At 37.3% G+C, this 57671-nt stretch carries 62 protein-coding genes and 2 pseudogenes (1 of these 64 cut by a window edge); 53 read left to right on the top strand and 11 right to left on the bottom strand.

Annotated elements, in window-relative coordinates:
• Nucleotides 1-127 precede the first annotated feature (127 nt).
• From GLW08_RS01100 to GLW08_RS01030, 15 genes are all read left to right on the top strand, one after another.
• Nucleotides 128-1303 carry a glycine C-acetyltransferase gene (locus GLW08_RS01100; protein ID WP_160846751.1) on the top strand — a complete coding sequence of 392 codons (1176 nt, stop codon included), beginning with the start codon at nucleotides 128-130 and terminating at the stop codon, nucleotides 1301-1303.
• A 722-nt stretch (nucleotides 1304-2025) separates the two neighbouring features.
• Nucleotides 2026-3588 carry a tRNA (N6-isopentenyl adenosine(37)-C2)-methylthiotransferase MiaB gene (gene miaB, locus GLW08_RS01095; RefSeq protein ID WP_160846750.1) on the top strand — a complete coding sequence of 521 codons (1563 nt, stop codon included), beginning with the start codon at nucleotides 2026-2028 and terminating at the stop codon, nucleotides 3586-3588.
• Nucleotides 3589-3591: 3 nt separating this feature from the next.
• Nucleotides 3592-4020: a RicAFT regulatory complex protein RicA family protein gene (locus GLW08_RS01090; protein ID WP_160846749.1), complete on the top strand. Its 429-nt coding sequence runs from the start codon at nucleotides 3592-3594 to the stop codon at nucleotides 4018-4020.
• Nucleotides 4021-4242: 222 nt separating this feature from the next.
• On the top strand, nucleotides 4243-4800 hold the full coding sequence (gene cotE, locus GLW08_RS01085) for an outer spore coat protein CotE (protein WP_160846748.1): 558 nt from the start codon (nucleotides 4243-4245) through the stop codon (nucleotides 4798-4800).
• Nucleotides 4801-4981: 181 nt separating this feature from the next.
• Nucleotides 4982-7576 carry a DNA mismatch repair protein MutS gene (gene mutS, locus GLW08_RS01080; protein WP_160846747.1) on the top strand — a complete coding sequence of 865 codons (2595 nt, stop codon included), beginning with the start codon at nucleotides 4982-4984 and terminating at the stop codon, nucleotides 7574-7576.
• A gap of 15 nt (nucleotides 7577-7591) precedes the next feature.
• On the top strand, nucleotides 7592-9457 hold the full coding sequence (gene mutL / locus GLW08_RS01075) for a DNA mismatch repair endonuclease MutL (RefSeq protein WP_160846746.1): 1866 nt from the start codon (nucleotides 7592-7594) through the stop codon (nucleotides 9455-9457).
• A 21-nt stretch (nucleotides 9458-9478) separates the two neighbouring features.
• The gene (locus GLW08_RS01070) at nucleotides 9479-9685 is read left to right on the top strand and encodes a hypothetical protein (protein ID WP_160846745.1); all 207 of its coding nucleotides are present in this window, start codon (nucleotides 9479-9481) and stop codon (nucleotides 9683-9685) included.
• A 162-nt stretch (nucleotides 9686-9847) separates the two neighbouring features.
• The gene (miaA, locus tag GLW08_RS01065) at nucleotides 9848-10777 is read left to right on the top strand and encodes a tRNA (adenosine(37)-N6)-dimethylallyltransferase MiaA (protein ID WP_160846744.1); all 930 of its coding nucleotides are present in this window, start codon (nucleotides 9848-9850) and stop codon (nucleotides 10775-10777) included.
• Nucleotides 10778-10821: 44 nt separating this feature from the next.
• Nucleotides 10822-11046, top strand: a complete 225-nt coding sequence (hfq, locus tag GLW08_RS01060; RefSeq protein WP_160846743.1) for an RNA chaperone Hfq — start codon at nucleotides 10822-10824, stop codon at nucleotides 11044-11046.
• Nucleotides 11047-11164: 118 nt separating this feature from the next.
• Nucleotides 11165-12094 (top strand): stage V sporulation protein K, encoded by a 930-nt coding sequence (gene spoVK / locus GLW08_RS01055; protein ID WP_423808610.1) that lies wholly within the window; start codon nucleotides 11165-11167, stop codon nucleotides 12092-12094.
• Nucleotides 12095-12293: 199 nt separating this feature from the next.
• Nucleotides 12294-13538 carry a GTPase HflX gene (gene hflX / locus GLW08_RS01050; protein WP_160846742.1) on the top strand — a complete coding sequence of 415 codons (1245 nt, stop codon included), beginning with the start codon at nucleotides 12294-12296 and terminating at the stop codon, nucleotides 13536-13538.
• Between the two features lie 15 nt (nucleotides 13539-13553).
• Complete coding sequence (locus tag GLW08_RS01045) at nucleotides 13554-14795, top strand: aminotransferase class I/II-fold pyridoxal phosphate-dependent enzyme (RefSeq protein WP_160846741.1); 1242 nt, start codon at nucleotides 13554-13556, stop codon at nucleotides 14793-14795.
• Between the two features lie 229 nt (nucleotides 14796-15024).
• Nucleotides 15025-15432 (top strand): MerR family transcriptional regulator, encoded by a 408-nt coding sequence (locus GLW08_RS01040; protein ID WP_160846740.1) that lies wholly within the window; start codon nucleotides 15025-15027, stop codon nucleotides 15430-15432.
• 42 nt (nucleotides 15433-15474) lie between these two features.
• Entirely contained in the window at nucleotides 15475-16812 is a 1338-nt protein-coding gene (glnA, locus tag GLW08_RS01035; RefSeq protein ID WP_160846739.1) for a type I glutamate--ammonia ligase, read from the top strand.
• A 238-nt stretch (nucleotides 16813-17050) separates the two neighbouring features.
• Nucleotides 17051-17686 (top strand): hypothetical protein, encoded by a 636-nt coding sequence (locus GLW08_RS01030; RefSeq protein ID WP_160846738.1) that lies wholly within the window; start codon nucleotides 17051-17053, stop codon nucleotides 17684-17686.
• A gap of 112 nt (nucleotides 17687-17798) precedes the next feature.
• Here GLW08_RS01030 and lexA read toward each other — a convergent pair whose 3' ends face one another.
• Entirely contained in the window at nucleotides 17799-18428 is a 630-nt protein-coding gene (gene lexA, locus GLW08_RS01025; protein WP_160846737.1) for a transcriptional repressor LexA, read from the bottom strand.
• Between the two features lie 301 nt (nucleotides 18429-18729).
• Here lexA and GLW08_RS01020 point away from each other — a divergent pair, with 301 nt between their 5' ends.
• The 9 genes from GLW08_RS01020 to GLW08_RS00980 all read left to right on the top strand — a co-directional run bounded on the left by GLW08_RS01020 (nucleotide 18730) and on the right by GLW08_RS00980 (nucleotide 25454).
• Nucleotides 18730-19380, top strand: coding sequence for a YneB family resolvase-like protein (locus tag GLW08_RS01020; RefSeq protein WP_160846736.1), 651 nt, complete (start codon nucleotides 18730-18732; stop codon nucleotides 19378-19380).
• Nucleotides 19381-19552: 172 nt separating this feature from the next.
• Nucleotides 19553-19786: a DUF896 domain-containing protein gene (locus GLW08_RS01015; protein WP_160846735.1), complete on the top strand. Its 234-nt coding sequence runs from the start codon at nucleotides 19553-19555 to the stop codon at nucleotides 19784-19786.
• A gap of 253 nt (nucleotides 19787-20039) precedes the next feature.
• Entirely contained in the window at nucleotides 20040-22034 is a 1995-nt protein-coding gene (gene tkt, locus GLW08_RS01010) for a transketolase (RefSeq protein ID WP_160846734.1), read from the top strand.
• A 130-nt stretch (nucleotides 22035-22164) separates the two neighbouring features.
• Nucleotides 22165-22602, top strand: a complete 438-nt coding sequence (gene sirA, locus GLW08_RS01005; protein ID WP_160846733.1) for a sporulation inhibitor of replication protein SirA — start codon at nucleotides 22165-22167, stop codon at nucleotides 22600-22602.
• Nucleotides 22603-22672: 70 nt separating this feature from the next.
• Nucleotides 22673-22897, top strand: coding sequence for a YneF family protein (locus GLW08_RS01000; RefSeq protein WP_036817499.1), 225 nt, complete (start codon nucleotides 22673-22675; stop codon nucleotides 22895-22897).
• A gap of 423 nt (nucleotides 22898-23320) precedes the next feature.
• Complete coding sequence (locus tag GLW08_RS00995) at nucleotides 23321-24025, top strand: cytochrome c biogenesis protein CcdA (protein WP_160846732.1); 705 nt, start codon at nucleotides 23321-23323, stop codon at nucleotides 24023-24025.
• A gap of 67 nt (nucleotides 24026-24092) precedes the next feature.
• Nucleotides 24093-24518 carry a Na(+)/H(+) antiporter subunit B gene (locus tag GLW08_RS00990; protein WP_160846731.1) on the top strand — a complete coding sequence of 142 codons (426 nt, stop codon included), beginning with the start codon at nucleotides 24093-24095 and terminating at the stop codon, nucleotides 24516-24518.
• A 30-nt stretch (nucleotides 24519-24548) separates the two neighbouring features.
• Nucleotides 24549-24908 (top strand): response regulator, encoded by a 360-nt coding sequence (locus tag GLW08_RS00985; protein ID WP_160846730.1) that lies wholly within the window; start codon nucleotides 24549-24551, stop codon nucleotides 24906-24908.
• Nucleotides 24909-24956: 48 nt separating this feature from the next.
• Entirely contained in the window at nucleotides 24957-25454 is a 498-nt protein-coding gene (locus tag GLW08_RS00980; RefSeq protein WP_160846729.1) for a CcdC family protein, read from the top strand.
• 18 nt (nucleotides 25455-25472) lie between these two features.
• Here the strand turns inward: GLW08_RS00980 and GLW08_RS00975 are convergent, their stop codons facing one another.
• Nucleotides 25473-25901: a DUF2621 domain-containing protein gene (locus tag GLW08_RS00975; RefSeq protein ID WP_160846728.1), complete on the bottom strand. Its 429-nt coding sequence runs from the start codon at nucleotides 25899-25901 to the stop codon at nucleotides 25473-25475.
• Nucleotides 25902-26187: 286 nt separating this feature from the next.
• Between GLW08_RS00975 and GLW08_RS00970 the strand changes: the two genes are divergently transcribed.
• Together GLW08_RS00970 and GLW08_RS00965 are read left to right on the top strand one after the other, a co-directional pair.
• Nucleotides 26188-27306, top strand: a complete 1119-nt coding sequence (locus tag GLW08_RS00970) for an ATP-binding protein (RefSeq protein ID WP_160846727.1) — start codon at nucleotides 26188-26190, stop codon at nucleotides 27304-27306.
• A 14-nt stretch (nucleotides 27307-27320) separates the two neighbouring features.
• Nucleotides 27321-27635 carry a hypothetical protein gene (locus tag GLW08_RS00965; protein WP_160846726.1) on the top strand — a complete coding sequence of 105 codons (315 nt, stop codon included), beginning with the start codon at nucleotides 27321-27323 and terminating at the stop codon, nucleotides 27633-27635.
• A gap of 282 nt (nucleotides 27636-27917) precedes the next feature.
• On the opposite strand, the gene GLW08_RS00960 is transcribed toward GLW08_RS00965, so the two are convergent.
• Entirely contained in the window at nucleotides 27918-28070 is a 153-nt protein-coding gene (locus GLW08_RS00960) for a small acid-soluble spore protein P (protein WP_160846725.1), read from the bottom strand.
• A gap of 136 nt (nucleotides 28071-28206) precedes the next feature.
• Here GLW08_RS00960 and GLW08_RS00955 point away from each other — a divergent pair, with 136 nt between their 5' ends.
• On the top strand, nucleotides 28207-28473 hold the full coding sequence (locus tag GLW08_RS00955) for a hypothetical protein (RefSeq protein ID WP_160846724.1): 267 nt from the start codon (nucleotides 28207-28209) through the stop codon (nucleotides 28471-28473).
• 95 nt (nucleotides 28474-28568) lie between these two features.
• Here GLW08_RS00955 and sspO read toward each other — a convergent pair whose 3' ends face one another.
• Complete coding sequence (gene sspO, locus GLW08_RS00950; RefSeq protein ID WP_160846723.1) at nucleotides 28569-28721, bottom strand: small acid-soluble spore protein O; 153 nt, start codon at nucleotides 28719-28721, stop codon at nucleotides 28569-28571.
• A 182-nt stretch (nucleotides 28722-28903) separates the two neighbouring features.
• Here sspO and acnA point away from each other — a divergent pair, with 182 nt between their 5' ends.
• From acnA to GLW08_RS00905, 9 genes are all read left to right on the top strand, one after another.
• Nucleotides 28904-31618, top strand: a complete 2715-nt coding sequence (acnA, locus tag GLW08_RS00945) for an aconitate hydratase AcnA (protein ID WP_160846722.1) — start codon at nucleotides 28904-28906, stop codon at nucleotides 31616-31618.
• Between the two features lie 176 nt (nucleotides 31619-31794).
• A complete protein-coding gene (locus tag GLW08_RS00940) occupies nucleotides 31795-32451 on the top strand; it encodes a hypothetical protein (RefSeq protein WP_160846721.1) in 657 nt (218 codons plus the stop codon).
• Between the two features lie 6 nt (nucleotides 32452-32457).
• Nucleotides 32458-33066 (top strand): TlpA family protein disulfide reductase, encoded by a 609-nt coding sequence (locus GLW08_RS00935; protein WP_160846720.1) that lies wholly within the window; start codon nucleotides 32458-32460, stop codon nucleotides 33064-33066.
• Between the two features lie 75 nt (nucleotides 33067-33141).
• Complete coding sequence (locus tag GLW08_RS00930; RefSeq protein WP_084102996.1) at nucleotides 33142-33276, top strand: FbpB family small basic protein; 135 nt, start codon at nucleotides 33142-33144, stop codon at nucleotides 33274-33276.
• Between the two features lie 87 nt (nucleotides 33277-33363).
• Complete coding sequence (locus GLW08_RS00925) at nucleotides 33364-33510, top strand: acid-soluble spore protein N (protein ID WP_160846719.1); 147 nt, start codon at nucleotides 33364-33366, stop codon at nucleotides 33508-33510.
• Nucleotides 33511-33525: 15 nt separating this feature from the next.
• Complete coding sequence (gene tlp / locus GLW08_RS00920) at nucleotides 33526-33771, top strand: small acid-soluble spore protein Tlp (RefSeq protein WP_160846718.1); 246 nt, start codon at nucleotides 33526-33528, stop codon at nucleotides 33769-33771.
• Nucleotides 33772-33982: 211 nt separating this feature from the next.
• Nucleotides 33983-36277 carry an AAA family ATPase gene (locus GLW08_RS00915; protein WP_160846717.1) on the top strand — a complete coding sequence of 765 codons (2295 nt, stop codon included), beginning with the start codon at nucleotides 33983-33985 and terminating at the stop codon, nucleotides 36275-36277.
• Nucleotides 36274-36696, top strand: a complete 423-nt coding sequence (locus GLW08_RS00910; RefSeq protein ID WP_160846716.1) for an acyl-CoA thioesterase — start codon at nucleotides 36274-36276, stop codon at nucleotides 36694-36696. The genes GLW08_RS00915 and GLW08_RS00910 overlap by 4 nt, the downstream gene beginning before the upstream one ends.
• The gene (locus GLW08_RS00905) at nucleotides 36696-36998 is read left to right on the top strand and encodes a hypothetical protein (RefSeq protein WP_160846715.1); all 303 of its coding nucleotides are present in this window, start codon (nucleotides 36696-36698) and stop codon (nucleotides 36996-36998) included. Before GLW08_RS00910 ends, GLW08_RS00905 begins: the two co-directional genes overlap by 1 nt.
• A gap of 305 nt (nucleotides 36999-37303) precedes the next feature.
• Here the strand turns inward: GLW08_RS00905 and GLW08_RS00900 are convergent, their stop codons facing one another.
• Nucleotides 37304-37603 carry a HesB/YadR/YfhF family protein gene (locus tag GLW08_RS00900; protein WP_160846714.1) on the bottom strand — a complete coding sequence of 100 codons (300 nt, stop codon included), beginning with the start codon at nucleotides 37601-37603 and terminating at the stop codon, nucleotides 37304-37306.
• Nucleotides 37604-37712: 109 nt separating this feature from the next.
• On the opposite strand from GLW08_RS00900, the gene GLW08_RS00895 reads away from it, so the two are divergent.
• From GLW08_RS00895 to GLW08_RS00880, 4 genes and pseudogenes are all read left to right on the top strand, one after another.
• Nucleotides 37713-37919: an ATP-binding cassette domain-containing protein gene (locus tag GLW08_RS00895; protein WP_160846713.1), complete on the top strand. Its 207-nt coding sequence runs from the start codon at nucleotides 37713-37715 to the stop codon at nucleotides 37917-37919.
• A gap of 156 nt (nucleotides 37920-38075) precedes the next feature.
• Nucleotides 38076-38204 (top strand): annotated as a pseudogene (locus GLW08_RS21755) (ATP-binding cassette domain-containing protein); the annotation flags it as partial.
• A gap of 36 nt (nucleotides 38205-38240) precedes the next feature.
• Nucleotides 38241-38546 (top strand): hypothetical protein, encoded by a 306-nt coding sequence (locus tag GLW08_RS00885; RefSeq protein ID WP_160846712.1) that lies wholly within the window; start codon nucleotides 38241-38243, stop codon nucleotides 38544-38546.
• A 156-nt stretch (nucleotides 38547-38702) separates the two neighbouring features.
• The gene (locus GLW08_RS00880) at nucleotides 38703-38933 is read left to right on the top strand and encodes a hypothetical protein (RefSeq protein ID WP_160846711.1); all 231 of its coding nucleotides are present in this window, start codon (nucleotides 38703-38705) and stop codon (nucleotides 38931-38933) included.
• A gap of 317 nt (nucleotides 38934-39250) precedes the next feature.
• Here the strand turns inward: GLW08_RS00880 and yidD are convergent, their stop codons facing one another.
• Entirely contained in the window at nucleotides 39251-39502 is a 252-nt protein-coding gene (gene yidD / locus GLW08_RS00875; protein WP_160846710.1) for a membrane protein insertion efficiency factor YidD, read from the bottom strand.
• Between the two features lie 11 nt (nucleotides 39503-39513).
• Complete coding sequence (gene folE2, locus GLW08_RS00870; RefSeq protein ID WP_160846709.1) at nucleotides 39514-40440, bottom strand: GTP cyclohydrolase FolE2; 927 nt, start codon at nucleotides 40438-40440, stop codon at nucleotides 39514-39516.
• A gap of 267 nt (nucleotides 40441-40707) precedes the next feature.
• Here folE2 and GLW08_RS00865 point away from each other — a divergent pair, with 267 nt between their 5' ends.
• The gene (locus GLW08_RS00865; protein WP_160846708.1) at nucleotides 40708-40896 is read left to right on the top strand and encodes a hypothetical protein; all 189 of its coding nucleotides are present in this window, start codon (nucleotides 40708-40710) and stop codon (nucleotides 40894-40896) included.
• Between the two features lie 142 nt (nucleotides 40897-41038).
• Here GLW08_RS00865 and plsY read toward each other — a convergent pair whose 3' ends face one another.
• Nucleotides 41039-41620: a glycerol-3-phosphate 1-O-acyltransferase PlsY gene (gene plsY, locus GLW08_RS00860; RefSeq protein WP_160846707.1), complete on the bottom strand. Its 582-nt coding sequence runs from the start codon at nucleotides 41618-41620 to the stop codon at nucleotides 41039-41041.
• Nucleotides 41621-41747: 127 nt separating this feature from the next.
• Here plsY and GLW08_RS00855 point away from each other — a divergent pair, with 127 nt between their 5' ends.
• From GLW08_RS00855 to GLW08_RS22325, 8 genes and pseudogenes are all read left to right on the top strand, one after another.
• Nucleotides 41748-43490, top strand: coding sequence for a glycosyl hydrolase family 18 protein (locus tag GLW08_RS00855; RefSeq protein ID WP_160846706.1), 1743 nt, complete (start codon nucleotides 41748-41750; stop codon nucleotides 43488-43490).
• Between the two features lie 112 nt (nucleotides 43491-43602).
• Complete coding sequence (locus GLW08_RS00850; RefSeq protein ID WP_160846705.1) at nucleotides 43603-44658, top strand: ABC transporter ATP-binding protein; 1056 nt, start codon at nucleotides 43603-43605, stop codon at nucleotides 44656-44658.
• Nucleotides 44655-46175: an ABC transporter permease/substrate-binding protein gene (locus tag GLW08_RS00845; RefSeq protein WP_160846704.1), complete on the top strand. Its 1521-nt coding sequence runs from the start codon at nucleotides 44655-44657 to the stop codon at nucleotides 46173-46175. The genes GLW08_RS00850 and GLW08_RS00845 overlap by 4 nt, the downstream gene beginning before the upstream one ends.
• Before the next feature lie 13 nt (nucleotides 46176-46188).
• Nucleotides 46189-46608: a CoA-binding protein gene (locus GLW08_RS00840; protein WP_160846703.1), complete on the top strand. Its 420-nt coding sequence runs from the start codon at nucleotides 46189-46191 to the stop codon at nucleotides 46606-46608.
• A 321-nt stretch (nucleotides 46609-46929) separates the two neighbouring features.
• Nucleotides 46930-48882, top strand: coding sequence for a DNA topoisomerase IV subunit B (gene parE / locus GLW08_RS00835; RefSeq protein ID WP_160846702.1), 1953 nt, complete (start codon nucleotides 46930-46932; stop codon nucleotides 48880-48882).
• A gap of 14 nt (nucleotides 48883-48896) precedes the next feature.
• Entirely contained in the window at nucleotides 48897-51365 is a 2469-nt protein-coding gene (gene parC / locus GLW08_RS00830; RefSeq protein ID WP_160846701.1) for a DNA topoisomerase IV subunit A, read from the top strand.
• A 573-nt stretch (nucleotides 51366-51938) separates the two neighbouring features.
• A complete protein-coding gene (locus GLW08_RS00825; protein WP_160846700.1) occupies nucleotides 51939-52082 on the top strand; it encodes a hypothetical protein in 144 nt (47 codons plus the stop codon).
• A gap of 84 nt (nucleotides 52083-52166) precedes the next feature.
• Nucleotides 52167-52436 (top strand): annotated as a pseudogene (locus GLW08_RS22325) (DUF5694 domain-containing protein); the annotation flags it as partial.
• Nucleotides 52437-52991: 555 nt separating this feature from the next.
• Here GLW08_RS22325 and GLW08_RS22320 read toward each other — a convergent pair.
• From GLW08_RS22320 to GLW08_RS00810, 3 genes are read right to left on the bottom strand one after another with little or no spacing between them, the layout of a single operon-like run.
• A complete protein-coding gene (locus tag GLW08_RS22320; protein WP_160847844.1) occupies nucleotides 52992-53288 on the bottom strand; it encodes a GGDEF domain-containing protein in 297 nt (98 codons plus the stop codon).
• Complete coding sequence (locus GLW08_RS22315) at nucleotides 53273-53428, bottom strand: diguanylate cyclase domain-containing protein (protein ID WP_423808686.1); 156 nt, start codon at nucleotides 53426-53428, stop codon at nucleotides 53273-53275. The genes GLW08_RS22320 and GLW08_RS22315 overlap by 16 nt, the downstream gene beginning before the upstream one ends.
• Complete coding sequence (locus tag GLW08_RS00810; protein WP_160846699.1) at nucleotides 53404-53724, bottom strand: hypothetical protein; 321 nt, start codon at nucleotides 53722-53724, stop codon at nucleotides 53404-53406. The genes GLW08_RS22315 and GLW08_RS00810 overlap by 25 nt, the downstream gene beginning before the upstream one ends.
• Nucleotides 53725-53927: 203 nt before the next feature.
• Between GLW08_RS00810 and GLW08_RS00805 the strand changes: the two genes are divergently transcribed.
• From GLW08_RS00805 to GLW08_RS00790, 4 genes are all read left to right on the top strand, one after another.
• On the top strand, nucleotides 53928-54566 hold the full coding sequence (locus tag GLW08_RS00805; RefSeq protein ID WP_160846698.1) for a TetR/AcrR family transcriptional regulator: 639 nt from the start codon (nucleotides 53928-53930) through the stop codon (nucleotides 54564-54566).
• Between the two features lie 66 nt (nucleotides 54567-54632).
• Complete coding sequence (locus GLW08_RS00800; protein WP_160846697.1) at nucleotides 54633-55775, top strand: acyl-CoA dehydrogenase family protein; 1143 nt, start codon at nucleotides 54633-54635, stop codon at nucleotides 55773-55775.
• A gap of 54 nt (nucleotides 55776-55829) precedes the next feature.
• On the top strand, nucleotides 55830-57476 hold the full coding sequence (locus GLW08_RS00795; RefSeq protein ID WP_160846696.1) for an AMP-binding protein: 1647 nt from the start codon (nucleotides 55830-55832) through the stop codon (nucleotides 57474-57476).
• 12 nt (nucleotides 57477-57488) lie between these two features.
• Nucleotides 57489-57671, top strand: partial view of an acetyl-CoA carboxylase biotin carboxylase subunit gene (locus GLW08_RS00790; RefSeq protein WP_160846695.1) — the 5' portion only. The gene runs 1170 nt beyond the window's last position; the window shows 183 of its 1353 coding nt (coding positions 1-183); it begins with the start codon at nucleotides 57489-57491; the stop codon falls past the right edge of the window.

The following is a 57671-nucleotide window of genomic DNA, read 5'->3' as shown; positions in this document are numbered from 1 at the left end:
AAGACGATTCATATTGCAGATTTATTTAGTAGAAGAGTCCATTGAAGATCACAAATCGTTTTTATATAAATTATGAAATTTTTCCACACTTTAACATAGTTTTATCATCTAAAAGGAGGCATTAATTATGAAAGGATTTGAACATATCCAACAGGAATTAGAAGAAATGAAGCAGGAAGGTACATTTCGGGAGTTGATTCCTCTTGAATCGGCACAAGGTTCTCGTGTAACGATTAAAGGAAAAGATGTTATTCAGCTATCTTCCAATAACTATTTAGGGCTAACCTCCCATCCACGAATGAAGGATGCAGCTGAAAAAGCCATTGAAACCTATGGTGTAGGGACAGGCTCTGTGCGTACGATTGCCGGAACTTTAAAGATGCATGAAGACTTTGAAGAAAAGCTGGCTAAATTTAAACATACTGAAGCGGCGCTTGTGTTCCAATCAGGGTTTACAACGAATCAGGGTGTTTTATCCTCTATGCTAACAAATCAAGATGTCGTTATATCTGATGAACTTAATCATGCGTCAATCATTGATGGAATTCGATTGACAAAAGCAGGCCGTAAAATTTACAAGCATGTTGATGTAGATTCTCTTGAAGAGAAATTAAAAGAATCAGCTGAATACAGAACAAAGTTAGTCGTTACAGATGGTGTCTTTTCAATGGATGGGGACATTGCCCCATTACCTGAAATTGTTGAGGTAGCTGAAAAATATGGTGCTCTTGTAATGGTGGATGATGCGCATGCAAGTGGTGTTCTAGGTGAAAATGGCCGCGGAACAGTAAATCATTTTGGATTGGATGGACGAGTACATATTCAAGTCGGGACACTTAGTAAAGCTGTTGGGGTGTTAGGTGGATATGTTGCTACAACACAAGTATTAAAGGATTACTTGATTCATAAAGGGCGTCCTTTCTTATTTAGTACATCTCATCCACCAGCAGTAACAGCAGCTTGTGATGCAGCTGTTACTGTTCTGTTAGAAGAGCCTGAATTGATTGATAAGCTGTGGGAAAATACAGAATTCTTTAAGGAAGGTTTAGAAAAGCTTGGTTTTGATACTGGGATTAGTAAAACACCAATCACTCCTGTCATGATAGGTGATGATGCATTAACTCACAAATTTTCCGATGAGTTATTTAACGAAGGTGTTTTTGCACAAGGAATTGTATTCCCAACCGTACCAAAAGGAAAAGCACGAATCCGTACGATTGTTACAGCTGAGCATTCGAAGGAAGAATTACAAGAAGCATTAGATGCGTTCCAACGTGCCGCTAAAACGTTAAACATTTTATAATAAAAGCTAGAGATGTTTACTAACGTTTCTTTTAGCTATTAAAAATGAATGAGAACAGGATTAAATTCCTCAAAGAGTTTGGATTTTTTATCCAATCTCTTTTTATTTAATTGTTTATTCCATTAAAGCCCCATTATCTTGAAACTTGAGTTCGAGATAAATACCTTTATTAAGCGGGATGTTTCGGATACGTTAATAAGAATAAAGGTGGCCGTGGAACAACTCGCGTCCTGCCGCGAGCTGGCAAGCTACCTTCGGGGAAAACGCCCTCATGGGGTCTTGCCTACCTCTTTCTCCGGCGGGAGTCTTGTTGTTCTCAGGCCACCTCCCGCGATGTTGAGATGAACGGAAACATGGCGTTAGACCAAACGAACGAAAAGATGGGCCGGGAAATTGGGGCGGTCGCTCCTTTTTTTCAAAAGTAGCTCCTGTTTTTCGATTCTTGCTCCGAAAGCAGGAAAAGTCACTCCAGAGCCCATGTTTTTATCGCAGCGATATGACAATCGAACTTCCAATGAAATCATTCGTCTCCTCAAGTCTTCAAGATTATGCCTCTTTACCTAAATTAAATGTACCATAGCTAGATTAGTAACACACATTTCTTACTCAATTATAAGTGATGTTCTGTTAACCAAACCTTCTTTACAACAGAATCTTTATTTTTATCTTTGAGACTGATATAATATTACAGTTAGAGAGATTGTGTGAAAGGAGTTCTCTGAATGAATGAACAACAGAGAAAAGAAATGAATCAAATTAAGGACAATCCAGCGGACAAAAAATCCGTCGAGGATAAACCGTTAAGTGAAAAAACATCTGAAGACTTTGCGAAATATTTTGAAAGTACCTATCAACCTCCTTCTTTAAAGAGCGCGAAAAAGCGCGGAAAAGAGGATGTAAATGTTCATTATGATTTTGAAATTCCAGAAGATATTCAAGGTATAGGGGAAGGAAAGAAATTCCTAATTCGTACGTACGGATGTCAGATGAATGAACATGATACAGAGGTTATGGCTGGTATATTGTCAGAAATGGGATATGAGTCCACGGCAGATCAGCATGAAGCAGATATCATTCTATTAAATACATGCGCAATTCGCGAGAATGCTGAAAATAAGGTGTTTGGTGAAATTGGACATCTGAAGGCATTGAAACGTGAAAAACCAGACCTGATTTTAGGTGTGTGTGGGTGCATGTCCCAAGAAGAATCTGTGGTTAACCGAATTCTTCAAAAGCACCAATTCGTCGATCTTATTTTTGGTACACATAATATCCATCGTTTACCTCAACTTGTACAAGAAGCAATTTTTGGTAAAGAAATGGTTGTAGAAGTATGGTCAAAAGAAGGCGATATCGTTGAAAACCTTCCTCGTCAACGTAAAGGGAACATAAAGGCATGGGTCAACATAATGTATGGCTGTGACAAGTTCTGTACGTACTGTATTGTTCCATACACACGAGGAAAAGAACGTAGCCGTTTACCAGAGGACATTATTCAAGAAGTGCGTCAACTGGCAGCACAAGGATACAAAGAGGTTACACTTCTTGGTCAAAACGTAAACGCTTATGGGAAAGATTTTGAAGACCGTACCTTTGGGCTTGGAGATTTAATGAATGAAATTCACAAGATTGATATTCCACGTGTTCGATTTACGACTTCCCATCCACGTGACTTTGATGATCGTTTGATTGAAGTATTAGCTCAAGGAGGTAACCTTCTAGATCATATTCATCTTCCGGTACAATCAGGAAGCTCTGAAGTTCTAAAAATTATGGCTCGTAAATATACACGTGAACGTTATTTAGAGTTAGTTGGAAAGATTCGTGAAGCGATGCCTAACGCTACACTAACCACTGATATAATTGTAGGATTCCCAAACGAAACGGAAGAACAGTTCCAAGAAACACTTTCATTAGTTGAAGAAGTTGGTTTTGAAGGAGCTTATACCTTTATTTATTCTCCAAGAGAAGGAACTCCTGCTGCTAAGATGCAAGATAATGTTCCAATGGAAGTGAAAAAGGAACGCTTACAACGCTTAAATGCTGTAGTTAACCATCAGGCAGCTCAAGCAATGAAGAAATATGAAGGTGAAATTGTAGATGTGTTAGTGGAAGGTGAGAGTAAGAAAAATGCTGATGTCTTAGCTGGACATACTCACCGAAACAAGCTCGTTAATTTCCGTGCTCCACGCTCTACAATCGGTGAAATTGTAAAAGTTAAAATTACGAATGCAAAAACATGGTCTCTTGATGGAGAACTGTTAGAAACAGCAGAGGTGAAATAACAGATGGCAAATTATACACGAAATGAAGTAATTGAAAGAGCGCAAGGACTAGCAAAAGCGATGAGTGAAACTCCTGAAATAGATCGTTTCAAGCAAGTAGAAGCAAAAATTAACGACAATAAAAAAGTTCAAGATTACATTAGTCGTATTAAAGCTTTGCAGAAGCAAGCAGTTAACTTTCAATACTATGAAAAGACAGAAGCGTTGAAGAAAGTAGAAGCTGAAATAGATCGTTTGCAAGGTGAGTTAGATGCAATCCCTGTTGTTCAGGAATTTAAAGAAACTCAAACTGATGTAAATGACTTTCTGCAACTTGTTACAAGCACGATAGCAAATGAAGTAACAAATGAAATTATTCGTGAAACAGGTGGAGACCTTTTAAAAGGTACAACAGGCTCTGCTCTTGATACTAGCGACTCTTGTGATCATTAATTTTCTTTATAGAAAGAACGCTCTAAACAAAGGGTGTTCTTTTTTTATGGACTTTCCTCAACTTTTCGTACATTTTTATGGGCGCTTGCATAGAATGAACTAGGAACGAAAATTGTTTTGTTCATTTGCTATGATTGTGAGTTTTTTTCATTCCTTTTTGCACTTCGGGCTAATGTCTCGCATAGGATGTCAATGAACAAAGAAGGAGGAGGTTGGGCTCTCATGTCATTTTTTGATCAAGAGTATCGTGAGATCATAACAAAGGCAGTGTGTGGTAAAGGGCGTAAGTTTACGCAGGATACTAATACTGTCACACCATCTCATCGCCCAACAAGCATTTTAGGGTGCTGGGTTATCAACCACATTTATAATGCAAAGAAAAAGGGTGATTACGTAGAGGTTTCAGGTAGTTATGACATCAATGTTTGGTATTCATATAACGATAATACCAAAACAGAGGTTGTCACAGAGAAGGTTCATTACACCGATAGAGTTCCGCTGTCAGTTAAAGATGAAAACTGCTTAGACTGCGATTTTGAAGTACTTGCACGTGTCGTACAGCAACCAAATTGTTTGGAAGCACGTATTGCAAACCAAGGACATAAAATTGTTGTAGAAGTAGAGCGTGAATTTATCGTAGAGGTTGTCGGGGAAACAAAATTATGTGTCAAAGTAGACCCAGATGGATGTCTGCATGATGATGACTGGCACTATGATGTTTCAAGTGACGACTTCTCAAGTGTAGATCCAGATTTCCTTGCTCATGAAGAAGAGGAATAAGCGAAGGAGTCGATGGCCCTTTACGAAATGTGGAGGGTCTTTTCGTTTAGAGTAACGTAAGATCTGACATGCCATATTATGGTTGTCAGATCTTTTTTTCATTAACTCCTCTGTTAGAGACAACAAATTCGATATGATATAATAATAGTTATGAGAAATTATCCACGTTGGAGGATACAAGATGGCAAACTATACACCAATGATGCAGCAATATTTGAAGATAAAGGCTCAGCAAAAAGATGCCTTTTTATTTTTTCGCTTAGGGGATTTTTATGAATTATTCTTTGATGATGCCACTAGAGCAGCTCAAGAATTAGAAATAACATTAACAAGTCGAGAAGGTGGGGAAGATGGCCGCATTCCGATGTGTGGTGTTCCTTATCATTCAGCAGCCAACTACATAAAGAACCTTGTTGAGAAGGGGTACAAGGTAGCCATTTGTGAGCAAGTTGAGGATCCGAAAGAAGCTAAAGGAGTTGTAAGGCGTGAAGTTGTACAACTTGTGACCCCAGGAACAGTGATGGATGGTGTTATGCTTGATGAAGAAGAGAATAACTACCTGGCTTCTTTAACTCCATTTGATGATGGAACCTTTGTGATTGCGTATAATGACTTAACTACAGGAGAAAACAGCGTCGCCATGCTAACTGATGGATTTGATGGTGTGCTAAGTGAGCTGTTTAATCGTCCTGTTAAGGAAATTGTGGTTCCTACCGATTTAGATGCTGAATACCAAACCTCTTTACAGGAGCGCTTAGGTGTCACCATATCAAAAGAAGATCGCACTGAGATTACAGAAGGCTATCAATCTCTTGTTCAAAACTTACATCAAGATAAGTTGAAAATCGGGTTTGGAAGACTCTTTTATTATATACAAGAAACCCAAAAGCGATCGATGGACCACCTGAAAGAAGTACAATATATTGAGTTAAATCAATTTATGAAACTCGATATGTACTCGAAACGAAACCTTGAGTTGATGGAGACGATACGTAAGCAAGGTAAAAAAGGTAGTTTGCTATGGGTGTTAGATCATACAGTCACATCAATGGGTTCAAGAATGTTAAAGAAATGGGTCGAACGACCTCTGTTAAAGAGACAGTTAATTGAAGACCGTTATAACCAAGTAGAGGGGTTCTTAGAACAGTTCTTTGAACGAGAGACATTGAGAGAAGCTCTTCAATCTGTCTATGACCTCGAACGACTAGCGGGGCGGGTTTCATATGGAAATGTAAACGCCAGAGACCTCATTCAATTAAAGCACTCAATTGGAAAAATACCTGAAATTAAGTCTATTCTTCAATCATTCTCACAACCTGAATTGAAGGAATTAGGAGAGCAATTACATCCTCTACAAGACGTTTATCAATTATTGGATGAAAGTATTTATGATGATCCACCTATTACCATTAAAGAAGGTGGCTTGATTAAAGATGGCTTTAATAATCAACTGGATGACTATCGAGATGCAGCACGCAATGGTAAGCAATGGATAGCCGAATTAGAACGAAAAGAACGGGAAGCGACCAACATAAAATCACTTAAAGTTGGCTATAATCGCGTTTTCGGCTATTATATTGAAGTAACAAAAGCAAACTTACATCACCTTCCTGAAGGACGATATGAACGTAAACAAACGCTTACCAATGCAGAGCGGTATATTACACCAGATCTAAAAGAAAAAGAGTCCTTAATCCTTGAAGCACAAGAAAAAAGTGTAGAACTTGAATACGATATGTTTATTAAGGTTCGTGAACAAGTGAAGGAGTATATTCCTTCTTTACAACATTTGGCCGAACAAATATGCAGTATTGATGTCTTGCAAGGTTTTGCAACGGTTAGTGAACATAATCAATACGCTAGACCAGAGTTAGTCGACAATCGGGATATTTATATCGAACAAGGGCGTCATCCAGTTGTAGAAAAGGTTATGAAAGAAGATACGTTCGTTCCAAATGATGTAAATATGCAAGATGAGTCAGATATATTGCTTATTACAGGTCCGAACATGAGTGGTAAAAGTACGTATATGCGTCAGCTAGCTTTAACGGCTGTTATGGCACAAATTGGTTGCTTTGTTCCATGTTCGTATGCGCGACTACCGATTTTTGATCAGATATTCACTAGAATCGGTGCAGCCGACGACCTAGTTTCAGGACAAAGTACGTTTATGGTAGAAATGATGGAAGCAAAGCATGCTTTAACAAAAGCCACCGATCGAAGCTTAATTCTATTGGATGAAATAGGCCGCGGGACAAGTACTTATGATGGCATGGCGTTGGCTCAAGCTATAGTGGAATATATCCATGGAAATATTGGTGCCAAGACGTTATTTTCTACTCATTATCATGAACTTACGGAACTAGAAAAATCCTTAAACCATTTAACGAATGTTCACGTACGTGCAGAAGAGTACGAAGGGAAAGTCGTTTTCCTTCATCAAATCCAAAAAGGCGCTGCTGATGAGAGTTACGGCATTCATGTGGCAAAACTAGCCGAGTTACCAGAACCTCTTATCGAACGTGCCAATGCGATTTTGAAACAATTAGAAGGTTCATCTGAAGTGAACGAGACTCCATTATATGGTCATGAGGATGATCATCAACTTACTTTATTTGAGCCAAAGGAAAAACCAGTGCAGGTCGAAACGGAATCAAAGAGTACAAGGGAAGAGACCAAAGTGATTGAACAACTGAAGGACCTTGACCTTTTAGAGTTAAATCCAATAGAAGCCATGAATCACTTGTATCAGTTACAGAAACAGCTTAAGAAATAAAAGGAGGGGGCACGTATGGCAACCATCCGTCAAATGCCAGATACGTTGGCGAACAAAATAGCAGCCGGAGAAGTGGTCGAGCGCCCTTCATCAGTTGTGAAAGAACTACTAGAAAATAGTATAGATGCCGGCAGTACCTGGGTGAAAGTAGAGCTAGAAGAAGCTGGCCTTTCTAAAATTAAAATCATGGACAATGGAAGTGGTATGACTGAGGATGATTGCGAACGATCCTTCCTTCGCCATGCTACAAGTAAGATTATAGATGAAAATGATCTGTTTCGTGTTCAGACATTAGGGTTCCGTGGAGAAGCCCTCGCAAGTATTGCAGCTGTAAGTCGTTTAACATTAAAAACATCTACAGGACACGAAGCAGGAACACGTTTATATCTTGAAGGTGGACAATTAAAAGAAAAAGATAAAAGTGATGCCAGGCAAGGTTCTGAAATAACGGTTGAAGAATTATTCTTTAATACACCAGCTAGATTGAAATACATGAAGACAATTCATACAGAACTTGGCCATATTACAGATGTATTAAATCGAATGGCTTTGTCCCATCCTGAAGTTCGATTTGAATGCTGGCATAATGAAAAACGTTTGTTTCAAACCAATGGTCGTGGAGACGTATTACAGGTTATTGCTCAAATCTATGGCATGAATACAGCGAAAAAAATGATTCCCATTGAACATGAGACACTCGATTTTACAATCAGAGGTTATATTGCCAAGCCTGAAGTTACTCGTGCGTCTAGAAATTACATTTCGACAGTAATTAATGGACGATATATTCGCAATCCATCTGTCAACAAAGCTATTTTGCAGGGGTATCACACATTACTTCCTATAGGTCGTTATCCACTAGTAGTCTTGCAAATAAATATGGATCCAGTTCTTGTTGATGTCAATGTTCATCCGGCTAAATTAGAAGTAAGATTCAGTAAGGAAAAAGAATTATTTGATGCGGTGAGGGATGCTGTAACGAAAGTGTTTAAGCAACAAACGCTAATACCAGAAGTGGATCAATCACCACAACGAACCAAAGTAAAGGATACATCTGTCCAAGAGTCCTTTACATTAGATTCATCAGTACAGGACCCTTCATCTTCAACGGCAACAGACGAGAATGAACATAAAATAAAACCTGAACATCCATTAGTTCGAGAGTCTGATCCTACACCATCATGGTTGTCTCAGGAGGCAGACCCAGACCCTATTGAGACTGCCATGACATCTTCGTTTTATAAACAGGAAGGGAATGGCTATAAACAAGAGAAATCCACTCAACCTATTGAATCATCAAGAGTCCCTGTCATGTATCCGATAGGTCAATTGCATGGAACGTATATACTTGCTCAAAATGAGAATGGACTTTACATCGTGGATCAGCATGCTGCACAGGAACGTATTAAATATGAATTTTTCCGTGATAAATTGGCTGTTCCAGAAAAAGAGGTTCAGGAATTATTAATGCCGATGACATTCGAGTTTACAAAATCAGAGTCTATACTGATCGAAAATCACCTTGAGGATTTGGCGCAAGTTGGTTTGTTTCTTGAATCATTCGGAGATAAGACCTTCATTGTTCGCTCCCATCCACAATGGTTTCCTAAAGGGCATGAACAAGAAGTGATTCAGGAAATGATTGATCAAGTCTTAAATGAACAGAAAGTTGATGTATTAACTCTACGGGAAGAAGCGGCTACCCTTATGTCTTGTAAACGATCTATAAAAGCGAATCATTATTTAAATGATGGAGATATGGGGAAACTGTTAGAAGACTTACGACTGTCAACAGATCCTTTTACTTGCCCACATGGGCGGCCTATTATTGTTCACTTCTCAGAATATGAGATGGAAAAAATGTTTAAAAGAGTAATGTAGTAAACGAAAGGGAGGTACAGTATGAATAGAGAACTTCTTCATGAGCGTGTATATGCCTTGAAATATGTTTTAGAAGGTGGACAGGTTGATCTAGGTTCAGCTCAACGAGAAATCGAACAGGATTTAGATCATGTAAAAACAGCTAAGGATGGGATGATTGATCCGGAAACTGTTTCACCTAAAATAATAGAAATTGTGAAAGCTACTTTAGACCAGGAACAGCATTAACAAGTAGAAAAGGTGACTCTCCTTAAACGGATTGTAAAGATAATGGAAGTATGTAGGTAGTACACGATAATTTATGACTAAGGAGAGCTATCCCTTTTATTCTTATAGAAATCTGTGTATAATATAGAACGAATGTTCGAAATCTAGAATAGAGGTGCATCCATGAAGCAACCTGTTGTCGCCGTAGTTGGACCTACTGGAGTAGGTAAAACGAAAGTAAGTGTTGAAATAGCAAAACGCTTTAACGGTGAAATCATTAGTGGTGATTCCATGCAAATCTATAAAGGGATGGACATAGGAACAGCGAAGGTTACAGAAGAAGAGAAGCAAGGGATTCCGCACTATATGCTTGATATCAAAGATCCATCTGAGCCATTCTCTGTTGCTGAATTCCAACAACTCGTACAAGGGTATATTGATAAAATAGCTGCAAAAGGTAAACTACCAGTTATAGTTGGAGGCACAGGCTTGTACATCCAATCCGTCCTTTACAACTTTCAATTTTCCGAACAACAAAGAGATCAACAGTTCGTCACCATGCTAGAGAGGCAAATTGAGGAAGAAGGGATAGCACCACTTTATGAGAAGTTAAAAAAAGTGGACCCTGTACAAGCTGACAAAGTACACCCTAATAATAAACGACGGGTAATCCGTGCGTTAGAAGTCTATGAAAAAACAGGCCTTACGATGACAGAATATCAGCAGCAACAGAAGCAAGAATCTCCATACCACCCTGTTCTAATAGGCTTAAATATGGATCGTGAAGAACTTTATAATCGTATTAATCGTCGCGTTGATGATATGATTCAGGAAGGTCTTGTTGATGAAGTGAACTCTTTATACAGTCAAGGTCTCGAGTCAGCTCAAAGTATGCAAGCAATAGGTTATAAGGAATTCCTCCCATACATAAATGGAGCCATAACTTTAAATGAAGCTATCGAAAACTTGAAATTACACTCAAGACGATATGCCAAACGGCAATTGACCTATTTTCGCAATAAGCTTGACGTAAACTGGTATATCATTTCTGAGGAAAATGTTTATAAAAAGTTTGAAGAAATTTTAGAGGAATTAGCAGGAAAGCTGCCATAAGCATCGAATGTTACCAATATAGATAGAAAAGAGGAGGAAGTCTCATGGCGCAATCAGTAAATATTCAAGATCAGTTTCTCAATCAAATTCGGAAGGATCACGTACAAGTGACCATCTTCTTAACCAACGGATTTCAGCTTCGCGGAGTCGTGAAAGCTTTCGATAATTTCACCGTATTACTAGAATCGGATGGAAAGCAACAATTAATCTTTAAGCACGCCATTTCAACATTTGCTCCAATGAAAACTGTGACATTGGACAAGGAATAAGATCTTCACCAAGCGAATGCTCTCGGGCGTTCGCTTTTCTTCTTTATTAGTAAAAGTAGGCGATTATCACACATCCTTATCATTGTGCGTATAATGTTGTTGAATAAGGGGTGATAACGTGGATACACAAGTAACGTATAAAAAGAACGGGCAAGTCAATGTAATGCTTCAAGAGAGCCGAGTGCCCACGACTAAACCACAAGGGAAGGCCTCGAACTCATACTTAACAAACCCTTTTCAAACAATTGACGATGAATTTGATGAATTTATTGGTTTAGATCAATTAAAGGGTACCATCAAGGAAATATATGCTAGCATTATTGTTAACCAAAAACGTCAGGAAGCTGGCTTGAAACCGTCTAAGCAAGTATTGCATATGATGTTTAAAGGCAACCCAGGTACAGGGAAAACTACTGTTGCTAGAAAGCTAGCAAAGCTGTTTCATGAAATGGATGTATTGTCTAAAGGGCATTTCATTGAAGCGGAGCGAGCTGATTTAGTTGGGGAATACATCGGACATACAGCTCAAAAAACAAGAGACTTAATCAAAAAGGCTATCGGTGGTGTATTGTTTGTAGATGAAGCCTATTCGCTAGCACGAGGAGGAGAAAAGGATTTTGGTAAGGAAGCTATCGATACAATGGTGAAGCATATGGAAGATTCTCATAATGATTTCATTTTAGTGCTTGCTGGGTATCCTACCGAGATGGATCAATTTCTTCGCCTGAATCCAGGATTACAATCTCGCTTTCCAATTATATTAGAATTTAAGGACTATACGATTGAAGAATTGCTAACTATTGCTCGAAAAATGGTTTCAGAAAGAGAGTACGTTCTAGCTAAAGATGCTGAGTGGAAACTGAAAGACCATTTAATTCGTAAACAGCAAATAAAGGGGCATAGTTTTTCAAATGGTCGCTATATCCGAAACATCATTGAACAATCTATTCGAAAGCATGCGATGAGAGTCATGAAACAGAATCGATATTCGCATCATGAACTTGTTACTCTAACAAGTAAGGATATTACGTTTGAAACAATTATATAGAGGTAGAATAAAGTGATATATTCCTATACGTGAAAGTGTAATAATGACAAACATCCTGGTATGTATGATGCCAGGATGTAATGTCGTGGTGTAGCGACTGTTCGCTTTCATGATGTAGGTTTGATATGATGATAACATGATTTCATTACAAACACTCTCCATAAAATAAATAGATTAACCTAGTAAAAGAGGGATACATATGGAACAACATGAACGAGTTCTTGTAGCTGCTTGTCATCTCCCATCTCAAGATGAGGAGCGGTTTCAATCATCGTTAGAAGAACTTACATCATTAACAGAAACTGCACATGGTGTGGTTGATAAAATTGTCATTCAAAAGCGTCAAAAAATCCATCAAGCTATTTATATGGGTGAAGGTAAAATCGAAGAAATAAAAGCATACATAGATGAAAGAGGCATAGAACTAGTCATTTTTAATGATGAGTTAACACCGGGTCAGATGAACAATTTAGCAGATCACCTGGAAGTGCGTATCATTGATCGTACTCAGTTGATTCTAGATATATTTGCTCAACGTGCCAATACAAAAGAAGGTAAGCTTCAGGTGGAATTAGCCCAATTACAATATATGCTACCAAGAATCTACGGACAAGGTAAAAATTTATCAAGGTTAGGTGGCGGGATTGGAACAAGAGGCCCTGGTGAAACAAAGTTAGAAACAGATCGCCGTCATATTCAACGAAGAATAGATGACATCAAACGTCAAATCCAGCAAGTGGCTACCCAACGCCAACAATACAGAAAACGACGCAAAGAAAATAAAGCCTATCAAATTGCTATTGTAGGTTATACAAATGCGGGGAAATCTACCCTTTTCAATCGCATTACAAATAACCAATCTTTTGAAGAAAACCAATTATTCGCAACGCTTGACCCGTTAACTCGGCAAGTACAGTTACCAAGTGGATTCCAAGCACTATTGTCTGATACAGTAGGGTTTATTCAAGATTTACCAACAACCCTCATTGCAGCGTTCAGATCTACCCTTGAAGAAGTAACAGAGGCTGATTTTATTGTGCATGTGGTAGATGCATCTCATCCTGATCATATACAGCATGAGGAAACGGTACAAAAACACTTGAAAGAACTAAATGCTGATCATCTACCTATGCTTACAGTTTATAATAAAAAAGATCTTTTGCGGGATTCTTTCATTCCTGTTACGTTACCTGCTGTGACAATTAGCGCTTATGATCCAATTGATATCAAGCGGTTGTTTGACAAATTGGAAGAGGGTTTACTTAAAGAGTGGGTACCATTTCAAACGTACGTGCCTGCGACTGATGGCAAATTACTATACAGGTTAAGTAAACATGCAATTGTTAGAGAAAGAGATTTCATAGAAGAGGATGAACTTTACTTTGTTAAAGGGTTTATCCATCCGGACCATCCACTGTATCATCAAATACAAAAGAGACATTAAAGGGGAAACAGCAACATGAACACACAAAAGATTGATAAAATTGTTCATCAAACTGAACAAGATGTTCAAGCTGTGCAACAACAAATTGACCAGCTTGTCGAGAAGAATCAAAAGCGCGTGCTTGAAGCTTTTCAAACCCATCAAGTAAGTGATGGGCATTTTAATCCGACTACTGGCTATGGCTATGATGATTTTGGAAGGGATAAGTTGGAAGAAGTCTATGCAAGTATATTCGGAGGCGAAGATGCTCTTGTTCGTCCACAAATTGTTTCAGGAACCCACGCCATTACGATTACATTATTCGGTTTATTAAGACCTAATGATGAATTACTTTATATAACAGGAAGACCTTATGATACTCTTGAAGAAATTGTGGGAGTTCGTGGTCATAACAATGGGTCGTTAAAGGATTTCCATATTGGCTATAATCATATTGATTTAATCAATGATGGAGAGGTGGATTTTCAAGGTGTACAGAATGCCATAACAGGTCGGACAAAGGTAATCGGTATTCAACGTTCAAAAGGGTATGCGGACAGGCCTTCCTTTTCAATCGACGAAATAGAAGAGATGATACGATTTGTAAAAGAGATAGACTCATCCATTATTGTATTTGTAGATAACTGTTATGGAGAATTTGCAGAAGAGAAAGAACCTATTCATGTCGGTGCAGATATTATTGCAGGTTCGCTTATTAAAAATCCAGGTGGAGGAATCGTTAGAACAGGTGGCTATATTGTAGGCCATTCCCATTTAATTGAACATTGCGCTAACCGTCTCACTGCTCCTGGATTAGGTAAGGAAACTGGAGCAAGTTTACATAGTTTACAAGAGATGTTCCAAGGTATATTTTTAGCTCCGAATGTTGTTGGAGAAGCGATGAAAGGAGCTGTGTTTACATCTAGATTTCTAGAGAAGCTTGGATATACTACTTCCCCTGCCTATAATGATCATCGTACTGATTTGATCCAATCTGTTACCTTCCATACATCTGAGGAAATGATTGCATTTTGTCAGGAAATCCAGCATGCCTCTCCTATCAACTCACACGTGAGACCTTATCCGAGTGAAATGCCAGGGTATGAAAATGATGTCATTATGGCAGCAGGTACCTTCATACAAGGGGCGAGTCTAGAACTTACAGCAGATGGACCTATAAGGCCACCGTATATGGCTTTCGTACAAGGTGGCTTAACATACGCACATGTCAAGATAGCCATTAAAGCTGCAGTAAACAAACTTTTGATAAGAGATTAATTCAAGTCTAGGCAAGATAATCTCACATAGAATACTATTCTTTGTAAGGTTATCTACCTTTCATCATAGTAATTTTAGTGAAAAAACATGTAAAGCTTATGCATTTATTCGTGATGTGAAATGATCAAAAACATTTCTTGTGTAAAAAAACCTAACATTCATTGACAGAAGTTGAAACATTGCATACAATAAAATTATGTAAACGACTAGTAAAGGAGGGCAGATTCTTATGAAAGATGAAATGCGTAGAACAATGCCGCTATTTTCGATTGGAATTGTAAAATCGCTTACAGAACTGTCAGCCAGGCAAATTAGATATTACGAAGAGCATCAATTGATTAACCCAGCTAGAACGGAAGGTAACCGTCGTTTATTTTCATTTAATGATGTAGAACGCTTGCTTGAAATAAAATCTTTAATTGAAAAAGGCATTAACCTTGCTGGAATTAAGCAAGTCTTAACCATTCAGGAACCAGAAACGCCGGAAGTAACGTATACTGAAGGTGATATTCAAGAAGCTCAAGGAGAATTATCCGAAAAAGAATTGCGAAAAATGCTTAAGAACGAATTGTTCCAAGGCAACCGATTTGGCAAGTCTTCGTTGCGTCAGGGAGAATTATCACGATTCTTCCATTAAATAAACGCATTTATTACTACATTACAGGAGGAATACGAAAATATGGCTTCGAAATTTACGAGAGAACAAATTTGGAAAAAAATTGAAGAAGAAAACGTAAAATTTATCCGTCTACAATTCACAGATCTTCTTGGAACTATCAAAAATGTAGAAATTCCAGTTAGTCAATTAGACAAGGCATTAGATAATCAAATGATGTTTGACGGGTCTTCCATCGAAGGATTTGTTCGTATTGAAGAATCCGATATGCTACTACACCCAGACCTTGACACATTTGTAGTGTTCCCATGGACTTCTGAAAAAGGGAAAGTAGCTCGTTTTATTTGTGACATCTGCAATCCAGATGGTACACCATTTGAAGGGTGCCCACGTTATAACCTAAAACGTAATCTTAAGAAAATGGAAGAACTAGGATTCTCTGCGTTTAACTTAGGTACGGAGCCAGAATTCTTCCTATTTAAATTAGATGAAAAGGGAGAACCCTCTATGGAGCTTAATGACAGAGGTGGATATTTCGACCTTGCTCCAACAGATTTAGGTGAAAATTGTCGACGTGATATCGTATTGGAATTAGAAGAGATGGGTTTTGAAATTGAAGCTTCTCACCACGAAGTAGCACCAGGTCAGCACGAGATTGATTTCAAATATGCTGATGCCATTAAACACTGTGATGATATTCAAACATTTAAACTTGTTGTTAAAACAATTGCACGGAAGCATGGATTGCACGCAACATTTATGCCTAAACCATTATTTGGAGTAAACGGTTCTGGTATGCATGTGAATATGTCCCTATTCAAAGATGGTGCGAACGCATTCTTTGATGAAAAGGGTGATCAACAGTTAAGTCAAACAGCTTATCAATTTATCGCAGGTGTTGTGAAGCACGCAACGAATTTTACTGCTGTAACAAACCCTACAGTTAATTCATATAAACGTCTTGTTCCTGGTTACGAAGCACCTTGTTATGTTGCATGGTCCGGTCAAAACCGAAGTCCATTAATTCGTATTCCAGCTTCTCGTGGTATGAGTACTCGTATAGAAGTGCGTTCTGTGGATCCCTCAGCAAACCCATACTTAGCAATGGCAGTTCTACTTTCATCAGGTCTTGACGGCGTCGAGAACAAACTACAAGCCCCAACACCAGTTGATCGTAATATCTATGTTATGGATAAAGAAGAACGTGTGAAGCACGGCGTTCAAGATCTACCTGCTACATTAGCAGATGCACTTGAATTATTGAAAAAAGACGAGAAAATGGTGGAAGCTCTAGGCGAACACCTATATGAGCACTTCATCGAATCAAAAGAAATCGAATGGGATATGTTCCGTACGCAAGTCCATCCATGGGAGCGCGAACAGTATCTAAGCACATATTAATGAACAAAACCCTTGAAGCATAGCTTCAAGGGTTTTGTTATGGGCGGTACTCTGATTGACCTGATACCTACTAAATCTATATAGGAAAAGGCTAGGTTAAAACACTCTATAAATCATTAGTATGAGAAGACGTTAAATGTAGCCAAAAGAAAGGCATAAGGGACCATTTTGTCGTAAATAAAAAGGATATTATTTAATCATATGGAAAGTAATAATAGGTCGTATTAGGAGGGGAGTTATGAATGTAGAAAGCAAATATATAATCAGATGGGGAATACCAGGTTGGTTGATCATTCTTTACTATATTTTATTGGATGCATTTTCAAAAAGAGTCTTTTTTTCGGACAATCTACCACCAGTCGAGATTATAGTGGCTTTACTAACAGCTATTTCATTTGGCGTCATCGTGGGTTACCTTTTACATCAAGCGTATTTTGCAATGGAATGGTTATTCGGAAGAGGACCATTGGAAGTTTCTCATGAGATTAAGCAAGTATTAGAGAATGCCGGTCTCTCTTATGAGGAGGAATCAAAACCGGAACGACAGTATTTTTATTTTGAATATTTGTGGCAGAAATCATTAGCTAATATCTCTTCTCCACATAAAATGGAATATCTGTCAGCTCGATATCAACACTTGTTGACGAGGACACAGGAATTAGGTGTTCTTCGAGCAAGTTTAATTATATGTCTTTTAATAACAGGATATTTTATCTTTTTTGAGAACATATTATTTTTAGGCGTAGGCTTACTCATTATTCTTGGAACACTCTTCTTATTTGTTCATAGAGCACAACGTTATTTTACGAGAAATACGCATTATTTCATTGCCTACAATCTGCGAGATCTATTGCAGGAGAAAGAAAATAAATAAGAGTGAGAAAAAGTTCATCAAATTGAATCATAAAAGAAGGGCTGACCTATTTTTGGTCAGCTCTTCTTATTTGTTTGTGGATTTTTGATATTAATCAAGCTTCAGCTTTATGTTAATGGATATGACGATATAATCCAACTACTCGACCTAATATACTTATGTTTTGAACGATAATGGGATCCATTGTAGCGTTTTCTGGTTGTAAGCGTATATAGTTAGATTCTTTGAAGAAACGTTTTACAGTTGCTTCTTCATCCTCCGTCATTGCAACTACAATGTCCCCGTTTTGGGCGGTTTGCTGTTTACGAACAATGACCATATCTCCATCAAGGATTCCTGCTTCAATCATACTTTCCCCTTGGACAACGAGAACAAAGATTTCATCATCTGCTGCTGCAAGTGTGTCAGGAAGAGGTACATATTCTTCAATATTTTCAATAGCTGTAATTGGCATCCCAGCGGTTACTTTACCGATGACAGGAGCGTAAGTTGCCTCTCCTTTAGGGATATGCGTCCCAGTACCTTCTTCCAATTCTAGGACTTCAATTGCTCTTGGTTTTGTTGGATCGCGTCTAATATAGCCTTTCTTCTCTAATCTAGCAAGATGTCCATGGACGGTAGAACTAGAAGCTAGTCCAACAGCTTCGCCAATTTCTCTTACGGATGGTGGATAACCTTTTTCGAGAACACGGTCTTTAATGAAATCTAGTATTGCTTCCTGCCTTTTTGATAGTTTTGTCATATTAATTACACCTCGTACATATTGTTTTATTACCGACATTATACCATGCTTGGTAAGGATATACAAACATTCGTTCGTAAAATCTGTTGACAAGAACGAATGTTCGTATATAATAGATTTTAGAAGAAAGCGAACAAAAGTTCTTATTCTATGGAGGCGATCATCATGTTTCAAAATCTATCAAAACTTGACGTAGCGTATATATTATTATTTGTAGCCAGCTTAGGATTTATGTATTATGCTATGGTGACGAGTTAAATAGAGTGCTCGTAAGTACCAATGTGAAAGGTTAGGAGAAACTATGAAAGCTATTATCTATTGTCGCGTAAGCACCGAAAAAGAAACGCAAGTATCCTCCTTAAAAAGACAACGATTAGAATTAGAAGAACTTGCACAAACTCACAACTTTGAAGTTTCTAAAATAATAGAGGAACAAGCTAGTGGATATGACGTAGAGCGGGAAGGTATATTTGAACTATTAGAAATGGTAACAAGTGGAGAAGCGGATGTATTATTAATTCAAGATGAAACAAGATTAGGTAGAGGGAATACAAAAATCGCTCTTTTTCATCAATTGAATAAGTTAAATATCCCTATTTATACAGTTACACATAATGGATACCTGCAATTATCGGAATCAGATTCCATGGTTTTACAAATCGTTGGTGTCGTTGAAGAATATCAAAGAAAAATTCATAACCTAAAAATAAAACGAGGTATGAAAAAGGCGATAGAGAGCGGTTTTAATCCTGCAGATAATCTATCTAATCAGGAAATGGCTCAGGGAAGAGATAGAAAAGATTTTCCAGTTGAAGAAGTAGCAAGGTTGCGTAAAAATGATTTAACCTTTTCTGAGATTGCTGCTACATTAAGAGGTATGGGATATAATGTCTCTAAAGCAACAGTACATAGAAGATATCAAGAGTTTCAATCACTTGAAAAAAATAAATAAAAACGTTACTATAATTAGCAAGTAAGGCAAGCACTCTTCGTGGGACTTGCCTTTTTTCATTGGAAATGTAAATGATGAAATATTGTTATAGATTTTCCTTTATATAACTCGTGTAAACGTTAATTAAATGAACGCTACCTTTGTTTCATCTTAAGAAAAGGAGAAGATATATATGCTTTCTCAAGAAAAAATTAATCGTATTAATGAGTTAGCCAATAAATCCAAAAATGAAGGATTAACAAAAGAAGAACAAGACGAACAACAAGAATTACGTCAGGAATATTTGAAGAATGTTCGTAAATCCTTTAAGAACCATCTGAAATCGGTGAAAGTTGTTGACCCTGAAGGGAATGACGTAACACCTAATAAACTTAAAGAAGAAAAAGAACGTAATAAAAAGCATTAATTCTGAAAATCCTGTTACGTCTATGTAACGGGGTTTTTTCATTTATTTTTTTACTTGGATAACTGATTAGTGTGAAATTACACGATTTTAATAATAAAAGGCATAAAGATTAGAACTAGTAACATCCTAATATATGTGACAAATGAGGGAATTTCTATTTTCTTTTGATAGAACGGTTGTCACTTAACAGATTTCATTATAGGATTAAATTGTTACATAGTATGTACACGCGAAGTACGAAAGGGGTAGTTTCATGTCAGAACAAATCGAACAACAATCAATTAACACCATCCGCACATTATCCATTGATGCGGTAGAAAAAGCAGGATCAGGACACCCAGGAATGCCTATGGGGGCAGCTCCAATGGCGTACACGCTTTGGACAGAGTTCATGCAACACAATCCTAAGCACTCATCATGGTTTAACCGTGATCGCTTTGTATTATCAGCAGGACACGGGTCCATGTTGCTATATAGCCTACTACATTTATCAGGGTATAACGTTACGATGGATGACTTAAAAGAATTCCGTCAATGGGGATCTAAAACTCCAGGTCATCCTGAGTTTAAACACACAGACGGAGTGGAAGCTACAACAGGACCACTTGGTCAGGGAATCGCTATGTCTGTTGGAATGGCTATGGCTGAAACGCATTTAGCAGCTAAATACAACAAAGAAAACTATCCAATCGTTGATCATTATACGTACGCAATTTGCGGCGATGGTGATTTAATGGAAGGTGTCTCTCAAGAAGCAGCTTCTCTAGCTGGCCACCTAGGATTAGGAAAACTAGTCGTTCTATACGATTCTAATGATATTTCACTTGATGGCGATCTTCACCGTTCATTCTCAGAAGATGTAGAGAAAAAATTTGAAGCATATGGATGGCAAGTCCTTCGTGTAGAAGATGGCACAGATATTGCAACCATTCGTCAGGCTCTTCAAAAAGCTAAAGAAAATACAACACAACCTACTATGATTGAAGTAAAAACAGTCATTGGGTATGGTTCTCCTAATAAATCAGGGAAAGCTGATTCTCACGGTGCTCCACTAGGTGAGGAAGAAGTACAGGCAGCCAAAGAACATTACAATTGGGAACATGAGCTTTTCCATGTACCAGCTGATGTGTATCAAGATTTCGAAACGAAAGTACGTACGCAAGGGGAAGAAGCAGAACGTAATTGGAACGAATTGCTATCCCAATACAAAGAAGCATATCCAGAATTAGGTGCTGAATTTGAACTAGCTATTCATGATGAACTTCCTGAAGGTTGGGAGGATAAACTTCCTAGCTTCACTCCAGGTGAAGATAAAGTGGCTACAAGAGCTGCGTCAGGTGAAATGATTAATGCTCTATCAAAAGAAGTTCCTTATTTCTTTGGCGGAAGTGCTGACCTTGCCGGATCTAACAAAACGACTGTGAAAGAAGAGGACGACTTTTCTCGCAATAATTATGCAGGTCGTAACATTTGGTTTGGTGTGCGCGAATTTGCTATGGCTTGTGCCTTAAATGGAATGGCTCTGCACGGTGGATTAAAAGTATATGGCGGTACATTCTTTGTATTTAGTGACTATATGCGTCCAGCCATTCGTCTGTCCGCTCTAATGGGAGCACCAGTTACGTATGTTTTCACCCATGACTCTATTGCAGTAGGTGAAGATGGTCCAACTCATGAACCAATTGAACAATTACCGTCATTACGAGCGATGCCTAACCTTTCAGTTATTCGTCCAGCAGACGGAAATGAAACAAGGGCTGCTTGGCGCCTAGCGCTTGAATCCAATGAACAAGCAAATGCTCTTGTGCTAACACGTCAAGGCCTCCCAACACTTAAAGGTACTAGCTATGAAGGTGTTAAGAAAGGTGCTTATACGATTAGTCCTGCACAAAAAGACCAAGCTGATGCACTTCTACTCGCAACTGGTTCAGAAGTACAATTAGCTGTGCGTGCTCAAGAAACATTACGTGAAAAAGGAATCGATACTAGCGTAGTAAGCATGCCTTCTTGGGATCGCTTTAACGTTCAAGATAAAGCATATAAAGAAGAAGTACTACCAAGCTCAGTGAAGAAGCGTCTTGCTCTTGAAATGGCTTCCCCATTAGGTTGGGAGCGTTATGTAGGTGATGAGGGCGATGTTCTTGGAATAGATGGCTTTGGTGCTTCTGCCCCAGGCAATACAGTAATGGAACAATATGGATTTACAGTAGAGAATGTTGTACAAAAAGTAGAAAACCTATTAAAGTAAGATGTAAAGTAAGCCCCCTGTTTGGTAAACAGGGGGCTTTTTCGACAAAAATTTCAAATGTTCACCTACCATATTTGACACATTTTTTACTTTTATTGGGGTATCATGACTCTAATGGGAGGGACAGGCGATGCGTGAATATACGATTTATTGGGTAAAAGATGAATTTTCGTATCATTATTTCCATAAAACAGGTGTTCTTTTTCAGTTTTTGCAAGAATGGAGACATAATCAAGGAAGCTCTATTTATCAACTTCAATTTAGTGAAGTTATCAAACCGTTACCTTTAGATCTGCTTATTCAACATATCGCAACAAAATTACGAAAGCCTGTGGAGTTATCTTTTGAAGAGAATGAAGCCTCATTTTATATACAACATCAAGGCAAATCAGTTCGATTAACACAAAAAAATGATCGTGAAGTATGTTTCTACGCAGAAAATTTACATCAGGCAGAAGAAGTTTTGTTTGATACACTCAGGTCCATACACCCGTCTTTTTTTATCATCGATACAGCGTACAGTCATTATGGATGGGTAGCGCCTATTAAAAAAGAAGCTATTCTTTAGCTCCTATTGTATTCTCTCTGTTGATTTACTATAATGTTTGAGAGACAACACGAAGGAGGAAATTTGTATTATGGGTACCATTTGGGTTATTGTTATCGCCCTTATAACACTTCTAGCAGGCGTCGCGCTAGGGTTTTTTATTGCTAGAAAGTACATGATGAACTATTTAAAGAAGAACCCACCAATTAATGAACAAATGCTACGTACGTTAATGATGCAGATGGGACAGAAGCCATCGCAGAAGAAAATTAATCAGATGATGCGAGCCATGAATAATCAACAGCAACAAAAATAAATGGTGATCATAAAATCCTTCTTCTACTTTGAAGAAGGATTTTATATTAAAAAGAAAATTATACCTTGATAGAGTAGAGTGTTTGCTTTATGATCTGCTATTTTAAGAAGAAGCAAGGTTAAAACCATTAGTTGGAAATCTACATTGATTGTAACTCCCTCGTGCAGTTCTTAGTACGTACCTTGCTACCTACTAGCTCAGTTTTTCTATACTCGACTACAAAATAGTGAATTCTTTATAAGTATGTAGTACATAAGACAGAAGAATCAAACAAGTATTATCGTCACAAAAACGTCATAAACTTGTAGGTACTTTTCATAGAATGCAACGTCATTTTTATTTACAATTACAAGTAGACTAAAGAAGTAGATAATAGGGTCCTTATAAGGACTTTTCATTATGTTTTTGAAAGGGTGTAAAGACGTGTCAGATTTAAATATATTTCTAGCGTTTGGAGCAGGTTTCTTATCGTTTATTTCTCCTTGTGTATTACCGCTTTATCCAGCATTTCTTTCTTATATTACTGGAATGAGTGTAAATGAATTAAAATCCGAGAATGCTATGCTTAATAGAAGAAGTGTGCTACATACTATTTTCTTCTTACTTGGTTTTTCAAGCATTTTTATTGTTTTAGGTTATTCGACGAGTTTCTTGGGAGAGTTTCTTTATCAATACCAGGATTTCATACGTCAGATAGGAGCAATTTTAATTGTATTCTTCGGATTTGTTATTATTGGAGTCTTTAATTTTGAATTTCTAATGAAGGATCGAAAAATTCATTTTAAAAATAGACCAGGTGGCTATTTAGGTTCTCTTGTAATTGGTATGGCATTTTCAATGGGATGGACTCCTTGTACAGGTCCAATCCTTGGTTCTGTTTTAGCATTAGCTGCTTCAAATCCTGGTAATAGCGTTATTTATATGGTTGCCTATTCATTAGGGTTTTCTGTACCATTTCTACTACTGTCCTTCTTCATTGGACAAATTAACTGGATTAAGCAAAACAGTGCTAAACTAGTCAAAATCGGCGGTTATGTTATGATTTTTATGGGTGTTTTCTTATTTTTTGATTTAATGACAAAGCTTACCTCATACCTTGCAGGACTATTTGGGTTTAGTGGTTTTTAATCGAGGATGGCATTGTTTTCTTATTTGTATTATCATTAAGATAAGTTGAAATAAAGGAGAAGTGTCAATGAGGACGAATGACTTAATTTTACGAACCACGACGATACTAATTGCCTTTATACTATTGGCATTTTCTATTTACTTATTTATAGCTGGCCATAATGCTCCAGGCGGAGGATTTATTGGAGGGCTAATGACTGCTGCTGCAGTAGTTTTAATGTATATGACATATGGATTCGATTCTGTGAAAAAAATCATACCTATTAATTTTCGTTACCTAATTCCGATAGGATTGTTAACGGCTGTACTTACGGGTATGGGTTCATTCGTGTATGGTGAACCATTTCTGAGTCAAACCTTTGCGCATTTTTCACATATTCCTATTCTTGGAGAAGTAGAGCTAGCGACAGCTTTGTTATTTGATCTAGGCGTGTACTTAACAGTTGTGGGGATTACATTAACCATTATATTATCTATTGCAAACGATCAATAAACGGAATACAACGCAGGGGAGGGGATTGGCTTGGCTAGAATCTTAATCGTAGATGATGCTAAATTTATGAGATTGACTTTGTCTAACATCTTGCAAAAAGGTGGTCATGAGTTGGTTGGTGAAGCTGAAAATGGTCAACAAGCTGTTGAGATGTTTGAAGGCGAACAACCTGAGTTAGTTACCATGGACATTACAATGCCAGAACTTAATGGATTAGATGCATTGAAGAAAATTCTTTCTAATAATCCTAAGGCTAAAATTGTAATGTGCTCTGCAATGGGGCAACAAAAAATGGTTGTAGAAGCGATTGAAGCAGGGGCTAAAGACTTTATCGTAAAGCCATTTGATGAAAGTAGAGTGTTAGAAGCAATTAATCGTGTACTAGGCTAAAGGCTTAGTGTACATAAGTTTAGGGACTTTAGAAAGAGTTGATATGTTATGTGGGTTGTAGCTAGTACAGTTGTTGCGGCAATTATGGCAACAATGATGATTTTTATTCGAATGCGAGCAGCCAAAAAACCTGCCTCCATAAAAAAAATTATATTGCCCCCTATCTTTATGAGTACAGGAGCTCTGATGTTCTTATTTGAACCCTTTCAAGTGCATGGCACACAGGTTTTGGAAGCTATGTCAGTAGGCGTATTATTTTCCATTTTCTTAATCAAGACATCTAAATTTGAAGTGCGAAAACAAGATATCTATTTAAAACCTTCAAAAGCATTTGTGTTTATATTAATAGGCCTCTTAATCTTACGTATTATATTAAAACTTATTATTGGACAAACGGTCTCTGTAGGAGAGACTAGTGGCATGTTTTTCTTATTAGCGTTTGGTATGATTGTGTCCTGGCGAATTGCCATGCTCGTTAAATATGTACGTCTTGAAAAAGAGGTTAAACGCTCTGAAAGTATGCAAGATATTGCGGCACAAAAATAACCCTCGCTCTCGCGGGGGTTATTTTTCGAATAGTGGTAGATAAGGTTGAACATCTATATTTTTTTCATCTAACGTCTGTTTAAGAAATTTGTGATCTCGTTTAGGTGTTGCTAGGATATACCCTTCAATAATCACTTCTTGGGTTATGGCATTTTTGTTCTTTTCAATAGCAACCTGTGAGATTCGGCCAGCAATCTTTTGTCTGGCAACATCTCTGAAAAGTTCAGGAACTGGTGTCACAAGCTCTTCCAAAAATGCTCTTTGTTCTTCTCCCCACATATGTAGGGTTTCATTAATGTAATGTTCCTCCCAATCAATAATGGACTTACCATCATCTTTTGGCAATCGCTTAAGAAATTTACGGAACATAAAATAACCGCCTATTGCTAACAGTCCAACCATCGTACAGGTCCAAAGTACAATAAATATGGCAAATACGGTATTCAAATCAATCACCTTTTCTAACTCGTCCTTATTATGGTTAGAATAGCACAGAAAACCTTACAGGTCTATAAAGCTAATCATGAATAAAAAGAAAACATAATGTAGAAGAGATTAAATTTCGACAAGAATATTATAAAATGTTTCGAATAGAATGACAAGAGAATATAACCTGATGTAAATCAATCAATATTTTTATAAATTTTGATGATTTTTTTCAACTTTTCTTGAAGAAAGTGAATTTTGTGGGATAAAATGTTAGTATGTCCTGTAAAGGTTAGGGGGCGGATGGATGAATAATCATTCTCGACAACCAATAAATGATAACTATACTCATAATCATAAAGATCATGCATCAAAAAAAAGTTACGTTTCACTGTCTGATTTACCTAGCTCCTACCTAAATTGGATAGAGGAAAACGGATTTGATGTCATTTGTGTATGTGACAAACAAGGGAAATTTCAATATCTATCCTCTTCCGTTAAACGGCTCTTAGGATTTGACTCATCCGATCTTATTAGTGAAAACGCACTTGATTATTTTTCACCTCAAGATCAAGAGAAACTCAAGCAAACATTCTGGTCAAATCCAACCATACCTACAACTATTGATTTGCAAGTAAAACAAAAAAGTGGAAAGTACATATGGGTAGAGACGATTGTGTCATTACAAGAAGGGGATGCGGGAGAAGAGGAAATTCTCGCATTGATGAAAGATATATCAGATAAAAAAGAAGCTGAAGAAATGATGATTCGTTCAGAAAAAATGTCCGTCGCCGGTCAATTAGCAGCTGGTATCGCGCATGAAATTCGTAATCCGCTAACTTCTTTAAAGGGATTCCTTCAGCTACTTCAGGTTGGATCTGAGGATGAAGATGGGTATTATACGATTATGAACGAAGAAATCGAAAAGATTGAGACGATTACATCAGAGCTATTATTCATATCAAAACCAATGACTAATGAACGTAAAAGCGAGCCACTTCTTTCAATGATTAAAGATGTGTGTACGTTGCTACAATCTCAAGCAAAACTTCATCATATCGATCTTGTTCTTCAATGTGAGGAAGAATTTATGGTTTCTTGTGATAGATCTCAAATTAAACAAGTTTTTATTAATTTAATAAAGAATGCAGTTGAAGTCATGGAGAATGGCGGAAAAATTACAATTTCAACCTACACAAAAGAACAATTCGTATTTATAGATATTATAGATGAAGGTCCTGGAGTTCCAAAACATTTGATTAACAAAATAAAAGAACCGTTTTTCACAACGAAAAAAAACGGTACAGGGTTAGGGTTAATGATTACACATCAAATACTAGAGAAGCATAATGGAAAATTAGAGGTACATGACCATAATCCAAATGGCAGTATCTTTCGTGTGCTTTTGCCAGTTGAAAAAGTATAAAGACTAGTTCTGTTTTGTCCCATAGATTCGAGGTGGACGATGTACACAGTAAAGGTGAAGATGAAACAATCCATTATGTCTATTCAAGCTTTCTACGTAAATGTCCTATGTTATTGCGTCACGATCAAGAAAAGTTAGATCATATTAGAAAAGACACTTTATATCATATCGAGCATTTAGAAGCAGCATCTGAATTTAAAATGGATTCAATCTTCTTAGATTATGTGAGGAGGACAGATTCTAAATTGACCTCTCGTGGTATAAAAACAGAACTTCTTAATGATTGTTTTACTTGGATGAAAGAAGTATTGAGATCAAATCAACAATAAGTAGATGATTACATATTTGTTAGATGAAGGCATTTGTATTTTAAACAAAATGTTTTTTCTTGATTAGTCAGTGAAGAGTCAATCTTCACTGACTTTATTTTTGTTCGATTAATTATAGAAGTATTAGCTTGTGCAGCGATGTCTAATTTCAGCGCTCAGCTTCGTACAATAAGTCAACATCGAATAATGCGTAATCTCGTGTTTCCTTTATCTCCTGTGGTTTTAAGGGAAGTTTAATTAGAAACACTGCGTCACAAAGCTACATCCACTGTAGTTATTTCCTTACATATCATGTGAAGAGTGGTTTTTTTGACGGGTATGGTTATTGTTTTTTACTTTATGGTTCCCACTCATAGGTTCTCCGTAGGGTTGTTTTGGGCTTTTGGGTAATTGAACACGCTCTTGTTGTTTTGGACCTTTTGGTTTTCCAGACATACGCTTAATCCTCCTTCCTGTATGAAGTTTAGTTTTTGAATTTGGGTAACAAACTATTCATGTTATGCACTATGTATGGTTTCATCGACTCTGAGCAACACTAAACGGTAAACATAGAAGAAGGAGTGTATTTCATATGCCTTACCATAAAGATAAGCAACAAGCTTTTCAAGCTGCACAGCAAGGCTTTGAACAAGCCATAGATGCCAATCAAGAGCGGATGACTTCAATTGGAAAAGAGGAATATGGAAAAGAGCTTGCCCACTTGACCCAAGAAATGAACGAAGCATTTGCGCAAATTGATAAAGCGTTAGAGGTTGCTAGTGAACATCAATTTGATCAACTAAAGCAATATCAAAATGATCTTCAATCGATTATGAAAGATATTCAGACCAATCAGTAGTGTTTTTTGAAAAACATTACCAATGTGAAAATCCTAGCGCAAATGCTTACCATTTGTGCTAGGATTTTTTTAATATTTTTGGTTGTTGATATGGGTTATTGGTTTTTTTTGCGTTTTTTGTTGTTCATACGTTCCTCTGGTTTTAGAGGTTGTTGGGGAATTTCTTCATTATATCCTGCTCCGTTCCCTTGGGCTTTTGCAGCGTTCATACCTGATTTTGCATGATTTGCTTTTCGCTTACTATTCATATGCTCACCTCCTGATATAATTATTATTAGGAAAATTGTAACGAAATATTTTACTTATAAATCGTTTTCATTTAAAATGTTAGTTGCAGATTTTTCTTGAAATTAATCTGATAGTGAAATAATGGGATAGGAGAAGCGACAAAGGCTTTTCGATTTAATTTCATTTAGGGGGTAAACAGTTTATGGCAGCAAATGATACTTATAATGCACGCACGCAATTTGAACTGAATGGCAAAACGTATAACTTTTATAAGCTTAAAACGTTAGAAGATGCTGGGTATGGTAAAATATCCCGTCTTCCTTACTCCATTCGTGTCCTCTTAGAATCCGTTCTACGCCAACAAGACGGAGAAGTGATTCAAAGGGAACATATTGAGAAATTAGCTAAGTGGGGAAGTAAAGATGCAGAAAGTGTAGATGTTCCATTCAAACCATCTCGTGTTATTCTGCAAGACTTTACAGGAGTTCCTGCAGTAGTTGATCTAGCTTCTTTACGAAAAGCGATGGTTGACATGGGTGGAAGCCCTGAAAAAATCAATCCTGAAGTTCCAGTAGACCTTGTCATCGACCACTCTGTACAAGTAGATCAATACGGTACTGAAACTGCACTCCAGCGAAACATGGAACTAGAATTTGAACGTAACAAAGAGCGTTATGAATTCCTGAATTGGGCCAAAAAAGCGTTCGATAACTATGAGGCAGTTCCACCTGCAACTGGAATCGTTCACCAAGTAAACCTTGAATACATTGCTAACGTCGTCCATGCACTTGAAGATGAAAATGGTGAGTATGAGACATATCCAGACACACTAGTGGGTACAGATTCTCACACCACTATGATTAATGGTTTAGGTGTACTTGGTTGGGGTGTTGGAGGAATTGAAGCTGAAGCCGGAATGCTTGGACAGCCGTCCTATTTCCCAGCTCCAGAAGTTATAGGTGTTAAGCTTACAGGAAGCTTCCCACAAGGAACGACAGCTACAGACCTTGCGTTAAAAGTAACACAAAAGCTACGTGAGAAAAATGTAGTTGGTAAATTTGTTGAGTTCTTTGGACCTGGTCTTTCTGACATGCCACTTGCTGATCGTGCAACAATTTCAAATATGGCACCAGAATACGGAGCCACTTGTGGTTTCTTCCCAGTTGATAAAGAATCACTTGAATACTTACGTCTAACTGGGCGTTCTGAGGAGCATATCCAGTTGGTCGAGCAATATTGTAAAGAAAATGACCTTTTCTATACGCCAGACCAAGAAGATCCTGAATTTACAGATCTAGTTGAGATTGAACTTAGTGAACTTGAGCCAAACTTATCTGGACCAAAGCGTCCTCAAGATCTTATTCCTTTATCTGAAATGAAGGAGTCATTCAACAAAGCTCTGACAGCACCAGAAGGAAACCAAGGATTCGGATTAAGTGAACAAGAGAAGGACAAAGAAGTGACAATTGAGCATCCTAACGGTAAGTCTTCTGTTATGAAAACAGGAGCTGTTGCGATTGCAGCTATTACATCTTGTACAAATACATCCAATCCGCATGTAATGTTGGGTGCTGGTCTCATCGCGAAAAAAGCTGTTGAAAAAGGACTAGAAGTACCTGAATATGTTAAAACATCTTTAGCACCTGGCTCGAAAGTTGTTACACGTTATCTAGAAGACTCTGGATTAATGCCTTACCTTGAGACGTTGGGCTTTAACCTAGTTGGTTATGGTTGTACAACTTGTATTGGTAACTCTGGACCGCTTTCTCCTGAAATTGAACAAGCGATTGCAGATAATGATTTAACTGTTTCTTCTGTACTGTCAGGTAACCGTAACTTTGAGGGACGTATTCACCCATTAGTGAAAGCAAATTATCTTGCTTCACCACCACTAGTTGTAGCATATGCCCTAGCAGGTACAGTGGATGTGGATCTTAAAAATGAACCGGTTGGTACCGACAAAGATGGTAACGACGTTTTCTTTGATGATATTTGGCCAACGATGGACGAAATTAAGTCAGAAATCGATAAAAACGTTAATCCTGAAATCTTCCGCAAAGAATATGAAAATGTATTTGATTCCAACGAAAAGTGGAATGCAATTGAAACAACGGATGAACCTTTATATGACTGGGATGAAAATTCCACATATATTCAAAATCCTCCATTCTTTGAAGGATTATCAAAAGATCCAGATTCAGTGAAGAGCTTAAATAACTTACGTGCTATTGGGAAATTTGGCGACTCTGTCACAACAGACCACATCTCCCCAGCAGGTGCGATTGCAAAGGATATGCCAGCTGGTCAGTACTTACAAGAAAAAGGAGTATCGCCTCGTAATTTCAACTCTTATGGCTCCCGTCGTGGTAATCATGAAGTTATGATGCGTGGAACATTTGCAAATATTCGTATCCGTAACAAGTTAGCTCCAGGCACAGAAGGTGGATTTACAACATATTGGCCTACTGGTGAAGTGATGCCTATCTATGATGCTGCAATGAAGTATCAACAAGAAGGAACAGGCTTACTTGTGGTAGCTGGTAGCGATTATGGTATGGGAAGTTCTCGAGACTGGGCTGCAAAAGGTACTGATCTTTTAGGTATCAAAACAGTCATTGCAGAAAGTTTTGAGCGTATTCATCGTTCTAACCTTGTTATGATGGGTGTACTTCCATTACAGTTTAAAGAGGGTGATAGTGCTGATTCTCTTGGATTAACTGGTGAGGAATCGTTTGATATTAACATTGACGAAAACGTAAAACCTCATGACTTAGTAGAAGTTACAGCTACAGATGAAAAAGGAAATAAAACAGAATTCAACGTTATTGCTCGTTTCGATAGTGGTGTTGAAATTGATTACTATCGTCACGGTGGTATCTTACAAAAAGTTCTACGTGATAAATTACAAACAACATAAAAGTTAACATAAAAGAAGTCGCTCATGCGGCTTCTTTTTTATTCTTTCTCCAACCATCATATTATAAGGTCAATCTATAGATTGTTGACAATTTCGTTATAAATCCCTCAATTTCTTTACATATTTGTCGGTACTCCTTAATATAAATAACATGATATGTATAAAGGAGATATGAAATGTACCACATTATACAAATAGGTCCCATTTCTTTGCCAATGAAAACACTTGTGTTGATTGGCTCAGCTTTTCTTGCGTTGTGCTGGATTTATCTGTTACAAATAAGACATACTTCTGTTAAAAAATGGACAATACCTATAGAATGGGGATATGCAGTTTTATGGGTAATTATTATTTGGAAACTAAGTTATGTGCTTATTCATCCTTTAGAAACAATTCAATATCCCTTAAGGATAATGTATTTTGATGGGGGGATATTTGGACTGGTGTTTGGTATTGCTGTAGGTGTCTATTCATTCCATAAGTCAACCTCAAAGGTGATTTCACTTTTTACACCGAGACTTCAAATGGGGATATCTGGTTTATTGTTTTGGTTTGGTACATATAGTATGCTATACACACTTGTTTTCACAGTCCATCATATAAATATACTAATAGGTGTATATTTCATAACCCTTGCTCTTACGTATTGGTACAAGTTGTCTTTAAAAAATATACATCATACCCTACGTCTTATTCAGTGGGGAAGTGCTGGATGGATAACATCACAACTAATTTTTGAAGAACAAGAGCCAAGTCAGGATATATGGTTTGTCTTTATTGTTTGGTTATTTATTTTCTTCATTGATATGAAATTGAGTCGTAAAAGGAAGTGAACGAGCATGATAAAAAGAGTGATCGCAGGCGGCATTATGTTAATTTTATTTGGTTTCACCATATATAGTGTGTTGGATGCAAGTTCAAAAAAAGATCAGGCTAGTCAAAATGGAGAACTAAAAATGATTGAGGCTGATTATTCAAAAGGTGAGGGTGCTTCTATTTCACCACCTGATGCACCTGAAGGTTTAAGAGTAGGTGAAAAAGCTCCAGATGTTGAGCTTCAAACATTAGAAGGTGAAACTGTTCATCTCTCTGATTTTGAAGGGGAGAATGTGTTTCTTAATTTTTGGGCTACTTGGTGCCCACCTTGTAAGGTAGAAATGCCAGAAATGCAAAAGTTTCATGAGGAATATGGTGATGAAGTCACCATCATAGCTGTTAATGCTACTAGAACAGAATCGAGCAAAGAAAAAGTTAAACAATTTATTGAAGAAGAAGGCTACACATTTAAAGTGCTATTAGATCCTGAAATGGAAGCTAATTCCCTTTTTAGAGCTCAAGCACTACCAACAACGTATTTTATTGGGAAAGATGGAACCATACAAGAAGCTACAAAAGTAGGGCCAATGAGTTATAACTTTATGAAGAATATGAAGAATAAAATGGACTAACTTTCGCTAGGGGTTGTATATTTTCTGAAAATTAGGGTGATCCTTTACTAATTAACTTTTAAAGGAGCGACTCCAATGGGCAGGAAAAAGAAACCTTCATTTGAGGATTTGATAAAACTTAATCGAAAAGCCATTATCGAAGATGAGAAATTAATGGGAAAAATTGAGGAAAAAATAGAAAAACGTATGAATGATACATTAAACAGATAACCATCATGGTTATCTGTTTTTTGTATAATAAAACACTGTTAACAAACACTATTGATGTACTTCTTCACCATGAAAGGAGATACAACAATGGGAAACCCAAAAAAGGATTCAAAACATTTTGTGCCTAACCATTTAGGGACGCAATCCAGAGAAGCAGGCGGAAATAAAGGAAAGCAGATGCAAATGCAAAATGCTCACAAGCCAAAAATCATACAAACAAAAGGGAAAAAATAAGGAGGCAACCCCATCATGAGTCATAAACAACAACAACCTGTAAATCCTGATGATCGCAGCGACAATGTCGAAAAACTTCAAGAAAAGGTGCAAAATACTATAGAGAATATTGAAGAAGCTCATGATACATTGCAATTTGCTTCAGAAGAAGAAAAACAAAAGATTGAAGCAAAAAACAAACGACGTGAAGAATCCATTAATTCAATGCGAAATGAAATAAAAGACGAAGCTCGTCAACGTCAACAGAATGAACGTAGATAATTTTGAAAAACCCTGTTTATACAACAGGGTTTTTTTGAAACTATTGTATTTAATGTTGGTGGTAATAATTTCCGTTAATACCCTCATTTTTTGGAAACTCAAGATTTAGCCTCGTTTGTTGAATAACTGTTTAGATTTATGCAGAATAATCAACTTCACCCGACAGCTATGATAAAATATGTGAATGGAATACCGAAATAAGGGTGATGACATGACAATAGATCAACTACCGTTACAACATATTAGAGAGTGGACCAATCTTTCAGCCGAGCCCCCTTTAGATGAATCAGAGGCACTGCGGTGGATAGACTCCCATTTACATGAAGAAGTTACACTACCAAAGGATATAATTAGTCGTTTATATGGTTTGATTGCATATGATCGTTTACAACGAAGTCACATTCATCATGAAAATATAGCAAGAGAGTTTGTTCAAAAAGGAAAAACTTATACGAATAGTGATCCAATTTTAGATCAAATTGACGAAATGCTAGAGATCATTTCTCATTATGCACTAATTGAAGATAGTGATTTCACCTCATTCATGTTACATGAGGCCGATCACCAATCTGTAAAACGAAAAAAACTACAAGCAATTGAACAAAAAGTGGAGGCTTTAGAGGAAGATTGGACTACTCATTCGACTACTTACCCTAGTTCAAAGGAAAATTACTCTACATCAATCCTTATCAAGGTACAAGATGCATTAGATGATATGTTGAGAGAGATAGAACCTTTAAAAGCAAATGAAATGAATGGAGTTAATCATGTTTCCACAACTTCGATTAATCAATTGCTTAGGACATTGGATTCATTAAAAGAGGACCTTAAACAGTTATTACCTGAAGCTTTTCAAGGTGACGAATCGAAAAATGCATTGAGTCAATTAGATGACATGGTAGGTTTACATGAGATTAAACAATACATTGAGCGATATTATCATTATTTAAAATATCAACAACAACGGAAGCACTTAGGCTTTCATATGGTAGATGAGCCAGAACTGCATATGATTATTACAGGAAATCCAGGCACCGGAAAAACGACCATTGCTAGGCTTCTTGCTAATATTTATTATGAGCTTGGATTATTGGAGACAAAGGATGTTATTGAAGTGAATCGATCTCATCTTGTGGGGTCTTATGTAGGTCAAACTGAGGAAAACACAATGAATTATGTTAAACAAGCAAGTGGTGGGGTTTTATTCATAGATGAAGCTTATAGTCTGAAACGGGAAGGTCAAACTGGTAATGATTATGGTCAAGCAGTGATTGACACACTAGTATCAGCTATGACGAGTAAAGAGTACGGTGAAACATTTGCTGTCATATTAGCCGGCTATCCAGAAGAAATGCGTCAATTTCTTTGGAGCAACCCAGGTTTACGTAGTCGTTTTCCAGAACAGAATCACATTGAATTGCCTGATTACGAAATGAACGAGCTTGTTCATATTGGTGAATCAACCGCCTTAGATAATGATTATTACTTTACCAGTAGTGCATTGCAACAATTACGAAGAGCAATTGACAAACAAAAAGTAGATGAATCATTCGGAAATGCGCGGACAGTACGTAACATTGTTCTCCAAACCATCTTTCATAAAGGAGCCAAAAAGTCAAAGGTTCACCATCAATCTTGGCTTGATTATATGAGGTTAGCAGAGGACGATTTTCACCAATTATTAGAAGATTCATCTCAAGAAGAAAGCCCATTGGAAGAACTTGATAAACTAATAGGACTACAACCTGTTAAAGAAGAAGTAAACAAATTGTCCTCCTTTGTTAGACTGCAAAAAAAACGACAAGATCAAGGACTTCCAACTGTACCAATTCAACTTCATGCCGTATTCTCAGGTAATCCAGGGACAGGAAAAACAACAGTGGCGCACATCTATGCACAAGTACTAAAAGAGTGTGGCTTACTGAAAAGAGGTCATCTCGTGGTAGCATCCCGAAGTGATCTAGTAGCAGGATATGTTGGTCAAACCTCCATTAAGACCAAAAAGAAAATTCGTGAAGCGCTTGGAGGAGTATTATTTATAGATGAAGCATACTCTCTTTTACAAACAGGTGGGAATGATTTTGGAAAGGAAGCTATTGATACACTAGTTGATGAGATGACAAAGCACAATGAAAATCTAGTCGTTATTCTAGCAGGATATAAACAAGAAATGAGACAACTTATTCAAAGTAATCCTGGTTTATCTTCCAGGTTTAAAAAATTCTTCCATTTTCCAGACTATACAGCTGATGAACTAGTAGAGATCAGTAAGTATCAAGCAAGTCTCTATCAATATGAATTTGATCAACATGCTATCCATTATCTTAGGAACCAATTCGAGCAATATAAAACAGAAGGAAATGGTCGGTTTGTAAAAAATCTAGTTGATGAAGCGGTTCAATATCAAGCTTTACGTATTGATATGCAGGATGTTGGAGGTATTTATTACCTTAAGCAAGATGATATACACAAGGCATGGAACGCTGTGAAAGGGAGAGAGATATGAAGGTAAATGAAACGGAAGTAAAAGTGCGCTATCAAGAAACAGATCAAATGGGCGTTGTCTATCATGCAAACTACTTAGTATGGTTCGAAATAGGAAGAACAGCTTTTATTGAGGACTTAGGCTTTTATTATCACGACATGGAGGAAAGTGGAATTGTTTCACCACTTGTTGATGCAAATATTCAATTTAAAAAACCATTACGCTATGGCCAAACAGCAACTGTGAAAACATGGCTCGACTACTATGATGGCTTAAAGGTGATCTATGCATATGAAATACAAACTCCTGAAGGTGAAGCCGCTGTAATGGGAAAAACACAACACGTTTGTGTAAAAAAAGAAAACTTTCGCCCGGTTTCCATAAGAAGAGTGTTCCCAGAATGGCATAAAGCCTATTTAGCTGCAAAAGGTGATGCCTAGTGGCTTTCGGTGTAAAACGAAATGAATTAAAAAAATGGAAGCAAAAAGTTGAAGCAGGTGACATTGCTTTTTTAACACATTACTGGTTAGACGATCGATTTCCAGAATCCAAAACAGTTACGAAGGTAGGTTGTTCTGATAAAGATAAGCTTGCAAAATGGGGCAAGCAATATGATCTAAAACCTCGTTGGATACACAATGATCCACGCTATCCACATTTTGACTTACTAGGTATGAAGCAATTAGATATCCTAAAAGCTGAGAACTTGTATGAACACATCAATCGATTTAATTTAGAATGAAATAAATCCCCTTCTTACAAACAAGTAAGAAGGGGATTTATTATTTTTGTATAGAATACTATAAAAGTGTTCCAGCACCCAGCGACCAGTGTGCTTTCCTCGCCTCCGTACGATAAGGTCAACATCGAATCACTCATTGTTTCATGTTTCCTTTATCTCCTAAGACTTTTAGAGGAAATTCTGGAGTAATGTAGGTTCGATTAAAATCGCTGCATCGTGCAGCAACATCGAACTGACCTATATCCTGTAGGCCCCCAGCACATACATCGCTACACGGGCGATTGCGCTTTTTTTATTGAATAGTATTATTGAGTGGAGTCAATATATTCGAAGTTCGGTTCTTTTTTATCATCATCGTAATATACCTGAACATCATGGTGATCAAAATACCAAGAATCTTCTTCTTCTACATAAAAATGAATACCTTTAACAGTTGTCTCCATAATCGGTTCTTGTGGGGTGTCTGGTCGTATGCCTAAAGAAAAGCCAGGCTGAAGTCCACAAACCCCTCCGTATCTTACAAAGAATCGGAGTGATGTATTGTTCGTTAATTCTAATTCTTCTTTATACCATGCTGCTGCTGCTTCTTGTACGGTTAATTTCATACTATTCATCTCCTAGTTTTCTGGGTTACGCTTCATGTTTATGGTAATACAATACCAATGCTACTTCAAATTTAAACGTCTTTTCATGATTCAATAAGGAGGAATACCATTGTTTCTAGAAATTAAAGATTTACAAAAGACATTACATAAGCATCAAGCTGTAAAAAATGTTCATTTATCCATTGATGATGGAGAAGTATTAGGATTGTTAGGTCCCAATGGGGCAGGGGAATCAATAACTATTTCAACATTATTGCCACCTAATGAAGGTGATATTTTATTTAAAGAGATTTCGGTTGTGGAATATCCCAAATGAATAAGAAACTTACTAGGCTATGTATCTCAGAAAATTGCATTGTATTCCGATTTTACAGCACAAGAGAATTTACATTTTTTCGCCAAGATGTATAAGGTTCCAAGAAAAAATTGAGTGGAACGAATACATGAAGTTCTATAACTAGTAGGTTTAACAGATTGGGCCAATGAAAGAATTGAAACGTATTCTGGTGGAATGAAAAGACGCTTAAATACTGCTTGTGCGTTGATTCATAATCCGGAGTTACTCATATTAGACGAACCAACTGTAGGGATTGATCCGTAATCTAGAAAAATGATCAAACAACTAAGCAAGAATGGGATGAAAATCATATATACAAGTCATTACATGGAAGAAGTAGAGTATTTGTGTAATCGGATTGCCATAATGGATAATGGGGAGATTTTTGCTCTTGGGACAAAGGAAGAGCTAACGTACGTCGTGCTATTCCAATTAAAACAAATTACGGAACAAATAGAGCAACTTGAAGGTGTTAACTATGTTGATTGTAAAGAAAATACGTACGATATTGGAATAAAGCAAGGAGCGCATTTGTTACCTGAATTATTTACGATTGCTCAGAATTTAGAAGTGAGAATTCTAATGCAGTTACTAGATAGATACTAATAAGATTCGCGTATCGACTTCATCAATATGGGATGTTTTGGTAGGGCGATTTCTATCAGCTTTGTGTCTTTCTTTTTTTCAGTTACTCATTTTGTTTACTTTTTCTAAACTGCTATTTTCCATATCACAGGGAATATATGGGCTTTATTCCTTGTTATGCTCGTGTCTTCGACTGGAGTGGCTTCTTTAGCTATTTGTATTAGTGTGTTCACACTCCATAAACCAAAAATCGATTTGACCAATATTTTTCAAAGCGTTTTAATTCCTTTCTTGGCGATGCTAGGTGGTAGTTTTATTTCAACGGCTGCTTTACCAGAAGTCATCCAGCAAATTGGTAACAACATAATCAATGGTGCTTCTTTACAAGGATTTATTGGTGTGGGGTGAAGGGAGTTCCCATTTTACAATTCATAGACTCTATTCTAGCTGTGTTATTGTTTTCTTAATCATTATCGCTTTTCTTGTTTTTAGAAAGAAAGGGGGTGTTTTGATCAGGAGGCTTGCCAGCTCGCCGGCAGGACGCGAGTTGTTCCACGGCCACCTTTATTCTAACTAAATCTACGGGTACATCGTTCTTTCTGTGCGATCACCAAATTTATCTCAACTTCAAGTCTTCAAGATTATGCCTCATTCCTGAATATCATCTTAGTTCAAAATTAAAATAATAGCTCAATATCATAAATTACACATAAGAAAAAAGCTGATCATTCTTTATGATCAACTTTTTCTGAGTCTTTGGATTCTTTTTCAGGTACTAGGTCAACCCCTCCTGGGTGGAGTGGGTGGCATTTTAGAATTCGTTTTATCGTTAAATAGCCGCCCTTTATTGCTCCAAATCGTTGAATAGCTTCTAGACCATATTGTGAACAAGTAGGGTAGAAGCGGCAACTTGGAGGTGTCAGAGGGGAAATTCCCTTTTGGTAAAATCGGATGAGAGATAAAAACACTTTTTTCATCGAATCATCTCTTATTCTGTGGTTTTATCATAATTTATTTCAGCAATAGCATCATGAAGGTGTATTGACTCTTCATTCTGACAAGCTACATAGAAACTCTGAACAAAAGGCATCTCATATAAATCAGCTGCAACTAGACGAACAATATCTTCTACAAATCGAGGATTCTCATAAGCTTGTTCTGTAACGGCTTTCTCATCTGGACGCTTCAAAACCGGATGAATTCGAGCGCTTGCGTTTGATTCAGAAGCTTCTAGAAGTGCTTCTTTCCAATCTAACTCTTGTTCATCAAAGTCATCTGTAAGTTTAACAGACATAGTGACTTGTCCTCTTTGGTTGTGTGCAGAATACTCACTGATTTCTTTTGAACAAGGGCAAAGGGTTGTAATTGTTCCTTTTAAGGAAACATCTATATCATAACCTGTCTCTTCATGATAGGTCACACTAATGGTTGCATCCGCATGATTCATTCCTGCTAAATCAGAAAATGGACCTCTTCTTTCAAAAAACCATGGGAACGTCACTTCTACGGAAGCGTCCTGTTGTTTCAATCGTTCTGCTAACTCTTTTGTGAATTTCTTAAGAGTATAAATATCAATAGCAAAACCTTCATTATGATACTTCTCCAGTTGTTCTGTGAAGCGGCTCATATTAGTCCCTTTACTTCCTTTACCTATGCTAGAAGAAAAACGAAACGTTCCTATTGTTGTTTGTATTTCTGGTTTTTTTGTACTATGAATGCGGATTGGATGCTTTACATTTGTTATGCCAACTGCATCTAAATCAAAAAGGAAGTCCTTTTTTGAGTTTTGCAGGTCGGCCATATCATTTTTCTCCACAGGCTTCGTTCTTGGACCTGGATCAACAGAGCCAAATAGTTTATGACGATCTTCTTTAGAAGGTAGTTGTTTTTTAGCGTTAACGTCGGTCTTATTCATAGCGATGACTCCTTTCAAACTTCTCATCGAAACTAATTCAAAGTATACAGGAAAAGAATGCATGTATTCAATTTTAATACTTATAGAATGTGCTATCGTAACATATAGTATAGGTTTGAACGTAATCCCTTATTCCATTCCTTCAAGCTATTATTATATCATGAGAATCCCATCACTATCTTAAAAATCTTACATATTTGGTTCGGATTGTCCTACTTTATGCATAGAATGGTGACAACACCATAACAGCAAGGAAGGTGGAATTAGATGATAGGAACTGCGGTATTCCAAAGTGATGTGAATGAATTTATTATGTATGAGGGAATGGAGCTTGAGACATTTAGCTTACTAAAGCATACAGGAAGTTGGAAATGCTCTTTTGTGACGAAGCGAATGGAATATATGATTCCTTGCTATTTTGTAGAAAGAGAAATTGATTGGGATTATGGTTACTAGAATAGGTGTTGAAATAACAATCCATTCTGTCTTTTATGATGAAGCGATAAAGAACATGTAATAGGAAAAGAATCCCGCTTGTCCACACTAGACAAGCGGGATTTTACATGCTTTAGATTATTTGAGGGTAAATAAAGCATCCTTACATCCATGTAATTTTGGGTTCTGTTTTATTAAGTATTCGTTTTATGTTTGTGCGGTGTCGATATATGACAAATAATGTTAAAATACTTGTAACAATAATCAACCCTATTTCTTGAAGAATAATGGCAGCGATAACTGTAACAATACCAGTTACGATAGAAGAAAGAGATACATATTTTGTTACGTATAGCGTTACAAAGAACGTTGCTAGTATAATCAAGAATAATAGCGGAGAGACAGCTAAAATGATTCCGCCTGAAGTAGCGACGGCTTTCCCACCTCTGAAATGGGCGAATATAGGATACATATGCCCAATCACTGCAATTATTCCGATAATAAGCAAATTGATATCACTATCGAAAATCCATGGTAAACGTGCTGCCAATGTTCCTTTTAATATGTCAGCTAATGTTACGATTAACCCAGCCTTAACCCCGAGAACACGAAAGGTATTCGTCCCGCCTAAATTACCGCTGCCATGTTCTCGAATGTCTGTCTTATAACCAATTTTACCTACTATGAGTCCAAAAGGGATAGAACCAATCAGATAAGCTATGAGTCCAAATAGTATATAATCCATAGTACAGCTCCTTTTTCGGGCAATTTGCTTACTATATTTTATCAGAAAGAAGTAATAGAAAGAACAGCATTCTTGTTTTCTATACGGACAATTTACATTACGTTATCGTTTTAAAGGAGAGTAGATATTGCCTAGACTGAATGATCATCAACGTCAAACAAATAAATCTAGTAAAACAGTATGGATTGTATTATCAATTTCCATACTGTTTGTCCTATCCTCTATTATATTCTGGGTCATTTACCCATTTCCTTCAGATGAGAAGGTGCCATATTTTGAACAAGATTATACTCTCATTTATAAAGGGGAGGCTTTAAGCTTACATGGAATGTATGATGATCAGGCTTATATTCCTTTCTCGTTTATACAAGAAAACATTGATAAATCTATTCAATACGATGAGGATTCCTCATCTGTTATCGTAACGACGAAGCAGGAAGTCTATCAAATGCCAAATAATTCATCCTCTTTTTACGTAAATAGCAACCCAGCTGAATTAAGCTTTCCAGCCGTTAAAAAGGACAATGGAGTAATATATTTAGCTAGTGAATGGTTACAAGAAGTGTACTCTATTACAGTTAACTATGCTGAAAACACGAACTCCATTACAATCTATGAGAATCAACAAGTGTTACAAAAAGGTGAGGTAAATGATGAAGATGCTGTCAGGGTACGAATGAAACCTACAGTTACGTCTCCCTATGTAGCAGAACTTGCGTTGGATAACAGCGTAGTAATTGAAGGAGAAGAAAATGGATTCTATTCCATAAGAACTAAAGAGGGCGTGGGAGGTTATGTGAAAAAACCCTCCATTACACTTGCAGGAACAGAAACAATCACAACGAAGACAGACAAGGTGAAAAATCCTTTTCAACCTAATCTAGAGTGGCCAGTGAATATGACTTGGGATGGAATCTATCAAGCTAGTGCTAACCCTTCTTCTCAACCTTCTCTACCAGGAGTTCAAGTAATATCACCAACATGGTTTGAGTTGGAAAATAAGCAAGGGGATATTCAGAACATAGCTTCTAAATCATATGTTAAGAATGCACATAATAAAGATTATCGTGTGTGGGCGATGTTTTCAAATGCTTTTGATCCTGATTTGACAAAAGAGGTATTAGCTAATTTTGAATCACGTCAACATGTTATAAATCAATTGCTAGAGTATGCTGATGTGTATAATCTAGATGGGTTTAACTTTGACTTTGAAAATGTTTATGAAGAGGATGGGGAGAAATTAACTCAACTAATGAGGGAATTTGTGCCAAGGGCTCACCAAGCTGGCTTAGTAGTATCCATGGATATAACATTCTTATCCACTAGCGGTCAGTGGTCTAAGTTCTACGAACGAGCTAAGTTGGCTGAGATTACTGATTATTTAGTGGTTATGGCCTACGATGAACACTGGTCAGGATCCTCTGATCCAGGTAGTGTTAGTAGTCTACCTTGGGTAAGAAATAACATGAATCGATTACTAGAACAAGTTCCACATGATCAATTGATATTAGGTATTCCAATGTACACTCGTTTGTGGAAGATGGAAACTTTAGATAATAGTGAAACAGAAGTTACCTCAAAAGCATTAACGATGGAACAAGCCGAAGAATGGATGGAAGAGTATAATGTGAAACCTACTTATGATGAGGAAACTGAACAAGATTATGTAGAGTATTCTCCACCTGAACAAGAAATAACGTATAAAATGTGGTTAGAAAATGAAACGTCTATCGAAAAACGAGCACAATTAGTTCACAGATATGAGCTTGCGGGAATAGCATCATGGACAAAATATTTCGCCAATGAGCAATCATGGGAAACACTTGAGGAATCTCTATCTCATCGTAAAGAAATTAAAAAGAATGAGTAACATATCAATATGGGCAGGATACATGCAATTCTGCCCTATTTCGTTTATCATAATATAGAATACAAAATCGACCAATTTACTAGGTATTGTAATGGAAGCAAGGAGGAAAAAAATGATTGAATTTACGAATGTAAGTAAAGTGTATCCCGATGGAACCGAAGCTGTTAAAGATATGAGCTTCCACGTGGAAAAGGGAGAACTACTTGCATTAATTGGCCCAAGCGGATGTGGCAAAACAACATCCATGAAAATGATCAATCGACTCATAGAACCTACCTCAGGTACGATTAAAATACATGATAAGGATATTAGGGAATATAAAATTTCTGAACTTCGTTGGAATATTGGGTATGTACTTCAGCAAATCGCACTGTTTCCTCATATGACAATTGAAGAAAATATTGCGGTAGTACCTGAAATGAAAAAATGGAAGAAACAAAAAATAAACCAACGCATTGATGAATTAATGAATATGGTGGGGCTTGATCCTGAAACCTACAAGAAACGAGTTCCGAGTGAATTATCAGGAGGACAGCAACAACGTGTTGGAGTAGTTAGAGCGTTAGCGGCAGACCCAGATATTATATTAATGGATGAGCCGTTTAGCGCATTGGATCCGATAAGCCGCGAACAGCTTCAACAGGATATTCAGCAACTCCAAAAAGAAATACAAAAGACCATTGTGTTTGTTACACATGATATTGACGAAGCTCTTTCCCTTGGTGATCGTGTTTGTCTCATGAAAGAGGGAGAAATCGTCCAGCTTTCCACTCCGCAAGACTTAATACTAAATCCATGTAATGATTTTGTTAAAAGCTTTGTTGGAGAGCGGAAATCCCCATGGCAAACTGCAGTTGATGTGATGGTGGATCAAAGTAAGACACACATAATCCAAGAAAATGACCTCCCACCTCAAAAGGGACTCTATATCATTGAAGACAGTGAACACCATTATAAAGGTGCTATACAAGACGGTGAATCTATAACGTTGCCTCCACTTTCAAATGAAATGCACTTACGTAATGCGACGGATGTGTTTGAGAAACATAATGTAACTCTATTACCTGTAGTTAAAGGTGATAAATTAGTAGGGACGCTTTCTTATCGTGACATTGTGATCTACCTCCAAGAACAAACGAAAATAGATAATGGGGTGATCCAACAATGAATGAATTCATTTCTGTCTTACAAGAAAGACAAGGTACGTTATTACAGGCTATTTGGGAACATTTACAATTATCAATTATTGCTTTGTTAATAGCTATACTAATCGCTGTTCCACTTGGTTTATTGTTAACAAGAACACGTAAAGTAGCAGAGCCAATTATAGGTTTTACGGCTGTACTACAAACGATTCCCAGCTTAGCTATACTAGCATTTTTAATTCCATTTTTGGGGATAGGGACAAAACCTGCTGTTGTAGCATTAATTGTTTACGCGTTACTTCCTATTCTTCGTAATACATATACCGGAGTAAAGGAAGTCAATCCTGCCCTGAAAGAAGCGGCAACAGGAATGGGCATGAGTTCCTTCAGAAGGCTTTCAAGAGTTGAACTTCCCTTGGCAATGCCTGTCATTATGGCTGGAATTCGTACTTCAATGGTTTTAATTGTAGGAACAACAACCATTGCAGCTTTAATTGGAGCAGGTGGCTTAGGTGAGTTAATCCTTCTTGGTATTGATAAAGGAGGTAATTTGAACCTTATTCTCTTAGGGGCAATTCCTGCAGCACTTCTTGCGATTATTTTAGATGTCATTTTACGGCTAGTAGAAAGTACCTCTGCTAAATCCGGTTTCCGTTCATTGGCAACCATCTTAATCGTGTCATTGTTAATTGTGACTACTCCATTTGTCTTTAACCGTGAACGTCAACCCGATCTAGTGGTAGGAGGTAAGATCGGTGCAGAACCGGCTATTTTAATGAACATGTACAAGCTCTTAATTGAAGATGAGACCGATTTATATGTGAAGACAGAACCTAATCTTGGTAAAACAGATTTCGTCTTTGAAGCATTAAAGACAGGTGATATTGACATTTACCCTGAGTTCACAGGAACAGCCATTAATACGTTTTTAGGTGAACAAGCAAAAAGCAATGACCCCCAAGAAGTTTATCAACAGGCAAAAAAAGGAATGATGGAAGAATACAACATGGCTTTTCTTCAACCAATGGAATTTAACAATACGTATGCAGTTGCTACCACACAAAAAATAGCAGACCAATATGGCTTAGAAACAATAGGTGATTTAAAGTCCGTACAAGATGAACTTGTCGCAGGCTTTACGCTTGAGTTTAAGGATAGACAAGATGGCTATCAAGGAATGAAGGAAGTATATAATCTTGACCTAAATATCGAGACGATGGAAGCGGGTGTGCGACAGCAAGCTATTAAGAGTGGTGAAGTTGATATTATAGATGCATACGCCACAGAGGGTTATATGATTGAATATAACTTAAAAGTGTTGGAAGATCCTAAGAATTTATTTCCTCCATACCAGGGTGCTCCATTGATGCTTCAGCAAACTGTTGATCAATATCCAGAGTTAAAGGGGATACTAAATCAACTAGGTGGGCAAATTACGAAACGCCAAATGCAAGAAATGAATTATAAAGTAGACTCCGAAGGTCAGGAGCCAATTGCTGTGGCAAGAAAATATTTACGCGATAATGGCTATTTAGAGTAAAGGAGTGTTTAGAATGGCATTTAAAAATCCTTCGAATGACCGGATAAAAGACATATTAGAAACGTCCAAAACGATTGCTGTAGTAGGACTATCAGATAATCCATCTAGAACTTCCTATCAAATTTCTAAGGAAATGCAAAATTCAGGCTACAACATCATTCCTGTTAACCCAACGATTGAGGAATCGTTAGGTGTAAAAGCAGTGGACTCACTAAAAGATATCAATGAACCCATTGATATCATTAATGTATTCCGTCGTTCCGAATATCTTCCTGACATAGCACGTGAAGCGGTGCAAACAGATGCGAAGGTGTTTTGGGCACAGCAGGGAGTTGTGTCCGAAGAGGCAGCAGATTATTTACAGGAGTATGATGTCACAGTCTTAATGGACACATGCATTAAAGTAGCACATTCTGTTACAATAGGTAAGTAATGTAGAAAATCCCTGTTTTACAGGGATTTTCTTTTTGCATGATAGATGATAAAAAGACATGTAGAATGGACACCTGTTTTACAAGTAAACAAACCCCTTAAATCTCAATTCTTTAAGGCAGTTTAAGGGAAGAAAATGTTTTGAATAAAAGTGCAAAATTTTGGTGTTTTAGAAAAAGACTGTTTGATTCGTTTCTGAAACAAGCTAAAATAAGAAAGAATAGATGAATTACTTACATGGTTCAATGTCGTTAAGCTCTTATTTACAAAATCGAACATCCGTTCTATTATATAGTAAGAGCAACGAAAGGAGTACAATAGATTGGTAAATGACAACACACAATACAATGATGATTCAATACAGGTGCTAGAAGGACTTGAAGCTGTTCGAAAACGACCTGGCATGTATATTGGAAGTACAGATCACAGAGGACTCCATCATCTAGTGCATGAGATTGTCGATAATGCAGTTGATGAAGCTCTTGCTGGATTTGGTAATCGAATAACGGTCACCATACATAAAGACCAAAGCGTATCTGTACGCGATGAAGGACGTGGTATGCCTACAGGGATGCACCGCCTAGGGAAGCCCACCCCTGAAGTCATACTTACCGTGCTACACGCAGGAGGTAAGTTTGGTCAAGGTGGATACAAAACTAGCGGAGGTTTACATGGAGTTGGTGCATCAGTCGTAAACGCGTTATCCGAATGGCTTGAGGTCACTATCTTTAGAGATGGTCAAATGTATTACCAACGCTTTGAAAGCGGTGGCAAACCTGTTACCTCCTTAGAACAAAAAGGAGCTACAAGAAAATCAGGTACACTCATTCAATTCAAACCAGATTCGAGCGTGTTATCGACAACCACTTTCCATTTTGATACGTTATCTGAGCGCTTACGTGAAGCGGCATTTTTATTAAAAGGGTTAGAGATTGTCCTGGAGGATAAACGACACGATATGAAAGAGAGCTATCAATATCCTGATGGACTTGAATCCTTTGTTTCTTATCTAAATGAAGAAAAAGATACTTTGCATCCTGTAGTAGCCTTTGAAGGAGAACATGAAGAAATCAATGTTGATTTTGCCTTCCAATTCAATGATGGCTATGCGGAGAGCATGCTTTCCTTCGTGAATAATGTTCGTACAAAAGATGGAGGAACCCATGAATCTGGAGCGAGATCAGCGATAACAAGAAGTTTTAATGACCATGCTCGTAAAACAGGGTTACTAAAGGAAAAAGATAAGAATCTAGAGGGTTCAGATATTCGAGAAGGTTTTACAGCTGTCATTTCTGTTCGGGTACCAGAGGAAAAGCTTCAATTTGAAGGCCAAACGAAAAGTAAACTAGGAACTCCTGAAGCTCGTTCCATTGTAGATTCCATAGTATCGGAAAAATTATCATACTTCTTAGAAGAAAACCCTGACGTAGCTTCTATGCTTATTAAGAAATCAATCAAAGCGAAAGAAGCACGTGAAGCAGCTCGAAAAGCGCGGGAAGATGCAAGGTCAGGTAAGAAGAAAAAACGAAAAGAAACGATGTTGAGTGGAAAGTTAACACCAGCACAGTCTAAAAATGCTCAGAAAAATGAATTGTATCTCGTGGAGGGTGATTCAGCAGGTGGGTCTGCTAAGCAAGGACGAGATCGTCGCTTTCAAGCCATTCTTCCACTTCGAGGTAAGGTTATCAATACAGAGAAAGCAAAACTCCAAGATATACTAAAGAATGAGGAAATCGGTACAATCATTCACACTATTGGAGCAGGAGTCGGTGCTGATTTTAATATAGATGATTGTCAGTACGACAAAATTATTATTATGACAGATGCTGATACGGATGGTGCTCACATTCAAGTATTGCTGTTAACGTTTTTCTATCGTTATATGCAAGATTTAATTCGTGCTGGAAAAGTATATATTGCATTACCACCGCTATATAAAGTGTCCAAAGGGAAAGGTAAGAAAGAAAAGACCCGTTATGCATGGGAAGAAGACGAGATGAAAGAGATTCTAAAAGAATTTAAAAATGGATATAGCATCCAGCGTTATAAAGGTTTAGGAGAAATGAATGCGGATCAATTATGGGAGACAACGATGTCACCTGAAACTCGTACGCTTATCCGTGTAACCATAGATGATCTAGCACAAGCCGAACGCCGTGTAACTACGCTTATGGGAGATAAAGTAGAGCCACGACGCAAATGGATAGAATCACACGTAGCATTCGGGTTAGAAGAACAAACAAATATTCTAGAAAATGATAAACTGCAGTCCTAGAGGGGGATCAACTTTTGGCTGAAACAGAAAAATATATGGATTTGCCATTAGAAGAAGTCTTAGGCGACCGTTTTGGGCGTTATAGTAAATACATTATTCAGGACCGAGCTCTACCAGATGCTAGAGACGGTTTGAAACCAGTTCAACGTAGAATCTTATATGCCATGCAGCATGAACGTAATACACACGATAAGCCATATCGTAAGGCTGCTAAAACCGTAGGTACGGTTATTGGTAACTATCATCCACACGGTGATACATCCGTTTATGATGCAATGGTTCGTTTAAGTCAAGATTGGAAAGTTCGCAATGCGTTAGTAGAAATGCATGGAAACAATGGTAGTGTCGATGGTGACCCACCGGCAGCGATGCGTTATACAGAAGCACGATTATCGAGTATTGCTTCGGAATTACTCCGCGATATCGATAAAGATACAGTTGATTTCATCCCAAACTTCGATGACACCATTGAAGAACCAGTTGTACTACCTGCCAAATTTCCAAATTTACTTGTAAATGGCTCTACTGGTATTTCTGCGGGGTATGCAACAGATATCCCACCTCATAATTTAAATGAGGTTATTGATGCTGTGATGATGAAAATTGATCGTCCAGAGGTAACCATCGATGAAATTATGTCTGTTATGAAAGGCCCTGATTTTCCAACTGGAGGAATTATTCAAGGTGTAGATGGAATTAAACAAGCCTACGAGACTGGAAAAGGAAAAGTCGTTGTAAGAGGTCGTGCGGTAATTGAAGCACTTCGTGGAAATAGAGAACAAATTGTTATTGATGAAATACCCTATGACGTGAATAAAGCAACACTCGTTAAAAAGATGGACGAACTTCGCCTTGATAAAAAGGTCGAAGGAATTGCGGAAGTCAGAGATGAAACAGATCGCACAGGGCTACGTGTAGTTGTGGAACTTAAGAAAGATGCGGATAGCAAAGGGATTCTCAATTACCTTTATAAAAATACAGATTTACAAATAAGCTATCACTTTAATATGGTAGCTATTCATAATAAAACACCAAAGCTATTAAATCTACAATCTGTTTTAGATTCTTATATTGCTCACCAGAAAGAAGTTGTTACTAGACAATCACAATATGATTTGCAAAAAGCTAAAGACCGCTCTCATATTCTTGAGGGTCTAATGAAAGCAATCTCCATCTTGGATGAAGTCATTGCAACCATTCGTGCATCACAAGATAAACAAGATGCAAAGCAGCAGTTAATTAAACAATATGAATTTACTGAAGCACAATCAGAAGCAATTGTGAATCTACAATTATACCGCTTAACGAACACAGATATTACCTCCCTTGAGGAAGAAGCAGAAGAACTTAAGAAGCGAATCGCTGAGCTTGAAACTATTTTAAGTGACGAGAAAAAACTGCTTCGTGTCATTAAAAATGATTTGAAGAGCATGAAGAAAAAATACGCCACTGAGCGAGTGACTGCTATTGAAGAAGAGGTAGAGGATCTTCAAATCAACCTGGAAGTCATGGTTGCAAGCGAAGATGTTCTAGTATCTATAACGAATGAAGGTTATATTAAGCGGACAAGCCTTAGGTCTTATGGAGCTTCAAATGGTGGCGATTTTGCAATGAAAGATGGCGATCACTTATTAGGACTCTTTGAGATTAATACGACAGATACATTACTGTTATTTACAAACAAAGGAAATTATTTGTTTATACCTGTACATCAACTACCTGATATTAGGTGGAAAGACTTGGGACAACATTTAGCAAATATTATATCAATCGAGAAAGATGAACGAATTATCAAAGCCGTTCCGATAAGGAATTTTAAAGAAGAAAAGTTCTTATTATTTGTAACTCGAAATGGAATGATTAAACGAAGTGAATTGTCGCTATATCAAGCTCAGAGATATTCTAAACCGTTAGTTGCCATCAATCTCAAAGATGATGATGAAGTTGTAGATGTTCATGTGACAGATGGACACTATGAAGTATTTTTAGCCTCCAACAATGGATATGGTCTTTGGTATCATGAAACTGAAGTGAAGCCAATAGGACAACGAGCTGCCGGTGTGAAAGCAATGCAGCTAAAAGAAGATGAGTATATCGTAAACGGTAAAGTGTTCAGTGATTTGACTAACCCTTCCGTTGTATTAATCACCCAACGTGGTGCTGTAAAACGTATGAGATTAAAGGAATTTGAACAAACGACAAGGGCAAAGCGTGGAGTCGTTATGTTACGTGAATTAAAACGTAATCCACACCGTATTGTGGCCCTTGAATTAGTGGACGATCGAGAAGCTCTCCAATTGAAAACAAGTAGGGGAGAGATCAAAGAAATCATTCCGTATGAATTGAAAACAAGTGACCGATACAGCAATGGATCCTTTGTTGTGGATGTAGACCGAACTGGTGAGGTAATAGATGTATGGAGAGAAGCAACCTATCAAAAAGTATTTGACGTTCAAGATACTGAAACTGGTTCATCCAATTAAATAGTAGGTCAACAAAGCCGTCTGTAAGGTAGTAGAGAACAGGCGGCTTTTTTTGATGATAAGAAGATGGATGCAGGACTTGTAGTAGTATTTTAAAAATACTTAGTAGCAACTCCGAACATAAAAAGACATAAAAAGAAAAAACCAAAAACAAGAATAAATAGTTCCTAAGGACAAGGAAAGAGATTACAACTTAAAATAACCTCTGGTGAAAATTATATTCTTTTGAAACTGATTGAGGACATTTTCGTAGAAATAAGGTGGAAAGGAGAAGGAGTTATGAAGAGATATTTCTTTTTTATAGGAAGCTTTATTTTACTTTATTATATTTATGAGATCACTTCAGGCTTGTTTTTGACTATAACTTATACTTCAGACGTTTCTAATTCTTCTACTATTTCACATCAAAAAATAAGTTTTGGAGAAAGAAATATTCATTTGTTAATCATGTTACTGATTGCTAGCATCTCTTATTTTATATCGCAATTATTTAAAGAACAGAAAAGATAGCTGTTTTATTTATACTAACTCAGATAGTATCTATGTACATCCAACAAGGAATAGGGGGGGATAATGAAGCACCTAAGGAAACCTGAGGTTATGATTTTAGGTACATTTCACATGATACATACACCTGATTTATATAGAGTTGATGCGAGTGATTTACTAGAACCAAGAAGACAAGAGGACATACGTAAAGTGATTGAGAGGATTTAGGAGTTTAGGCCAACTAAGATAGCATTTGAAGTAGTAAAGCAAGAGAATGATAGGGTGAATCATCATTATTAAAACTATCTAAATAACCAAATCGATTTAGGAATAAACGAAATTCATCAAATCGGGTTTAGGCTTGCTGAGGAATTGGATCATGAAAGAATCTATGCTGTTGATTGGATGGATAGTATATATAGATACTTAAGTGAATTGAATGAGGAAGAACGAGCAAAGAGAGACCATGAACAGTATATGGCGGTCGCAAGGATAGGGAATAGCTTTTCTTTTCCTATTAATATCAACAGTATTTTTTTAACACAGTCATTTCTTAAAGATAGGTATGAATTATGTTTTTAAGTTAAGTATTTGTTTGCTGATATAACCTCAAACTCTCCCCTTTCCATTAGAAATTGAGAAAAGAAACAAATTATGTTGGTATAGACTAGGTTAGATGGTGGTACCAACGAAACCTTACGATATACGCAAACCTTGCGAATATAACAGATGCGCAGTAAGATCGAGCGTTAATGCTAGTCGGTTCTGCGCATCTTCATTTATTAATTTATATCATTATAATACATTTTAGGTTGGTTTTCTTTTGCCCACTCATATACTTGTCCAATACCAAGATTGCCTATCACCCCATTATCTCAAAAACTTGAGTTCTCTTTTTATTTGGTTTAAGAGGAGTGTACTAATATCAAATATATCTCGATTTAAGTCTTCAAGATTATGCCTGTTTGAAAATATCAACAGCAATATGTAACGAAACCTAAGAAACAAAAAAGACTGTAAATAGATTATTTACAGTCTTTCCCATGTAAAGTATGTGCTTTAACGTTTAATACTCATTATAGAATACATACTAATGAAGTGTTATCTAAGATAGTGTCAATTAATTAAGCTAATTGATTAACCTAAGGAAATACTGTTTCGACCAGCCTGCTTACTATTATATAATGCTGCATCTGCTTGTTTATATAGGAATGCGAATGTGTCTGCGGGGTCTTTTTTGGTTGCTATTCCTATACTAACTGTAATCATGACAATTTCAAGTTCTGATGGAATAGAGTGGCTTTCGATTATTGCGCGTAATTGTTCTGCTTTTATTGAACTTTCATATTGATTTAATCCAGGTAATAATACAGCAAATTCTTCACCACCAAAGCGACTTATAATACCTTCATCTCCAATTACATCATAAGCAATCTTCGCGAATCCCTTTTAAACAGCGTCTCCAACATCACATCATGACCGTATTTGTCATTGACACCCTTAAAATTATCAATGTCCATTAGCAATACAGAAATATCAGTATAATGGTTTAAATATTGGGTCGCATTACTAATGAAATGTTTTCGATGAAATAGACCGGTAAGATCATCTGTAATTGCTTTTTTATATAGTTCCCGTTCATATTTTTTCGATCGGTAATATTTGAGAAAATAGAAAGTACGCCTGAAGGTTGATTCTGGTTATTAAATATAGGAATAATCTGTACCGTGTAGAAATCTTGTTGGTCATTTTTTATCTCAATTTCAAAATCTTGTTTAATTTGTGCGCGATATGCATCTAAAAGCTCTGAACTAGAAAGAATTTCATCGATAGGTCTTCCAAGAAGGTTGTTAGGTCTACTATTTGTCAATTTGTATAGAATTTGTTCCGCTGTAGGATTAATGGCTAATAATGACTAAAGTAAATCAGAATTCATCTCTGTAGTTCTTTTGCTAGCGAAACAAGAACAATAGACTATTCAAAACAGGGAAAATTAATTATGTTTGTTTTCTGAAAGTTATGATAAAATATCACCATAGAGGTTAGTTTGAGGAAAGGTAGAGGAGAAGGTGTATGGCAGAGTTGAAAGAGAGGATAATCCAATCTTCCCTGGATTTGTTTGAAAAACATGGTTATCATGGTGTATCTATCAATCAAATTGTAGAACATTGTGGGGCTTCAAAGGGTGGTTTTTATCACTATTTTCATTCTAAGGATGAACTTTTATATGTGATACACGATACGTTTATTACATATGTATTAGATAAGGCCAATCAAGCAAAGGAAACGTATCAAGCCCCGACGGATCAGTTACAAGCTATCGTTCATTCTTTTGTTCGAGTATTTGACCTCTATAAAGCCCATATTTATGTGTTCTATCAAGAAAGCACTTATTTAAAGCCTCATTACGAGGAGCTAATTAAGAAAAAGCGAGATCAATTTAAGCAAAATATTTTTGAAGTGATTAGAAAAGGTCAAGATGCAGGTGAGTTTCGTAATGAACTGCCACCAGAAATTGCTGGTATGGCTTTGTTAGGAATGGTTAACTGGACGTATAAATGGTATCGAAGAGAAGGAGAAAAACCCATTGATGAAATTGCTTCGATTTATGTAGATATTATACTACATGCGTTCCTAACCTCAGAAGAAATGAATAAAGACACGAACCAAGAGTACTTTTTGAAGGAAGCTTTTTTATTTGACAATGATTAAAGGTTTTACTTTTGAGCAATACCGACCAACCAGTCGGTATCTCTACTCATAAAGGAGAGTGTTAAAATGGATTTCTCATTAACAAAAGAACAAGAAATGACCCAAAAGATGGTACGTGATTTCGCTCAAGAAGTGATTGCACCAAGAGCAGTCGAATTAGACAAGAATTCTGAATTTCCTAAAGATATTTTTGATGAAATGGGGAAACTCGGTATTCTTGGAATCCCGTTTCCGGAGAAGTATGGTGGTGCTGGTGGGGATACGTTAACGTACGCACTGGCTGTTGAAGAGATTGGTCGTGTATGTGCAGGTACTGGGTTAAGTTATGCTGCAGCTGTATCACTTGGAGCTAGTCCCATCTACTATTTCGGCACAGAAGAACAGAAACAAGAGTACTTAGTCCCTTTGGCTAAAGGGGAAGCTCTAGGGTCATTCGGTTTAACAGAACCAAATGCTGGATCAGATGCAGGAGGAACGCAAACCCGTGCAGAACTAGATGGTGATGAGTATGTAATTAATGGCGAAAAGTCCTGGATTACAAACGCTGAGTATGCAAGGAATATAACGGTTACCGCTGTCACAGGCAAAGACGACAAAGGAAAGAGTATCATTTCGGCATTTATCGTTCCTCAAGGGACAAAAGGAATGAAGATTAATAGTAATTACGACAAAATGGGCGTACGCGCATCCAATACGTCCGAGATTGTACTAGAGGATGTTCGTGTACCAAGAGAAAATGTCTTAGGTGATCCTGAGAAGGGCTTTAATCAATTTTTATATACTCTCGATGGTGGTAGGATTTCTATTGCTGCACTCGCAGTTGGCATTGCTCAAGCATCACTTGATAAAGCACTGGCATATGCAAAAGAACGTAAACAATTTGGGAGGTCTATTTCCAAGTTTCAAGCAATCCAATTCAAGTTAGCAGATATGGCTATGGAAGTGGATTTAGCTAGAAATATGGTAATGAAAGCAGCATGGTTGAAGGATCAAGGTAAGCCATTTAAGAAAGAATCTGCGTATGCTAAATTGTTCGCTTCTGAAACCGCTTTCCGTTCAGCGAACCAAGCTATCCAAATCCATGGAGGCTACGGCTATATGCGTGAATATGAAGTGGAACGATACCTTCGTGATGCAAAGTTATTAGAAATCGGAGAAGGAACATCAGAAATCCAACGCTTGGTAATTAGTCGTGAATTAGGGTGTTAATAGTTTAGAACTATTGTGCTGTCTTATGATTTATAATCAATTAGGAGGTTACGCATGTCCCTTTTACAACTAACTGTGGGTGAATTGTTAGAAGATAAAGCGAGAAAATATCCGGACTATGAAGCATTTGTCTATCCAGAACATGACCTCAGGAAGACCTATGAAGAATTTAATGAAATGGTAAACGATGCAGCGAAAGGGTTTATGGCACTTGGTGTCGAAAAAGGAGATCATGTAGCTATTTGGTCAGATAATAAACCAGAGTGGCTAGTATCCCAATTTGCTACTGGGAAAATGGGTGCTGTCCTTGTAACAGTCAATACGAACTACCAAGCGAAGGAACTAGAATACTTACTAAAGCAATCAGATGCAACTACGTTAATACTCGCTGAAGAATTTAAAGGCACTTCTTACTTGGACATTTTATTTCAAGTGTGTCCTCAATTAGAAACATCACCAAAAGGGGAACTTTTCGCCCCGAATCTACCAAACTTAAAAAATATCGTTGTGTTAGGTGAAGGAAATTATGAAAACCTTTACACATGGGATGAAATCATTCAAAAAGGCACACAGCTATCAGATGAAGTGCTTAAAAGAAGACAGGAAACATTGCATTTTAAAGATGTCATTAACATGCAGTACACTTCTGGAACAACAGGCTTCCCTAAAGGAGTCATGTTATCTCATTACAATATCGTTAATAACGGTAAACAAGTTGCTGAGTGCATGAAACTAACAGAAGATGATCGTCTCTGTATTCCTGTACCATTCTTTCATTGTTTTGGTTGTGTACTAGGGACGATGGCAGCAGTTTCTCAAGGAAGTACGATGGTAATCCTGGAGCAATTTGACCCTGAAGAAGTTCTAAAAGCTGTTGAACAAGAACAATGCACTGCACTTCACGGTGTACCGACGATGTTTATTGCGGAATTAAATCATCCTTCATTCAACGACTTTGAATTCAAGCATCTTAGAACAGGTATCATGGCTGGTTCTACATGTCCTATGGAAGTAATGAAAAATGTAATGGATAAAATGGGGGCAACGGAAATCACGATTGCCTATGGTCAAACCGAATCATCTCCAGTTATAACACAAACCCGGACAGATGATCCTATTGAACTCCGTGTAAGTACAGTTGGGAAGGCGCATCCAAATGTAGAAGTGAAAGTAATTGACTCATCAACTGGAGAAGAAGTACCACAAGGCGAACCAGGGGAGTTATGTACACGAGGCTACCTTGTCATGGAAGGCTATTATAAAAATAAAGAAGCGACATACGCAGCCATCGATGAAGAAGGTTGGCTCCATACAGGGGATATTGCGGTGATGGATCAACAAGGATACGTTGAAATTACTGGTAGGATAAAAGATATGATTATACGCGGTGGGGAGAATATTTACCCTAGAGAAGTAGAAGAATTCTTGTACCAGCATCCAGATATATTAGACGTACAGGTCATCGGAGTTCCAGATGAAAAATACGGGGAAGAACTCATGGCATTTGTCATTTTGAAGGAAGATGTCTCCACACCTTCACAAGAAGACATTCGAGCCTTTTGTGAAGGGGAAATTTCAAGGCATAAAATACCAAAATATATACAATTTACGGATGAATACCCTATGACCGCGAGTGGAAAGATTCAAAAATTCAAGTTGCGTCAGGAAGCAGAAGAAATCGTTAATACAAATGTAAAATAAGGAGGATGTTCAATGTTTCAAAAAGTATTAATCGCTAATCGGGGAGAAATTGCATCTCGTATTATTCGTACATGTCAAAAAATGAACATCCAGACTGTTGCGATTTATTCGGAGCCAGATGCAGATAAACCGTTCGTGAGAGAAGCTGATGAGAGTTACCCCCTTGGTGGTTCTCGAGTGAATGAAAGCTATTTA

Origin of the sequence: Pontibacillus yanchengensis (genome assembly GCF_009856295.1) — a bacterium.
GTDB lineage: Bacteria > Bacillota > Bacilli > Bacillales > BH030062 > Pontibacillus > Pontibacillus yanchengensis_A.
This window is presented reverse-complemented; position numbering and strand designations above follow the sequence as displayed.

Coding starts and splice junctions, on each gene's coding strand:
- GLW08_RS00925 (WP_160846719.1), top strand. CDS start 33,364: ATGGGAAACCCAAAAAAGGATTCAAAACATTTTGTGCCTAACCATTTA.
- GLW08_RS00960 (WP_160846725.1), bottom strand. CDS start 28,070: ATGTCTGGAAAACCAAAAGGTCCAAAACAACAAGAGCGTGTTCAATTA.
- GLW08_RS00990 (WP_160846731.1), top strand. CDS start 24,093: ATGAGGACGAATGACTTAATTTTACGAACCACGACGATACTAATTGCC.
- GLW08_RS01100 (WP_160846751.1), top strand. CDS start 128: ATGAAAGGATTTGAACATATCCAACAGGAATTAGAAGAAATGAAGCAG.
- hflX (WP_160846742.1), top strand. CDS start 12,294: ATGGAACAACATGAACGAGTTCTTGTAGCTGCTTGTCATCTCCCATCT.
- lexA (WP_160846737.1), bottom strand. CDS start 18,428: ATGACAAAACTATCAAAAAGGCAGGAAGCAATACTAGATTTCATTAAA.
- miaB (WP_160846750.1), top strand. CDS start 2,026: ATGAATGAACAACAGAGAAAAGAAATGAATCAAATTAAGGACAATCCA.
- glnA (WP_160846739.1), top strand. CDS start 15,475: ATGGCTTCGAAATTTACGAGAGAACAAATTTGGAAAAAAATTGAAGAA.
- miaA (WP_160846744.1), top strand. CDS start 9,848: ATGAAGCAACCTGTTGTCGCCGTAGTTGGACCTACTGGAGTAGGTAAA.
- mutS (WP_160846747.1), top strand. CDS start 4,982: ATGGCAAACTATACACCAATGATGCAGCAATATTTGAAGATAAAGGCT.
- GLW08_RS01020 (WP_160846736.1), top strand. CDS start 18,730: ATGAAAGCTATTATCTATTGTCGCGTAAGCACCGAAAAAGAAACGCAA.
- GLW08_RS00825 (WP_160846700.1), top strand. CDS start 51,939: ATGAAGCACCTAAGGAAACCTGAGGTTATGATTTTAGGTACATTTCAC.
- GLW08_RS00930 (WP_084102996.1), top strand. CDS start 33,142: ATGGGCAGGAAAAAGAAACCTTCATTTGAGGATTTGATAAAACTTAAT.
- GLW08_RS00980 (WP_160846729.1), top strand. CDS start 24,957: ATGTGGGTTGTAGCTAGTACAGTTGTTGCGGCAATTATGGCAACAATG.
- GLW08_RS00865 (WP_160846708.1), top strand. CDS start 40,708: ATGATAGGAACTGCGGTATTCCAAAGTGATGTGAATGAATTTATTATG.
- GLW08_RS01040 (WP_160846740.1), top strand. CDS start 15,025: ATGAAAGATGAAATGCGTAGAACAATGCCGCTATTTTCGATTGGAATT.
- GLW08_RS00795 (WP_160846696.1), top strand. CDS start 55,830: ATGTCCCTTTTACAACTAACTGTGGGTGAATTGTTAGAAGATAAAGCG.
- sspO (WP_160846723.1), bottom strand. CDS start 28,721: ATGAATAGTAAGCGAAAAGCAAATCATGCAAAATCAGGTATGAACGCT.
- GLW08_RS00970 (WP_160846727.1), top strand. CDS start 26,188: ATGAATAATCATTCTCGACAACCAATAAATGATAACTATACTCATAAT.
- yidD (WP_160846710.1), bottom strand. CDS start 39,502: ATGAAAAAAGTGTTTTTATCTCTCATCCGATTTTACCAAAAGGGAATT.
- GLW08_RS00935 (WP_160846720.1), top strand. CDS start 32,458: ATGATAAAAAGAGTGATCGCAGGCGGCATTATGTTAATTTTATTTGGT.
- GLW08_RS01090 (WP_160846749.1), top strand. CDS start 3,592: ATGGCAAATTATACACGAAATGAAGTAATTGAAAGAGCGCAAGGACTA.
- GLW08_RS00885 (WP_160846712.1), top strand. CDS start 38,241: ATGAAAATCATATATACAAGTCATTACATGGAAGAAGTAGAGTATTTG.
- sirA (WP_160846733.1), top strand. CDS start 22,165: ATGCGTGAATATACGATTTATTGGGTAAAAGATGAATTTTCGTATCAT.
- GLW08_RS00955 (WP_160846724.1), top strand. CDS start 28,207: ATGCCTTACCATAAAGATAAGCAACAAGCTTTTCAAGCTGCACAGCAA.
- GLW08_RS00800 (WP_160846697.1), top strand. CDS start 54,633: ATGGATTTCTCATTAACAAAAGAACAAGAAATGACCCAAAAGATGGTA.
- acnA (WP_160846722.1), top strand. CDS start 28,904: ATGGCAGCAAATGATACTTATAATGCACGCACGCAATTTGAACTGAAT.
- GLW08_RS00910 (WP_160846716.1), top strand. CDS start 36,274: ATGAAGGTAAATGAAACGGAAGTAAAAGTGCGCTATCAAGAAACAGAT.
- GLW08_RS01070 (WP_160846745.1), top strand. CDS start 9,479: ATGAATAGAGAACTTCTTCATGAGCGTGTATATGCCTTGAAATATGTT.
- GLW08_RS00940 (WP_160846721.1), top strand. CDS start 31,795: ATGTACCACATTATACAAATAGGTCCCATTTCTTTGCCAATGAAAACA.
- tlp (WP_160846718.1), top strand. CDS start 33,526: ATGAGTCATAAACAACAACAACCTGTAAATCCTGATGATCGCAGCGAC.
- tkt (WP_160846734.1), top strand. CDS start 20,040: ATGTCAGAACAAATCGAACAACAATCAATTAACACCATCCGCACATTA.
- plsY (WP_160846707.1), bottom strand. CDS start 41,620: ATGGATTATATACTATTTGGACTCATAGCTTATCTGATTGGTTCTATC.
- GLW08_RS00915 (WP_160846717.1), top strand. CDS start 33,983: ATGACAATAGATCAACTACCGTTACAACATATTAGAGAGTGGACCAAT.
- GLW08_RS00880 (WP_160846711.1), top strand. CDS start 38,703: ATGCTCGTGTCTTCGACTGGAGTGGCTTCTTTAGCTATTTGTATTAGT.
- hfq (WP_160846743.1), top strand. CDS start 10,822: ATGGCGCAATCAGTAAATATTCAAGATCAGTTTCTCAATCAAATTCGG.
- GLW08_RS00850 (WP_160846705.1), top strand. CDS start 43,603: ATGATTGAATTTACGAATGTAAGTAAAGTGTATCCCGATGGAACCGAA.
- GLW08_RS01015 (WP_160846735.1), top strand. CDS start 19,553: ATGCTTTCTCAAGAAAAAATTAATCGTATTAATGAGTTAGCCAATAAA.
- GLW08_RS01045 (WP_160846741.1), top strand. CDS start 13,554: ATGAACACACAAAAGATTGATAAAATTGTTCATCAAACTGAACAAGAT.
- GLW08_RS01000 (WP_036817499.1), top strand. CDS start 22,673: ATGGGTACCATTTGGGTTATTGTTATCGCCCTTATAACACTTCTAGCA.
- mutL (WP_160846746.1), top strand. CDS start 7,592: ATGGCAACCATCCGTCAAATGCCAGATACGTTGGCGAACAAAATAGCA.
- folE2 (WP_160846709.1), bottom strand. CDS start 40,440: ATGAATAAGACCGACGTTAACGCTAAAAAACAACTACCTTCTAAAGAA.
- GLW08_RS00900 (WP_160846714.1), bottom strand. CDS start 37,603: ATGAAATTAACCGTACAAGAAGCAGCAGCAGCATGGTATAAAGAAGAA.
- GLW08_RS00845 (WP_160846704.1), top strand. CDS start 44,655: ATGAATGAATTCATTTCTGTCTTACAAGAAAGACAAGGTACGTTATTA.
- GLW08_RS01030 (WP_160846738.1), top strand. CDS start 17,051: ATGAATGTAGAAAGCAAATATATAATCAGATGGGGAATACCAGGTTGG.
- GLW08_RS00840 (WP_160846703.1), top strand. CDS start 46,189: ATGGCATTTAAAAATCCTTCGAATGACCGGATAAAAGACATATTAGAA.
- cotE (WP_160846748.1), top strand. CDS start 4,243: ATGTCATTTTTTGATCAAGAGTATCGTGAGATCATAACAAAGGCAGTG.
- GLW08_RS00805 (WP_160846698.1), top strand. CDS start 53,928: ATGGCAGAGTTGAAAGAGAGGATAATCCAATCTTCCCTGGATTTGTTT.